The sequence below is a fragment of the Comamonas sp. MYb69 genome, from assembly GCF_037479315.1.
Taxonomy (GTDB): Bacteria; Pseudomonadota; Gammaproteobacteria; order Burkholderiales; family Burkholderiaceae_C; genus Comamonas.
Map to the genome: position 1 here is coordinate 114,951 of NZ_JBBGZG010000015.1, position 40,746 is coordinate 155,696.

The 40,746-nt window shown below is 62.5% G+C and carries 42 protein-coding genes, 1 tRNA gene and 1 pseudogene (1 of these 44 cut by a window edge); 12 read left to right on the forward strand and 32 right to left on the reverse strand.

Features of this window, described 5'->3' with window-relative positions; all coding sequences use genetic code 11:
- From nuoG to WH303_RS19470, 18 genes and pseudogenes are all read right to left on the reverse strand, one after another.
- Positions 1–1,886, reverse strand: the 5' portion of a protein-coding gene (gene nuoG / locus WH303_RS19385) for an NADH-quinone oxidoreductase subunit NuoG (RefSeq protein ID WP_339520480.1). 229 nt of this gene lie to the left of the window's left edge; the window shows 1,886 of its 2,115 coding nt (coding positions 1–1,886); it begins with the start codon at positions 1,884–1,886; its stop codon lies off the left edge, out of view.
- 14 nt (positions 1,887–1,900) lie between these two features.
- Positions 1,901–3,256 carry an NADH-quinone oxidoreductase subunit NuoF gene (gene nuoF / locus WH303_RS19390; RefSeq protein WP_021028562.1) on the reverse strand — a complete coding sequence of 452 codons (1,356 nt, stop codon included), beginning with the start codon at positions 3,254–3,256 and terminating at the stop codon, positions 1,901–1,903.
- On the reverse strand, positions 3,253–3,744 hold the full coding sequence (nuoE, locus tag WH303_RS19395) for an NADH-quinone oxidoreductase subunit NuoE (RefSeq protein WP_021028561.1): 492 nt from the start codon (positions 3,742–3,744) through the stop codon (positions 3,253–3,255). The genes nuoF and nuoE overlap by 4 nt, the downstream gene beginning before the upstream one ends.
- Positions 3,741–4,994 carry an NADH-quinone oxidoreductase subunit D gene (locus WH303_RS19400; RefSeq protein ID WP_312986895.1) on the reverse strand — a complete coding sequence of 418 codons (1,254 nt, stop codon included), beginning with the start codon at positions 4,992–4,994 and terminating at the stop codon, positions 3,741–3,743. Before WH303_RS19400 ends, nuoE begins: the two co-directional genes overlap by 4 nt.
- A gap of 27 nt (positions 4,995–5,021) precedes the next feature.
- On the reverse strand, positions 5,022–5,630 hold the full coding sequence (locus WH303_RS19405; protein WP_021028559.1) for an NADH-quinone oxidoreductase subunit C: 609 nt from the start codon (positions 5,628–5,630) through the stop codon (positions 5,022–5,024).
- 8 nt (positions 5,631–5,638) lie between these two features.
- The gene (locus WH303_RS19410) at positions 5,639–6,118 is read right to left on the reverse strand and encodes a NuoB/complex I 20 kDa subunit family protein (protein WP_021028558.1); all 480 of its coding nucleotides are present in this window, start codon (positions 6,116–6,118) and stop codon (positions 5,639–5,641) included.
- Between the two features lie 22 nt (positions 6,119–6,140).
- Positions 6,141–6,500 (reverse strand): NADH-quinone oxidoreductase subunit A, encoded by a 360-nt coding sequence (locus tag WH303_RS19415; RefSeq protein ID WP_021028557.1) that lies wholly within the window; start codon positions 6,498–6,500, stop codon positions 6,141–6,143.
- Positions 6,501–6,573: 73 nt separating this feature from the next.
- A tRNA-Leu gene (locus tag WH303_RS19420) sits at positions 6,574–6,658 on the reverse strand.
- A gap of 202 nt (positions 6,659–6,860) precedes the next feature.
- Positions 6,861–7,250: pseudogene (gene secG, locus WH303_RS19425) on the reverse strand (preprotein translocase subunit SecG); the annotation flags it as partial.
- Between the two features lie 47 nt (positions 7,251–7,297).
- Positions 7,298–8,041, reverse strand: coding sequence for a triose-phosphate isomerase (gene tpiA, locus WH303_RS19430; protein ID WP_339520522.1), 744 nt, complete (start codon positions 8,039–8,041; stop codon positions 7,298–7,300).
- Positions 8,035–9,030, reverse strand: a complete 996-nt coding sequence (locus WH303_RS19435; protein ID WP_339520524.1) for an NAD(P)H-quinone oxidoreductase — start codon at positions 9,028–9,030, stop codon at positions 8,035–8,037. Before WH303_RS19435 ends, tpiA begins: the two co-directional genes overlap by 7 nt.
- A 99-nt stretch (positions 9,031–9,129) precedes the next feature.
- Entirely contained in the window at positions 9,130–11,373 is a 2,244-nt protein-coding gene (pnp, locus tag WH303_RS19440; RefSeq protein WP_021028553.1) for a polyribonucleotide nucleotidyltransferase, read from the reverse strand.
- A gap of 209 nt (positions 11,374–11,582) precedes the next feature.
- Positions 11,583–11,849, reverse strand: a complete 267-nt coding sequence (rpsO, locus tag WH303_RS19445) for a 30S ribosomal protein S15 (RefSeq protein WP_027011292.1) — start codon at positions 11,847–11,849, stop codon at positions 11,583–11,585.
- 132 nt (positions 11,850–11,981) lie between these two features.
- Complete coding sequence (locus tag WH303_RS19450; RefSeq protein WP_021028551.1) at positions 11,982–12,311, reverse strand: AzlD domain-containing protein; 330 nt, start codon at positions 12,309–12,311, stop codon at positions 11,982–11,984.
- Positions 12,308–13,030, reverse strand: coding sequence for an AzlC family ABC transporter permease (locus WH303_RS19455; protein WP_312986890.1), 723 nt, complete (start codon positions 13,028–13,030; stop codon positions 12,308–12,310). The genes WH303_RS19450 and WH303_RS19455 overlap by 4 nt, the downstream gene beginning before the upstream one ends.
- 140 nt (positions 13,031–13,170) lie before the next feature.
- Positions 13,171–13,707, reverse strand: a complete 537-nt coding sequence (locus WH303_RS19460) for a GAF domain-containing protein (RefSeq protein WP_339520484.1) — start codon at positions 13,705–13,707, stop codon at positions 13,171–13,173.
- The gene (locus tag WH303_RS19465; protein ID WP_339520486.1) at positions 13,704–15,062 is read right to left on the reverse strand and encodes an MFS transporter; all 1,359 of its coding nucleotides are present in this window, start codon (positions 15,060–15,062) and stop codon (positions 13,704–13,706) included. Before WH303_RS19465 ends, WH303_RS19460 begins: the two co-directional genes overlap by 4 nt.
- 24 nt (positions 15,063–15,086) lie before the next feature.
- Positions 15,087–16,319, reverse strand: coding sequence for a metal-dependent hydrolase family protein (locus tag WH303_RS19470; RefSeq protein ID WP_339520488.1), 1,233 nt, complete (start codon positions 16,317–16,319; stop codon positions 15,087–15,089).
- Positions 16,320–16,456: 137 nt separating this feature from the next.
- Between WH303_RS19470 and WH303_RS19475 the strand changes: the two genes are divergently transcribed.
- Positions 16,457–17,362, forward strand: a complete 906-nt coding sequence (locus WH303_RS19475) for a LysR substrate-binding domain-containing protein (RefSeq protein ID WP_021028546.1) — start codon at positions 16,457–16,459, stop codon at positions 17,360–17,362.
- Between the two features lie 69 nt (positions 17,363–17,431).
- Positions 17,432–17,824 carry a low affinity iron permease family protein gene (locus tag WH303_RS19480; RefSeq protein WP_312987798.1) on the forward strand — a complete coding sequence of 131 codons (393 nt, stop codon included), beginning with the start codon at positions 17,432–17,434 and terminating at the stop codon, positions 17,822–17,824.
- Between the two features lie 45 nt (positions 17,825–17,869).
- Here the strand turns inward: WH303_RS19480 and ykgO are convergent, their stop codons facing one another.
- Positions 17,870–18,019 (reverse strand): type B 50S ribosomal protein L36, encoded by a 150-nt coding sequence (gene ykgO, locus WH303_RS19485; protein ID WP_021028544.1) that lies wholly within the window; start codon positions 18,017–18,019, stop codon positions 17,870–17,872.
- 112 nt (positions 18,020–18,131) lie between these two features.
- Positions 18,132–19,199 (reverse strand): SDR family oxidoreductase, encoded by a 1,068-nt coding sequence (locus WH303_RS19490; RefSeq protein ID WP_339520489.1) that lies wholly within the window; start codon positions 19,197–19,199, stop codon positions 18,132–18,134.
- A gap of 180 nt (positions 19,200–19,379) precedes the next feature.
- On the opposite strand from WH303_RS19490, the gene WH303_RS19495 reads away from it, so the two are divergent.
- Positions 19,380–19,529 (forward strand): hypothetical protein, encoded by a 150-nt coding sequence (locus WH303_RS19495; RefSeq protein ID WP_165841178.1) that lies wholly within the window; start codon positions 19,380–19,382, stop codon positions 19,527–19,529.
- 54 nt (positions 19,530–19,583) lie between these two features.
- Here WH303_RS19495 and WH303_RS19500 read toward each other — a convergent pair whose 3' ends face one another.
- A complete protein-coding gene (locus WH303_RS19500; RefSeq protein ID WP_339520491.1) occupies positions 19,584–19,904 on the reverse strand; it encodes a plasmid stabilization protein in 321 nt (106 codons plus the stop codon).
- Between the two features lie 54 nt (positions 19,905–19,958).
- Positions 19,959–20,087, reverse strand: a complete 129-nt coding sequence (locus tag WH303_RS19505; protein ID WP_339520493.1) for a hypothetical protein — start codon at positions 20,085–20,087, stop codon at positions 19,959–19,961.
- Between the two features lie 217 nt (positions 20,088–20,304).
- On the opposite strand from WH303_RS19505, the gene WH303_RS19510 reads away from it, so the two are divergent.
- Positions 20,305–20,544, forward strand: a complete 240-nt coding sequence (locus WH303_RS19510; protein WP_116925894.1) for a hypothetical protein — start codon at positions 20,305–20,307, stop codon at positions 20,542–20,544.
- A 29-nt stretch (positions 20,545–20,573) separates the two neighbouring features.
- Here WH303_RS19510 and WH303_RS19515 read toward each other — a convergent pair whose 3' ends face one another.
- Together WH303_RS19515 and WH303_RS19520 are read right to left on the reverse strand one after the other, a co-directional pair.
- Positions 20,574–21,254, reverse strand: a complete 681-nt coding sequence (locus tag WH303_RS19515; RefSeq protein WP_339520495.1) for a hypothetical protein — start codon at positions 21,252–21,254, stop codon at positions 20,574–20,576.
- Positions 21,251–22,294: an MlaD family protein gene (locus tag WH303_RS19520; protein WP_148293042.1), complete on the reverse strand. Its 1,044-nt coding sequence runs from the start codon at positions 22,292–22,294 to the stop codon at positions 21,251–21,253. Before WH303_RS19520 ends, WH303_RS19515 begins: the two co-directional genes overlap by 4 nt.
- A gap of 170 nt (positions 22,295–22,464) precedes the next feature.
- Between WH303_RS19520 and imuA the strand changes: the two genes are divergently transcribed.
- From imuA to WH303_RS19535, 3 genes are read left to right on the forward strand one after another with little or no spacing between them, the layout of a single operon-like run.
- Positions 22,465–23,280: a translesion DNA synthesis-associated protein ImuA gene (imuA, locus tag WH303_RS19525; RefSeq protein ID WP_339520496.1), complete on the forward strand. Its 816-nt coding sequence runs from the start codon at positions 22,465–22,467 to the stop codon at positions 23,278–23,280.
- The gene (locus WH303_RS19530; protein ID WP_339520498.1) at positions 23,198–24,715 is read left to right on the forward strand and encodes a Y-family DNA polymerase; all 1,518 of its coding nucleotides are present in this window, start codon (positions 23,198–23,200) and stop codon (positions 24,713–24,715) included. Before imuA ends, WH303_RS19530 begins: the two co-directional genes overlap by 83 nt.
- Positions 24,716–24,739: 24 nt before the next feature.
- Positions 24,740–27,868 (forward strand): error-prone DNA polymerase, encoded by a 3,129-nt coding sequence (locus tag WH303_RS19535; RefSeq protein WP_339520499.1) that lies wholly within the window; start codon positions 24,740–24,742, stop codon positions 27,866–27,868.
- Between the two features lie 78 nt (positions 27,869–27,946).
- On the opposite strand, the gene WH303_RS19540 is transcribed toward WH303_RS19535, so the two are convergent.
- Positions 27,947–28,732 carry a hypothetical protein gene (locus WH303_RS19540; protein ID WP_339520500.1) on the reverse strand — a complete coding sequence of 262 codons (786 nt, stop codon included), beginning with the start codon at positions 28,730–28,732 and terminating at the stop codon, positions 27,947–27,949.
- A 200-nt stretch (positions 28,733–28,932) separates the two neighbouring features.
- Between WH303_RS19540 and WH303_RS19545 the strand changes: the two genes are divergently transcribed.
- From WH303_RS19545 to WH303_RS19555, 3 genes are all read left to right on the forward strand, one after another.
- Positions 28,933–29,178, forward strand: coding sequence for a hypothetical protein (locus tag WH303_RS19545; protein WP_339520501.1), 246 nt, complete (start codon positions 28,933–28,935; stop codon positions 29,176–29,178).
- A 104-nt stretch (positions 29,179–29,282) separates the two neighbouring features.
- The gene (locus WH303_RS19550) at positions 29,283–29,858 is read left to right on the forward strand and encodes a hypothetical protein (RefSeq protein ID WP_339520502.1); all 576 of its coding nucleotides are present in this window, start codon (positions 29,283–29,285) and stop codon (positions 29,856–29,858) included.
- A gap of 128 nt (positions 29,859–29,986) precedes the next feature.
- On the forward strand, positions 29,987–30,505 hold the full coding sequence (locus tag WH303_RS19555; protein ID WP_339520503.1) for a hypothetical protein: 519 nt from the start codon (positions 29,987–29,989) through the stop codon (positions 30,503–30,505).
- A 56-nt stretch (positions 30,506–30,561) separates the two neighbouring features.
- Here the strand turns inward: WH303_RS19555 and WH303_RS19560 are convergent, their stop codons facing one another.
- Positions 30,562–31,296, reverse strand: a complete 735-nt coding sequence (locus tag WH303_RS19560) for an SDR family oxidoreductase (RefSeq protein ID WP_339520504.1) — start codon at positions 31,294–31,296, stop codon at positions 30,562–30,564.
- A gap of 104 nt (positions 31,297–31,400) precedes the next feature.
- Here WH303_RS19560 and WH303_RS19565 point away from each other — a divergent pair, with 104 nt between their 5' ends.
- Complete coding sequence (locus WH303_RS19565) at positions 31,401–32,324, forward strand: LysR family transcriptional regulator (RefSeq protein WP_339520505.1); 924 nt, start codon at positions 31,401–31,403, stop codon at positions 32,322–32,324.
- Positions 32,325–32,454: 130 nt separating this feature from the next.
- On the opposite strand, the gene WH303_RS19570 is transcribed toward WH303_RS19565, so the two are convergent.
- From WH303_RS19570 to WH303_RS19590, 5 genes are all read right to left on the reverse strand, one after another.
- Entirely contained in the window at positions 32,455–33,633 is a 1,179-nt protein-coding gene (locus tag WH303_RS19570; protein ID WP_339520507.1) for an MrcB family domain-containing protein, read from the reverse strand.
- Positions 33,634–34,073: 440 nt separating this feature from the next.
- Positions 34,074–35,054 (reverse strand): tripartite tricarboxylate transporter substrate binding protein BugD, encoded by a 981-nt coding sequence (locus WH303_RS19575; RefSeq protein ID WP_339520509.1) that lies wholly within the window; start codon positions 35,052–35,054, stop codon positions 34,074–34,076.
- 25 nt (positions 35,055–35,079) lie between these two features.
- Positions 35,080–36,480, reverse strand: coding sequence for a class II fumarate hydratase (locus tag WH303_RS19580; RefSeq protein ID WP_339520511.1), 1,401 nt, complete (start codon positions 36,478–36,480; stop codon positions 35,080–35,082).
- A 52-nt stretch (positions 36,481–36,532) separates the two neighbouring features.
- The gene (locus tag WH303_RS19585) at positions 36,533–37,921 is read right to left on the reverse strand and encodes a cation:dicarboxylate symporter family transporter (protein WP_339520513.1); all 1,389 of its coding nucleotides are present in this window, start codon (positions 37,919–37,921) and stop codon (positions 36,533–36,535) included.
- Between the two features lie 22 nt (positions 37,922–37,943).
- Complete coding sequence (locus WH303_RS19590) at positions 37,944–39,320, reverse strand: class-II fumarase/aspartase family protein (protein WP_339520515.1); 1,377 nt, start codon at positions 39,318–39,320, stop codon at positions 37,944–37,946.
- 117 nt (positions 39,321–39,437) lie between these two features.
- Between WH303_RS19590 and WH303_RS19595 the strand changes: the two genes are divergently transcribed.
- Positions 39,438–40,184 carry a GntR family transcriptional regulator gene (locus WH303_RS19595; protein WP_021025478.1) on the forward strand — a complete coding sequence of 249 codons (747 nt, stop codon included), beginning with the start codon at positions 39,438–39,440 and terminating at the stop codon, positions 40,182–40,184.
- A gap of 102 nt (positions 40,185–40,286) precedes the next feature.
- Here WH303_RS19595 and WH303_RS19600 read toward each other — a convergent pair whose 3' ends face one another.
- Positions 40,287–40,685, reverse strand: coding sequence for an Ig-like domain-containing protein (locus WH303_RS19600; RefSeq protein WP_339520525.1), 399 nt, complete (start codon positions 40,683–40,685; stop codon positions 40,287–40,289).
- Positions 40,686–40,746: the final 61 nt, after the last annotated feature.

Here is a 40,746-nt window from a genome sequence, read left to right on the forward strand (position 1 = left end):
ATGCCTGCCACGTCGAGCAGATTGCCCAGCACGCGCAGCACCTTCCAGCCCGGACGGGTATCGCCCAGTGGCTTGACCACGGCGTGGAAGCTCTGCACACGGCCTTCGGCGTTCACGAACGAGCCCGAGGTCTCGGTGAACGGCGCGATTGGCAGCAGCACATCGGCGATGTCCATGTTGGCCTTGAACGGGCTCAGGCTCACCACCATCTCGCAGCCTTGCAGCGCCTGGCTGCCAGCGGCCGTGTCGAACGCGGGTTCGCAGTTCAGCAAGATGGCCGCCTTGACGCCACCGGCGAGCATTTCGCCAGCGTGCATGCCATGGGCCTGGGGCACAGCACCCACCCATTGCGCGCCCACGGTGTTGGCCGCTTCGGTCAGGAAGCCCACGGTGGCACCGGTCTGCGCGCCAATCCAGTTGGCGATCGACAGCAAGGTGCTCGCTTGTGCATGGTGCGCGACGGCATTGCCCAGCAGGATGGCCTTTTGCTCGCCGTTTTGCAGCGCGCGGGCAATCTCGATGGACTCGGGCGTCACGGTACCGGCGTTGTTCGGCGCTTCCACACCCTTGGACTGGGCGAGGGCCGCTGCCACGGAGGACAGCGCATAGGCCCACTGCGCAGCAGGTGTGATCACCTGGTGGGCCAGCGGAATCGCCAGATCAAAAGCCTTGGACTGGATGGCGGTCACCACCGCACCCTTGCGGGCGGCCTGGCGGATACGCTGTGCAAACAGCGGATGCTCCTTGCGCACGTTCGAGCCCACGATCAAGGCCGTGTTCAGGTCCGACAGCGAGGCGATCGAGCGGCCCAGCCAGCGCACGCCTTCTGCCTTGGCAAAATCGGCGTTGCGCAGGCGGTAGTCCACGTTCTGGCTGCCCAGCGAGCGCACCAGCTCACCAGCCAAGAACAGCTCTTCGAGCGTGCTGTGCGGGCTGACCAGCGCACCCACGGCGCTGGCGCCATGGTCGCGTTGCACGCTCTTGATGCCATTGGCCACGTATTCCAGCGCAGCTTGCCAGCTCACTTCGAGCCACTGGCCGCCTTGCTTGATCATCGGCGCGGTCAGGCGCTCTTCACCGTTGAGCGCTTCGTAGGAGAAGCGGTCACGGTCGGCAATCCAGCATTCGTTGACGGCGTCGTTCTCGAACGGCACCACGCGCATCACCTTGTTGTTCTTGACCTGAACGATCAAGTTGGCACCGGTGGAGTCATGCGGCGAGACCGACTTGCGGCGCGACAGCTCCCAGGTACGTGCGCTGTATCGGAAAGGCTTGCTCGTGAGCGCGCCCACGGGGCAGATGTCGATCATGTTGCCCGACAGCTCCGAGTCCACCGTATCGCCCACCACCGTGGTGATCTCGGCATGCTCGCCGCGGTTGACCATGCCCAGCTCCATGATGCCCGAGACTTCTTGACCGAAGCGCACGCAGCGGGTGCAGTGGATGCAACGGCTCATCTCTTCCATCGAGATCAGCGGGCCCACGTTCTTGTGGAAGACCACGCGCTTTTCTTCTTCGTAGCGCGAGCTGCTGGCACCGTAGCCCACAGCCAAGTCCTGCAACTGGCATTCACCACCCTGGTCGCAGATTGGGCAATCCAGCGGGTGGTTGATGAGCAGGAACTCCATCACCGATTGCTGGGCCTTGACCGCCTTGTCCGAGGTGGTGCGCACAATCATGCCTTGCGTCACGGGCGTGGCGCAGGCAGGCATGGCCTTGGGCGCCTTCTCGACGTCCACCAGGCACATACGGCAGTTCGCCGCGATCGACAGTTTCTTGTGGTAGCAGAAGTGAGGGATGTATTTGCCCGCCGCATCGGCCGCGTGCATGACCATGCTGCCTTCCGCGACCTCGACCTTCTGACCGTCTATTTCAATTTCAACCATATGCTCACTCGCGATCAGGAAGAAGCAGCGGTCTGCTTTTCAGCAGCGTTGATCTTTGCTTCGAATTCATGGCGGAAATGCTTGATCATTGCGCGCACCGGCATCGCTGCCGCATCGCCCAATGCGCAAATCGTGCGCCCCATGATGTTGCCGGCTACCGAGTCCAGCTTGTCCAGATCCTCGGCGCGGCCGTGGCCGTGCTGGATGCGGTCGACCATGCGCCACAGCCAGCCCGTGCCTTCGCGGCAAGGGGTGCACTGTCCGCAGGACTCGTGCTGGTAGAAGTAGGACAGGCGCAGCAGGCTCTCGACCATGTCGCGCGAGTCGTCCATCACGATGACGGCGCCCGAGCCCAGCATCGAGCCGGCCTTGGAGATGGAGTCATAGTCCATCGTGCAGGCCATCATGATGTCCGCTGGCAGCACAGGGGCCGACGATCCGCCAGGGATCACGGCCTTGAGCTTGCGGCCGGTGCGCACACCGCCGGCCAGCTCCAGCAAGGTGGAGAACGGCGTTCCCATTGGCACTTCGTAGTTGCCGGGCTTGTTCACGTCACCGCTGACCGAGAAGATCTTGGTGCCGCCGTTGTTGGGCTTGCCGCATTCCAGGTAGGCCTGGCCACCGTTGCGGATGATCCAGGGAACGGCCGCAAAGGTTTCGGTGTTGTTGATCGTCGTGGGCTTGCCATACAAACCAAAGCTGGCCGGGAATGGCGGCTTGAAGCGGGGCTGGCCCTTCTTGCCTTCGAGCGATTCGAGCAAGGCGGTTTCTTCGCCGCAGATGTAGGCGCCAAAACCATGGTGGGCATGCAGCTCAAAGCTGAAGCTGCTGCCCAGGATGTTGTCACCCAGGTAGCCGGCAGCACGCGCCTCTTCCAGCGCCGCTTCAAAGCGTTCGTAGACTTGGAAGATTTCGCCGTGGATGTAGTTGTAGCCCAGCGAGATGCCCATGGCATACGCGGCGATGGCCATGCCTTCGATCACGATGTGCGGGTTGAACATCAGGATGTCGCGGTCCTTGCAGGTGCCAGGCTCGCCCTCGTCCGAATTGCACACCAGGTGCTTTTGGCCGGGGAAGTTGCGAGGCATGAAGCTCCACTTCAGACCGGTGGGGAAGCCAGCGCCGCCGCGGCCGCGCAGGCCCGACTCTTTCATCGTGGCAATGACCTGGTCCTGGGTCAGACCCTCGCCACCGTCCTTGCCCAGCAGCTTGCGCAGGGCCTGGTAGCCGCCGCGTGCCTCGTAGTCTTTGATCGACCAGTTCGTGCCATCCAGACCTGCATAGATCTGGGGTTCGATATGGCGGTCGTGGAAGCAGGTTTCCACGCCGGTGGCCTGGAACTGCGACAGAATTTGAGCGGCTGTCGTCACTTGGTGTCCTCCGCTGCGCGCAAGCCGGTCATCAGCTGGTCCAGCTTTTCGTTGTCCATGAAGCTGCACATGTGGCGGTCATTGACCAGCAGCACCGGTGCATCGGCGCAGGCGCCCAGGCATTCCGATTGCTCGATGGTGAACACGCCATCGGCGGTGGTATCACCCATCTTGATGCCCAGCTTGTCTTCCAGGTGCTTGAGCGCCTCGCGGCCGCGACGCAGTTGGCAAGGCAGGTTGGTGCACACGCTCAACTTGTACTTGCCCACCGGGTGCTGGTTGTACATGTTGTAGAAGGTGGTCACTTCATGCACGGCGATCTCGGGCATCTCCAGGAACTCGGCGATCACCGCCTCGCTCTCCTGGCTCACCCAGCCCTGCTCCTGCTGCACGATAGACAGGCAAGCCATCACGGCCGACTGCTTCTGCTCTGCCGGATACTTGGCAACTTCGCGGGCAAAGCGTGCTTTTGTTGCTTCGGTAATCATCGGTCAACGTCTCCAAACACGATGTCCAAGGTGCTCAGCACCATCACGGCATCGGCCAGCATGTGGCCACGGCTCATTTCGTCGAGCGCCGAGAGATGCACAAATCCTGGTGGACGAATCTTCAGGCGGTAAGGCTTGTTGGCACCATCGCTGATCAGGTAGATGCCAAACTCGCCCTTGGGGTGCTCCACCGATGCATAAGCCTCGCCCTCGGGCACTTTGAAGCCTTCGGTGAACAGCTTGAAGTGGTGGATCAGCTCTTCCATGTTGGACTTCATGGCTTCGCGATCGGGAGGCGCCACCTTGTGGTTGCCCGTGATGACCGGACCGGGGTTGGCACGCAGCCAGTCCACGCACTGCTTGATGATGCGGTTGGACTCGCGCATCTCGGCGATGCGCACCAGATAGCGGTCATAGCAGTCGCCGGTCTTGCCCACGGGGATGTCGAAATCCATGCGGTCATAGACTTCGTAGGGCTGCGACTTGCGCATATCCCAGGCCAGGCCCGAGCCGCGCAGCATCGGGCCGGTCAGGCCCAGGTTCATCGCGCGGTCGATGTCAACCACGCCGATGCCCACATTGCGCTGCTTCCAGATGCGGTTGTCGGTCAGCAGGGTTTCGTATTCATCCACGCACTTGGGGAAGCGCGCCGTGAAGTCATCGATGAAGTCGATGAGCGAACCTTGGCGGTTGCTGTTCATCTGCTCGATGGCCTTGGCATTGCGCACCTTGCTGGCCTTGTACTGCGGCATGCTCTCTGGCAGGTCGCGGTACACGCCACCCGGACGGAAGTACGCCGCGTGCATGCGCGCGCCGGAGACGGCTTCGTACATGTCCATCAGGTCTTCACGTTCGCGGAAGGCGTAGATCAGAATGGTCGAGCTGCCGCCGTCATTGCCCGAGGAGCCCAGCCACATCAGGTGGTTCATGATGCGGGTGATCTCGGAATACATCACGCGGATGTATTGCGCGCGGATCGGCACTTCCAGGCCCAGCAGCTTTTCGATAGCCAGGCAGTAGGCGTGCTCGTTGCTCATCATCGAGCAGTAATCCAGGCGGTCCATATAGGGCAGCGACTGGATGAAGGTCTTGCTCTCCGCCAGTTTCTCGGTGGCGCGGTGCAGCAGGCCGATATGCGGGTCTGCACGTTGCACCACTTCACCATCGAGCTCCAGCACCAAACGCAGCACGCCGTGTGCTGCAGGATGCTGGGGACCGAAGTTGAGTGTGTAGTTTTTGATTTCAGCCATGGTTCTTCATCGTGAGGTCAGAGCGCCTCAGTGCAGGCCTCCGTAATGGTCTTCACGAATAATGCGGGGCGTGATCTCGCGCTGCTCGATCGTCACGGGTTCGTAGATCACGCGTGCCTGCTCGGCGTCGTAGCGCATCTCCACATGGCCCGTCAGCGGGAAATCCTTGCGGAAGGGGTGACCGATAAAGCCATAGTCGGTCAGGATGCGGCGCAGGTCGTCATGGCCTTCAAAGACAATGCCGAACAGGTCAAAAGCTTCGCGCTCGAGCCAGTTGGCCGAAGCCCAGAGCTGGCTGAGGGTGTCGAGCACCGGGAAATCGTCGTCCTGGCAGAACACGCGCACACGCAGGCGCTGGTTCAGGCTGATCGACAACAGGTGCGAGACCACGGCAAAACGTGGGCCATCGGTGCCCACGTCCTTGTATGCGGAGTAATCCACGCCGCACAGGTCCATCAGCATCTCGAACTTGCATTCGGGCGCATCGCGCAGCAGCTGCATGGCTTGCAGGTAGTTCGAGGCCGAGACCTCCACGGTCACTTCACCCAGCGCCAGGGTCACCGAGCGTGCCTTGTCGCCCAGCACGCGGGCGATGGTCTCTTGCAGCACGCTAGGCTGTATCAGTTCTACACTCATTCCAACTCCTAGGCGCGCGCGATCGTGTGGGTGCGGCGGATTTTTTGCTGCAGCTGGATGATGCCGTAGATCAGCGCTTCTGCCGTGGGCGGGCAGCCTGGCACATACACATCCACCGGCACAATGCGGTCGCAACCGCGCACCACCGAGTAGCTGTAGTGGTAGTAACCACCACCGTTGGCGCAGGATCCCATCGAGATCACCCAACGCGGCTCGGCCATCTGGTCGTACACCTTGCGCATGGCCGGGGCCATCTTGTTGCACAAGGTGCCAGCCACAATCATCAAGTCAGCCTGGCGCGGGCTGGCACGGAAGACTTCGGCGCCGAAGCGGCCAATGTCGTAACGCGCAGCGGCCGCGTGCATCATCTCGACGGCGCAGCATGCCAAACCAAACGTCATGGGCCAGATCGACCCGGTCTTAGCCCAGTTCACCACCGAGTCGTAGCTCGTGGTGACAAAGCCTTTCTCCAACACACCTTCAATCATCGTGTACCTTTTTGATTTCCGGTTATTCCCAGGTCAGCGCGCCCTTTTTCCATTCATAGGCGAAACCCACCACCAGAATGGCCAAGAACACGAGAACCGCGATAAAACCAGGCATTCCCACTTCATGCAGCGAAACCGCCCATGGGAAGAGGAACGCAATTTCCAAGTCGAAGAGAATGAAAAGAATGGCGACGAGGTAGTAGCGCACATCGAATTTCATGCGCGCGTCTTCAAAGGCCTCAAAGCCGCATTCGTAAGGGGAGTTTTTCGCCGCGTTCGGGCGATTGGGTCCGAGGATGTAGCCTATGACCAGTGGGCCAAGGCCAACGCCTGCTCCCACCAGGATAAACAAAAGGACCGGGAGGTATTGTTCGAGGCTCATCTTGATGTCTACTCACCGCAGGAGCCAACCCAGGTAAGCACAAGACGCGACCCAGGCAGGCCTTTTATTGTGTTGGTGCCGTCGGCGAGACTCGAACTCGCACAGCTTTCGCCACTACCCCCTCAAGATAGCGTGTCTACCAATTTCACCACGACGGCTGATTTGACTTGCCTGGCAAGCACCGATTGCTTTTGAAACAATCTGCTCACCAGACAGACTCAGATTCTACTCTGTAAAAACCCTGAGTTCAGGGATTCTTTTCAAATAGTTGAGTTATTTGCCTGCAGGCTGTGCTGGCTCAGCCGCTGCGGCCGGTGCAGCAGCGGGCACGGAGGCATCGGCAGCAGGCGCAGCAGCGCCAGCGGCAGGCACCGAGGCATCCGCACCAGCGGCGGGTGCCGCAGGGGCTGCAGCAGGTGCAGGGGTCGACGCAGGAGGAATGGTCGCATCCACTGGGGCGCTCGACTGCGGGATCGTCGCAGCAGGGCCTTCGAGCACACTACCGGCCGAGGTCGGACGGGCATTGCCCAGGTAGGCCAGCGCCAAGGTTGCGGCAAAGAACACCGCCGCCAGCACGCCGGTGCTGCGCGAGAGGAAGTTGGCGCTACCGGAAGCACCGAACAGGCTGCCCGCGCTGCTGCCGCTGCCAAAGGCAGCACCCGCATCGGCACCCTTGCCATGCTGCACCAGCACCAGGCCAATCATGACCAGTGCTGCCAGCATTTGAATCGTCAACAGAATCGTTACCATCATCTACCCTTTTATCAAACTTGGTCGTCGCCAGCAGCCGCTTGCCCTCAAGCAGCTGCAGCAATAATTTTCAGAAAATCCTGGGCCTTCAGCGAAGTGCCACCGATCAGTCCACCATCAATATCGGGCTGGGCGAGCAGCTGCTCGGCATTGCCCGCATTCATGCTGCCACCATACAGCACCGGCACCTTGGCAGCCTGCGTGCTGGCCGCTGCCAGTTGTGCGCGCAATACAGCATGCACGGCCTGCGCCTGCTCGGGGCTGGCCGTCTTGCCCGTGCCAATGGCCCAGACCGGCTCATAAGCCACGACGATTTCGCTCACACAAGCACCCACCGCATGGATCACCGCTGCCAGCTGGCGCTTGACCACCGCTTCGGTCTGGCCGGCTTCGCGCTCGGCCAGGGTCTCGCCCACGCAGACAATCGGCGTGATGCCGGCAGCCAAGGCCTTTTGCGCCTTGGTCGCCACCAGCGCATCGGTTTCGCCGTGGTACTGGCGGCGCTCGGAGTGGCCGACCAGCGCATAGCGCACCGCAAAGTCACGCAGCATGGGTGCCGACACCTCGCCGGTGTAGGCACCGCCATCGTGCGCCGACACATCCTGCGCGGCCAGCGCAATGGCCGAGCCCTGCAGCAAAGACTGCACCTGGCCCACATAGACAGCAGGCACGGCCACGGCCACATCGCAGCCCGGTTGACCCAGGCCTTGCAGCAACTCGCCCAGCAAGACTTCGTTGGCAGCCAGGCTGCCGTTCATCTTCCAGTTTCCAGCAATCAGTTTTTTCACAATTGATCCCAGGTCAGCACGATCTTGCCGATATGTTGGTTGGATTCCATCAGCGCATGGGCCTGACTGGCGTGTGCGGCCGGGAATTGGCTGTGGATGATGGGGCGCACCTTGCCCGCTGCCAGCAATGGCCAGACCTTGGCCTGCAAAGCCTGGGCAATCGCCGCCTTGAAGGCCACAGGACGCGGACGCAGGGTCGAGCCGGTAATCTGCAGACGGCGGCGCAGCACCAAGCCGGCATTGAACTCGGCCTTGATGCCCCCTTGCACGGCGATGATGACCAGGCGGCCATCTTCGGCCAGTGCCTCGACCTCGCGGGCCACATAGTCGCCCGCCACCATGTCCAAAAACACATCCACGCCCTTGCCAGCGGTGATGCGCGCCACTTCGGCGACAAAATCCTGGCTGCGGTAGTTGATGGCCTCGTCGGCACCCAAGGCCAGGCAAGCCTGGCATTTTTCATCGGAGCCTGCGGTCACGATCACCTTGGCACCAAAGGCCTTGGCCAGCTGGATCGCCGTCACACCGATGCCGCTGCTGCCGCCCTGGATCAACAAAGTCTCACCGGGCTGCAACGCACCCCGGTCAAACACATTGCTCCAGACCGTGAAGAAGGTCTCGGGCAGACAAGCGGCCTCGACATCCGACAAGCCCTCGGGCACCGGCAGGCACTGGGCCACGGGAGCCACGCAGTACTCGGCATAGCCACCACCGGCCACCAGCGCGCATACGCGGTCACCCAGCTTGAGACCCTGCTCGGCCATGGCCGCCGTGTCTCCCGCCACCACCACACCGGCCACTTCCAGACCCGGCAGGTCCGAAGCACCCGGGGGCGGCGCGTAATGGCCCTTGCGCTGGATCACATCGGGGCGGTTCACACCACTGGCGACCACGCGAATGCACAGCTCGCCCTGCCCCGCCTGCGGCACAGAACGCTCTCCCAGCTTCAACACCTGCGGATCACCAAAGGCGGTGATCTCGACTGCACGCATCTTGTCCACGCTTGTTTCCTCAGCCAATCACAATCAGCACACGCTTTTCAGCAGAAAAACGCACCCAGCGCCAGGCGCATGGGTGCGTCACACAGCAGATTATTGCTGTTGTTGTTGCTGCTGGTCGGCAGCACCGTCCACGCGGGGCTCGCGTGGTTCGCGGTTCTGGCGAGGCGCGCGATCGCCGCGGTCACCACGGTCGCCGCGTGGCTCACGGAACTCGCGTGGTTCACGCTCAGGCATGCCGGCTGGACGGTCCAGCAGCGCCTTCATCGACAGCTTGACACGGCCCTTTTCGTCTGTCTCCAGCACCTTGACCTTGACGACCTGGCCTTCGCTCAGGTAGTCGGTCACCTTTTCCACGCGCTCGTGGGCGATCTGGCTGATGTGCAGCAGACCGTCCTTGCCGGGCAGCAGGTTCACCAGGGCACCGAATTCCAGGATCTTGACGATCGGGCCTTCATAGATCTTGCCGATTTCGACTTCGGCGGTGATCTCTTCGATGCGGCGCTTGGCTTCGTCTGCCTTGGCGCCATCGGTGGCGGCGATGGTGATGGTGCCATCTTCCTCAATGTTGATCTGGGTGCCGGTCTCTTCGGTCAGCGCACGGATGGTGGCGCCGCCCTTGCCGATCACGTCACGGATCTTCTCGGGGTTGATCTTCATCGTGTAGAGCTTGGGCGCGAACGACGAGACTTCGGCCTTGGCTTCGCCCATCGCTTCTTGCATCTTGCCCAGGATGTGCATGCGCGCTTCCTTGGCTTGCGCCAGTGCCACTTGCATGATTTCCTTGGTGATGCCCTGGATCTTGATGTCCATCTGCAGCGCGGTGATACCGTTGGTCGTACCGGCTACCTTGAAGTCCATGTCACCCAGATGATCTTCGTCACCCAGGATGTCGGTCAGCACGGCAAACTTGTTGTCTTCCTTGATCAGACCCATGGCGATACCGGCCACGTGGGCCTTCATCGGCACGCCGGCGTCCATCATCGACAGACAGCCGCCGCAGACCGAAGCCATCGACGAGGAACCGTTCGATTCGGTGATCTCCGACACCACGCGGATGGTGTAGGGGAACTCTTCCTTCGAAGGCAGGCAAGCGGCCAGAGCACGCTTGGCCAGACGGCCGTGGCCGATTTCGCGGCGCTTGGTCGAGCCCATGCGGCCCACTTCGCCGGTGGCAAAGGGAGGCATGTTGTAGTGGAACAGGAAGCGGTCTTCAAACTCGCCAGCCAGCGCGTCGATACGCTGTGCATCGCGCTCGGTGCCCAGGGTGGAGATCACCAGCGCCTGGGTTTCACCACGGGTGAACAGGGCCGAGCCGTGGGTGCGAGGCAGCACGGACGAGCGGATCTCGATAGGACGCACGGTGCGGGTGTCGCGGCCGTCGATACGGGGCTCACCGGCCAGAATCTGCGAGCGCACGATGCGCGCTTCGATGTCGAACAGCATGCCGTCGACCTTGACGCCGTCAAAGGCCACGCCTTGCTCGGCAAGACCAGCCTTCACAGCGGCATAAGCCTGGCGGCAGGCCAGCGTACGGGCTTGCTTGTTGCGCAGTTGGTAGGCGTCGCGCAGAGCGGCGTCGCCCAGCTCGCCGACCTTGGCGATCAGTGCTTCGTCCTTGGCAGGCGCGGCCCAGTCCCATGCGGGCTTGCCGGCTTCGCGCACCAGCTCGTGGATGGCGTTGATCGCAACCTGGCCTTGCTCGTGACCATAGACCACAGCACCCAGCATCACTTCTTCAGGCAGTTGTTGGGCCTCGGACTCGACCATCAGCACAGCAGCTTCGGTACCTGCCACCACCAGATCCATCAGCGAATCCTTGCGCTGGGTCTGGCCGGGGTTGAGCACGTATTCGCCGTTGATGTAACCCACGCGGGCAGCACCGATAGGGCCGTTGAAAGGAATGCCCGAGATCGACAGGGCAGCGGAGACAGCGATCATCGCAGCGATGTCGGCATCCACTTCTGGGTTCAGCGAGATGGTGTGGATGACCACATGCACGTCGTTGTAGAAACCTTCGGGGAACAGCGGACGGATCGGGCGGTCGATCAGGCGGCTGGTCAGGGTTTCGAGCTCGCTCGGCTTGGCCTCGCGCTTGAAGAAGCTGCCGGGGATCTTGCCCGCAGCGTAGGTCTTCTCGATGTAGTCAACGGTCAGCGGGAAAAAGTCCTGACCGGCCTTGGCGATCTTGGAGCCCACGACCGTAGCCAGCACCACGGTGTCGTCGATGTTGACCAGCACCGCGCCGGAAGCCTGGCGGGCGATTTCACCGGTTTCCATCGTGACCGTGTGTTGGCCCCACTGGAAAGTCTTGGTGACTTTGTTGAATATGGACATAGATTGCTCCTGGTTAAACAGCCAAAAACCTGTCGGTTCTCGGCAGGAGCCGGCATTCAGAACACGATGCCATTCCAGGGAGGTTGAAGGCCTGGAACCCGGGGTTCAGCCCCCTTGGAATGACACAGCTTCGCTCTGTTTGCGCGGCGTTGAAGTAAAAAACGCCTGAGCTAGCGGACTAACTCAGGCGTCTCCATCTCACCCTGGGCTTACTTACGCAGGCCCAGCTTAGCGATCAGTGCAGTGTAACGGTCAGCGTCCTTGGACTTGAGGTAGTCCAACAGCTTACGACGACGGCTCACCATGCGCAGCAGGCCGCGGCGACCGTGGTGGTCCTTGGCATGCGTCTTGAAGTGAGGGGTCAGTTCGTTGATACGGGCGGTCAGCAGAGCCACTTGGACTTCTGGGCTACCAGTATCGTTAGCGGAACGTGCGTTGGCCTGTACAACTTCGGCCTTGATAGATGCGGCGATCATGTGTTTTCCTTATAAGGAACACCGGCTTGCGCTGGCATTCTGGTTACTTGCGCCACAGCCGGAAAAGCTTGTGACGTGCGTCTTGCACCATGCAAAACCCTGCAATTATACCCAACTTCCAATTCTTGGGATTCAGCCCCAAAACCGCACCAACGCCGATGCCGCAGCACCCAGCACCACCACCAGCAAAAACGGCGCACGCAGCGCCAGAGCGATGATGGCCACGGCCAGCGCCGCCAGGCGGGCATCGAGCACCAGCTGCTGGCCACTGACGAGGGTGTTCATGGCGGTCAGCGCCGCCAGCAGCGCAATCGTCAGCGCGCCAGCCACCCGGGCCATGCGCGGGTGGCGCAGCCAGTGCGCGGGCACGCCGTAGCCCAGCAACTTGGTGCCATAGGTCACGGCGCTGGCCAGCAGCACCCAGATCCACCAGTGGTTGCCCACGTCTGCCATCGCGTTCATCGTGCGGCCTCCTGCGCGCTGGCGCCCTGCCCGGCCGGTCCGCTGCTGCGCGAGCCGTAACCCCAGGCAGCGCCCACCACCGCTGCAATCAAGATAGGCACGCCCGGCGCCACCCAGGGCACCGCCAGCATCGCAATGCTGGCAGCCACCACCGCCAGCGCGATGGGCTCCTTGTGCGTCAGACGCGGCCACAGCAGCCCCATAAAGGCGGCTACGGCTGCGCCGTCCAGCCCCCAGCGCCCCGGGTCGCCCAGGGCATTGCCCAGCAAGGCACCCGCGGCGGTGAACAGGTTCCACAGCAGGTAGACGCCCACCCCTGCGGTCCAAAAGCCCCGCTTTTGCTCGTCCTTGTCCGCCTGCCCCAGCGCGGTGGCGGCCGATTCATCAATCGTCAGCTGCGCCGACAGCAGGCGCGCCAGGCCGCGTGGGCCCAGCAAGGCGGCCATCTGCATGCCGTAGACGGCATTGCGCACGCCCAGCAAACTGGCCGCGCCCAGCGCTGCGGCCCCGGCACCACCACCCGCGACCACGCCGACAAACGCAAACTGCGAGCCACCGGTAAACATCAGCAGGCTCAAGGCGCAGGTCTGCCAGACCGACAGGCCTGCTGCCACGCCCAGCGCGCCAAAGGAGATGCCGTACAAACCGGTGGCCACGCTGATCGACACGCCCATGCGCACGGCGGGCGACGACCACCACCCTGAACTGTTAGAAGCCATGGGCGGCGATTGTAGAGGGTGTTGCGCGGCGCGCAGGCCAGTTGCGCGCCGCTGGGACGCATGGGGCACAGGCCACAAAAAAGCCCGCAGGGACTTTGTCCTTGCGGGCCCAGGGCACCTGGCATTGGTAAGCCAGACGCTCAGACGCTTTGCAAACTGGTGCTGTCAATGCCCCGCGCCGCCTCGCGTGCAGTCTCGCGGGCCGAGGCCAGGGCCGGCACGCAGACACCGGCCACCAGGTGGATCAGGGCCTCGGGCACCGCGTTGTAGGCGCCACGCGGGCCCAGGATATTGATGGAGCCCAGCACCTCCCCGCCGTACCAGACGGGAATGTTCAGCACCGCATGCAGGCCCCGGGCAACCAGGTCCTCGGCTTCGGAGAAGACGGTGCGGATGTCGGCCTCGTCCCGGCCGATATAGGGCAGGCCCTGGTCCAGCACCCGGCCCGACCAGGGGCCCTTGCCGGTGGCCTTGAAGCCGCCCAGCGGGCTGATGGCCTCGTTGGACGAGTAGATGCGGCGCATCAGCTTTTCCTGCTGCAGGTAGACCAGGCCGGTCAGCAGGCCGTAGCCAAACAGCTGCTGGCAGGCCTCGGCAATGGCGGCCCAGTGGCGCTCGGCACCGCTGCTCTGGCCCAAGGTGTGGGCCAGGCGGCCCAGGACATGGGTGGTGCTCATTGCTGAATCCCTTCCAGAGATACGCCATGCGTGTTCTTGCCGAACAGCAAGATGCCCATGCCGCCGACAAACAGCACGCCGGTCATCAGCGCAAACACGCCGCCAAAGCCCAGCACCGGGTAGGCCGCCCCCACGATGGTGGGTGAGGCGATCGAGCCGATACGCGCCAGCGCCGAGGCCGTCCCCATGCCGGTGGCACGGATGGAGGTCGGGTAGATCTCCGAGGTGTAGGTGTACTGGCCGGCAATCACGCCGTTCATGCCAAAGGACAGCAGCATGCTCAGCAGGATGATTTCCTGGTCGGCACCGGCAAAGGCCAGGCCCAGCGCCGCCAGGCAGGACACCAGCATATAGGCCAGGATGGTGTACTTGCGGCCGATCTTGTCGTTCAGGTAGGCAGCCGAGTAGTAGCCGGGGATCTGCGCCAGGTAGATCAGGATGGTGAAGGAAAAGCTCTTGGTCACCGCAAAGCCACGCGCCACCAGCAGGCTCGGAATCCAGACCAGGAAGGCGTAGTAGCAGAACATCACCGTGATCCAGAACACCCAGACCACCAGGGTGGTTTGCAGGTACTGGGGCTTGACCAAGGTAGCCAGCTTGGCCCAGGCGCCTTGCACGGCAGCGTCGGCGGCCTTGGCAGCCAGGCTCATCTTCACCGGCTCGGGAAGCGGCTTGCCGCTGCTGCGCAGCACCTGCGCTTCAATCTCGGTACAGATACGGCTGGCCTCTTCATGGCGGCCCATTTCTTCGAGCCAACGGGGCGACTCGAACAGCGCGCGGCGCATCCACAGCAGGAACACCACCGGCACCGAGGCGATGACCATGATCCAGCGCCAGCCATCGTCACTCATCGGCACGATGAAGTAACCCAGCAGCGCCGACATCACAAAGCCAAAGGAGAAAAAGCCTGCCAGCGCACCGGTAAAGCGCCCCCGGTAGCGGCTGCTGACAAACTCGGCCAGGTAAGGCGCGACGATGGCGCCCTCGGCCCCCATGCCCACACCGGCAATCATGCGCAGGATGTAGAACTCATGGAAGTTGGTGGCAAAGGCATTGATGAAGGTGGCCACGCAAAACAGCACCAGCGCCCACATCATCACGACCTTGCGGCCAAAGCGGTCGCCCAGCATGCCCGAGAGCAGCGCCCCCACCAGGAAGCCGACATAGGTGCTGCTGGCAATCCAGCCAGCCTGAATGCCGGTCAAACCCCATTGTTCGCGCAACGAAGGCAGGATGAAGGCGATGATGCCCGCATCCAGCGCCTCAAAGGCCAGGCCCAGGCCGCCAATGATGAGCAAGGTGAAATGGAAGCGGCTGAAAGGCAGCCGCTCCAGACGTTCGGAAGCGTTATACATATTGTTGTTCTCGCTCAAAGCCCATCAGCAGGCGTTCTTGTGGATGAAGCCGTCGCGCATGATCAGCTTGATCGCCGAGTCATGCTGGGTCAGCACCGAGACATCTTCCAGCGGGTTGCCGTCGACCAGCAGCAAGTCCGCATAGGCACTCTCCACCACTTCGCCCAGCAGGCCTTCGTGGTTCAGGATCTCGGCGCCAATCAGGGTGGCCTGCTGCACCACCTTGGCGTGGCCCAGCACCTTGGCGCGCAGCACCAGCTCGTCCGATTGCATGTAGTGCGTCTCGCCCAGCAAATCGCTGCCAAAACCCATCTTCACGCCGGCGGCGTCCAGCACTTCCAGCGCCTTGAGGCCGTTGGTGCGCACCTTGGCAATCTTTTGCACCGACTCGTCGGGCAGACCGTACTTGGCGCCGTCATTGGCCAGGCCTTCGTAGGTGATCAGGGTCGGCACCATGTAGGCGCCCTTTTCCTGCATCAGCTTGGCGGTGGCTGCATCGACCAGGTTGCCGTGCTCGATGGTGCGCACGCCGCACTCGATGGCACGGGTGATGGCCTGGGGCGTATACGCATGGGCCATCACATAGGTGTTCGCATTGTGGGCCTCTTCGACGATGGCGGTCAGCTCCGAGACCGAAAAGCCCAGATTGTTGATCGGATCGTTGGGCGAGGCCACGCCGCCCGAGGCCATCACCTTGATCTGGGCAGCGCCCTTCAGAATCTCTTCGCGCACCGCCAGGCGGCAGGCATCGACGCCATCGACCACCTTGCCGATATTGCCGATCTTGTAGGCGCAGGAGCAGGGGTCGAGCGTGTCATTGCGCGCCCGAAAATCGCCGTGGCCGCCGGTTTGCGACAGCGCCTTGCCAGCGCAGAACAAGCGCGGGCCGGCCACCTGGCGCGTACGCACGCCTTCGGCCAGCGCCCAGTCGGCACCGCCGGCATCGCGCACCGAGGTAAAGCCCCGGTCGATCATGCCCTTCATGATGGGCAGCGCGCGCAGCAGCGCCAGCGCATTGGGCAGATTGGCAACCGCACCCAGGTTGAAGCCCGAGGCCATCACATGCACATGGCAGTCGATCAGGCCGGGCATCAAGGTCATCCCCTTGGCGTCGATGACGGTGGCGTCCGCCACCTCAAAGTCTTCGGCACTGATCTTTTCGATCAGACCGTTGCGCACCAAAATGGTATGAGTAGAAGTCAATACGAGATTTCGGGTGTCCAGAATCTTGGCATTGCGGATCAGGGTGGATTGCATAATCGGTTGTGGCGTTCACAGCGCCATGGTTGCCTCTAATGCCCCGAACTCTAGCCAAGCTGCAACAATATGTGGCAATGACATGACGTCATGCATCTGCCAATTCTTCCTACCATCATGAGTGGAGCTCATACCCCATGCGCCGACGCTGCCCCACGATCTCCGAGCTGAATGCCTTTTTGCTGTCGGCGCAGCACCTGTCGTTTTCCAAGGCCGCCAAGGAGCTGTTCGTCACGCAAAGCGCCATCAGCCGCCATATTGCGGGCCTGGAGGCCTACCTGGGCCACCCCCTGTTCATGCGCCGCAGCCATGGCTTGGCGCTGACCCATATTGGCGAGAACTACCTCAAACTCGTGCGCCCGGCGATGGAATCGCTCGAACGCGCCACCACCCAGGTCATCTCCACCGCGCAGAACGCCCATCTGCTCAGCCTGTCGGTCGCGCCCACCTTTGCCGCCAACTGGCTGTTTCCCCGGCTGGAGAGCTTTCGCGTCCGCAACCCGCACATTGCCATCCACTTTGTGCGCTACAGCACCACCGATAGCGCCGAGACCGGCGATGGCTTCGATGCCTCCATCCAGTACGGCTACGGCGACTGGCCGATTGCCGATGCCCAGTACCTGATCGGGCGCGAGACCAGCATCGTCTGCTCACCCAGCTACCTGCAGCAGCACCCGATTGCGCACTTCAACGACCTCAAGCAGTGCAGCCTGCTGCAGCATATCGAGCTGCCCACCTCCTGGGACGACTGGTTCACCGCCTATGCCGGCCCCTATGAAGGCGCACGTATCGGCCCGGGCTTCAACCTCTTCACCCTCATCATCCAGGCGGCCATTGGCGGCCTGGGCGTTGCCTTGGTCCCCAGTTGCCTGCTGCAGGAGTCGCTGGCCTCACACAAACTGGTCGAGCCCTTTGGCCAGCGCTTTGAAAGCCCACTGGGCTACTACCTCTGCGCCCCCACCTGGCGCAGCGATATGGAAAGCTACCAGCGCTTTGGCGAATGGCTGCAGCAGGAATGCCGCCACCCTCCTACAGCCACTTGATCTGCAGCGGCACCCTGGCCGCTCCCCTTGCTTCTATGCTAGACCCCATCCCTGAACGAAGGAGTCCCTGTGAAGACCCAGCATTCCCCTTTCAACAAAATCGCCCGCTCGGTTGCCAAGTTCAGCGGCCACCCCGTGTGCTTTGTCGGCGCCCTCGCGGTCATCGTGCTCTGGGCCCTCAGCGGCCCGGTCTTTGGTTTCAACGACACCTGGCAGCTGGTGATCAACACCGGCACCACCATCATCACCTTCTTGATGGTGTTCCTGATCCAGTCCACCCAGAACAGCGACACCGAGGCCATGCAGATCAAGCTCGACGAGCTCATCCGCGCGATCGAACCGGCCCGCAACCGCATGCTCTCGCTCGAAGAGCTGGACGAAGACGAGCTGGATGCGCTGCGCAAGGAGTTCGACATCCTGGCCGACAAAGCCCGCCAGGCCGAGGAAGCCAAGCGGGGCTGAGCAGCGCCGGCCTGAGTGGGGTGAGGCCCCACTCAGCCTATCCACTCAACCCTTGTGCTTGTTCTTGGCCCCTCCCTGGCGCGCCTTGAAGCGCGGGTTGGACTTGCAGATCACATAGATGCGGCCACGGCGCTTGACCACCTGGCAATCACGGTGGCGCTTCTTGGCTTCTTTGAGCGAGGACAGGACTTGCATGGCAGAGCTTCTCCAAAACAGCAACAGAAGCAAAAATGATAATGCATTCTCATTATCATTTCAACCCCATCCGCTGAGATCGAGGTAAAGCGCTGCATCCGCAAGCCTTCGTTCAGGATTCGCCCACGCTTCCCGTCACCGGCAACACAATGCCGGAGATATAGCTGGAGCAGGCCTGCGATGCCAAAAACACATAGGCGGGCGCCAGCTCCTCGGGCTGGGCGGGCCGGCCCATCTGCGTATCGGCGCCAAACTTGCGCAGGTCCTCGGGGTTTTTATCGGCCGGGTTCAGCGGCGTCCAGACCGGGCCCGGGGCCACCGCATTCACCCGTATGCCCCGCTCCATCAGGTTCTGCGCCAGCGCTTTGGTAAACGCATGGATGGCGCCCTTGGTCGCAGAGTAGTCCAGCAGCTGCTTGCTGCCGCGCAGGCCGGTGACCGAGCCGGTGTTCACAATCGCATCGCCCCGCTGCAGGTACGGAATGGCGGCCTTGACCATGTGGAAGTAGCCAAAGATATTGGTGCGAAAGGTCTCGTCCAGCCGCTCGGTATTCAGGTCCTCAATATCGGCCGCATGCTGCTGGAACGCGGCATTGTTGACCAGCACATTGAGCGCGCCAAATTTTTTCAGCACCTGCTTGACGGCCTTGTCGCAAAACTGCGGGTCCTGCACATTGCCGGAGATTGCCAGGCTTTGCTGGCCCTCGTCCTCGATCAGGCGGCAGGTCTCTTGGGCATCGTCATGCTCATTCAGGTAGAGGATCGCCACATTGGCGCCCTCGCGGGCAAACAGCAGCGCCACTGCCCGGCCAATGCCCGAATCCCCGCCGGTGATGACCGCCGTCTTGCCCTCCAGCTTGCCGCTGCCCCGGTAGTTGTCGGCCAGGTAGAGCGGCTGCAGATCCAGCGCCTTCTCATGCCCGGGTTTGGCCAGCTTCTTGCCGGACATCGGCGGCGTGGGCACGGCGTGGCCGGGGCCGGGTGCCGTCTTCTTGCTGCTTATACCGTCTTTGCTGCGCTTGGTTTTTGGGGATGCCTTGGCCGCCTTGTCCCGGGCATCATTGCGGGTTTGCGCTTGCTGGATGCGCTGCTGCGCAGCTACCACCTCCGCGACCGAGCGCTTTTCTGGCGAAGGCTTTTTGCTGGCGCGCTTTTTGGATTTGCTGGTGGATGGACTCATGCTGAAACTCCTTGGGTCTTGAACTTCAAAAAACAAAACGACATATGAACGAACGGGACGCTGCGGCAAACCGCTGCTACATCAACCTCGACAGCCCTACATGCACTTACCCGCTGACAAGCTTGTCCGACATACGGCCGCCGCAGCGCGCAGTACAAACAAGGCAGAAAGGAGGCCGCCATGCCAACCCCTACTACGCCCCCTCAACCGCCGGTGGCACCACCGCCGCCGGATCTGCCCAAGCCCGAGCCCATCGATCCGCCAGACAGCACCTTGCCGATCGAGGAGCCGGGGCATGAACCACCGGTCAAGGATCCGGAACCGGTTTAAACCGGCAACGCAACAGGCCAGCACACCCACCGGTGGCTGGCCCGTTCCTTATTCTTAGTGCTTCTTGGCAGCGGCGTTGCGCTTGCGGGTGGCTGCCGCCTTTTTGGCCGATGCGGAGCGCTCCTCGGGGCTGCGGCTGGCAGCGGCTTTTTTGGCCGCTGCCGAGCGCACGGCCGCCAGCCGCGACCCCGGCCCGGTCGCCTTGCCCCGGCCCGAGCCTGAGAGCTTGCCGCCGCCCGTTTCCTTGTTCACCGTGGCCCAGGCACGTGCAGCGGCTTCATCTTCCGACACGCCCTTTTGCTCGTAGCTTTTCTCGATATGGCGGGCCATGCGTTTTTGCTTATCGGTATAAGCGGACTTGTCTCCTTGGGGCATTGCGGATCTCCTGGGGTGCTGCGTTGAGGCGGGGTGGCGTGGGATGGAGGGGCCTTACTGCGATGGATCACCATCGGCAGGCGGGCCGCCGCCACCGGGCTGGGGCTTCTTGGGGGTGGTGGGGACTGGCTTTTGCGCTTGTGGCGTGGCCAGCGCAAGGTTTGCAGGGGGCAGATGGGGCATGGGGTCCTCCGAGGGCTGAGTCAATGCTTTCAGCCTAGCCCTGGCGCAAGGCGCTGCCTGTCAGAAAAACGCTTTGCTGCCGCTTGTTCCGCTTTACACAGGGCGTAACGGCGATGCGCGTACCTTTGCGCGCTCCCCAGGCCTACACAGCGCAGCGATGGCGCTTGCAACACTGGGCTTTTGCATGCGCTGCCTATGCCGCAGCAGGAGAACGACCATGCCCCAGCCCTACGACCCCAGCCAATCGCATACCCAGCCCCCTATCCCCGGCCAGCCCCAGCCGGCGCCTGGTGAGCCGGGCACGTATGAGCCCAGCCCTTTGCATCCCTACCCGGGCAACCCGCAGCATCCCTATCCGAGCGAGCCGGTGCACCCCTACCCAGGCAACCCCGAGCACCCCTATCCGGGCACGCAGCCAGAGCCCGCGCCCGATACGACGACCGGTCAATCGGTGTGAGTGGATGCAGCGCTTGAGCGGCTGCAGGCTTATTTCTGCGTTGCCTGCAAGAGATCCAGGCGGCGCTGCACCTGGTCGGCCAGCGCCGTATCGCCCAGCTCCCGCGCCAGGCGCTGCTGGTTGATCAGCCAGGCCATCACGGCGCGGCGCCAGCCCTGGGCAGAAGCGGTATCTACCGCCTGGGTGACGACCGCCATCGGCAACGGCCCGCGCACCGCCAGCACGCCGGCAGCAACCAGGCGCGAGAGCGGGTCCTCTATCGCAGCCAGCGCAGCGGCTGCCTGCGCAGGCGCCAGGGGCGCCACCGCCTGCTGGGCCTTGGGCAGCAAGGCCACATCGCCGGCAGCCAACTGGCCCTGCAGATAGCGCGCATAGGCCTGCTCGGCATCGGCGGCATCCTGGGCCACGGCCTCAAAGCCTGTGCAAGGGGCGGCATCCAAGGCGGCCACCTGCGCGGCGCAGCGCGCCAGCTCCAATCGGGCCAGCAAGTCGGGCCGCGCCGTGCGGCTGACCTCATCGCGCGCACGCCGCCATTCGGCATCCGCCACCCGGCTGTTGCCCGACAGATAGGCATCGGTCGCGCGTTCGGCAGCGCCTTGTTCATTGATCGCCCAGTCGGGCGCCTTTTTGCTGCTGGCGCAGCCGCCCAGCACAGCGGCGGCCAGCAGTGCAGCGGCCAGGCGGGTGGCGATGGCAATCGGGGCGGTCATGGCAGTCGCACCTCGGCATCTTTTTTGGCAAACGGCCATTTGCGGTTCAGCTCGGTCAGCATGCCTTCCACCTTGCGCAGATTGGCCTCTACATCGGCGCGCAAATCGCCCAGCTGGTTGGTGGCATCCTTGGCATTGGCGCCCACGGCCTGGGCCTCCACCAGCACCGCATCCACCTTCTTCAGGCTGCCGCGCACATCGCCGAGCACGGCATTGAGCTGCTGCACCGTAGCGCGCACTTCGGGCATCACGCCGTCGGCCCCAAACACCTGCTTGTCGGCATTCTTGGCCAGGCCATCGAGCCGCGCCAGCAGCTGGTTGGTGCGGTCCAGCGTCTGCGATATCTTGCGCGCCTCGGCGTCGCCGCCCATCACCACGCCCAGCGCGCCGCTGGGGCCGTTGAGCTTGGTGCTCAGGTCACGCAGCTGCTCCAGGGTGCCGCCCAAGGCCGAGCCGGCCGAGGTCATCATGTTCAGGTTCTCCAGCAGCTGGCGGGCATTGCTCATCAGCTGCGGCAGCTCGGCCGTCGCATCGCCCGAGAGCACCGCGCGCACGGCGCCGTCCTCCAGCTGCGGGTCATCCAAAATGCCCGAATAGGCCTTGATCGTCGTGCCGCCCACCAGGCCCTTGACCAGGGTGAACACGCTGCTGCTGCGCAGCCAGTGCGCGTCTTTCTCGGGTACATCCACATGGATGCGCACCGTGCCATCGGGCGCCAACTCGATCTTGCTGACCTTGCCGATCGCAAAACCGGAGAAGGTCATGTCCAGGCCGATGGAGACGCCCTCGGAGTCATCGGCCGTCAGGATCAGCGACTGCTTGGGCTCAAATACGCCGCGCGCATACATCAGGTAAAAGGCCGAGCCCAGGATCAGCAGCAAGGTAAACAGCAGCAATGCCCCCGCCTTGCGCTCCAGATGCGGCACCGGCGCCAGGCCGTCCACTGCCACACCATCGACCACGGCCGCACGCCGCGCAGAGGCGGCAGAAGACGGCGGCGCGGGGCGGTCGGCAGAGTCGTGGGGTTCTGGTATTTGCATGTACCGCGATCTTACCCGGGCTGGCTGCCAGCTTCAAAACAAAGCTGCAATGGGTTGTTTTCAAAGGCAGACACTCACTTTCCGGCCCAGTCGCTCCGCATGTGCCCGCCCGCTGTTACACATAAGCCATGCGCAAGCTCTTATACTGTAAATATATACAGTTATTTGCCATGCCTCTACTCGATGCCCTGTCCCTGCCGCCCACGGTGGCCGCCCAGCTCTGGCGCGGCGACCACCTGGTGCGCGCGCCGATGGCGGGCGTCCCCACCGGCTGGGATGCGCTCGATGCCCAGCTGCCCGGCAAGGGCTGGCCCAGCCAGTGCCTGACGGAGGTACTGCAGCCCCAGGCCGGCACCCTGGAGTGGCGCCTGACCGGCAAGGCCCTGCAACAGTGCCCGCCGCACAAACCCGTCATCGCACTGGGCCCGCCGCTGCCGCCCCATGCCAGCGGGCTGGCGCAAAGCGGCCTGGCGCCTGGGCAGCTGGTCTGGATCCATGGCAGCCGCCCGCAAGACCAGCTCTGGGCGCTGGAGCAGCTGCTCCGGGCCAATGCCGCCGCCGCGCTGCTGGCCTGGCTGCCCCAGGTGCAGCCCGAGCAGATACGCCGCCTGCAGATCAGCGCCCAGCAGTTTGAAGGCCTGGTGTTTGTGTTCCGGCCCGAGAGCAGCCGGCACCAGGCCTCGGCCGCGCCGCTGCGCCTTTTGGTGCGCAGCAGCCAGCCCTGGTCGCTGCAGCTGGAGCTGCTCAAACGCCGGGGCCCCGTGTACGAAGGCACGCTGGAGCTGCCCGCCGTGCCGCCCAGCCTGCAAGCCGTGCTGCCCGCGCGCCTGTGGCCCGGCACCGTGCCGCAGCCAGCCACCCTTCCTTCCACCACCTCGACCAGAGCCATCCTCTTGCCAGACCATGACAGCGATCTGGGCCGCCCTGCTGCCCCAACTCCCCCACCCCGCCGCCAGCGCGCGCCCCAGTCCAGCCTGCAGCACTGAGGCCACCCCAGCCGCGCCCGCCACGTCCACGGCCCAGATGCAAGGCCTGGCACTGTGGGCGCAGCAGTTCACGCCGCGCCTGGCCTGCGTGCCCTCGGACAGTGTGTTTGGCGATGCGCTGGTGCTGGAGCTCTCGGCCAGCGAGCGCCTGTTTGGCGGGCGCCAGCAGCTGGCCCGGCGCCTGCTGCGCGAGAGCCGGCAGCTGGGCGTGCAAGCCATCAGCTGGGCCCCCACCAGCCTGGCCGCCATTGCGCTGGCACGCTGCGGCATCCGCCACGGCATGGGCCAGCCGCTGCCCCAGGTGCTGGCGCCCCTGCCCTTGCAGGCCATCGATGCGGTGGCCCGCCATGCCGAGCTGCTGAGCCAGCTGGGCTGCCAGAGCCTGGGCGCCGTGCATGCGCTGCCCCGGGGCGCACTGGCCCGGCGCATGGATACGGGCATCTTGAAAGCCCTCGACCAGGCCCATGGCCTGCTGCCCGACCGCTACCCCTGGATCCAGCTGCCCGCCCGCTTTGATGCCCGGCTGGAGCTGCCCATGCGCATCGACCAGGCCGATGCGCTGATGCATGGCGCGCGCCACCTGCTGCTGCAGCTGTGCGGCTGGCTGGCGGCGCAGCGTGCGGGCGTGCGCAGCTTTCGGCTGTGCTGGTGCCATGATGCGATGCGCTCCCGCCATGTGGGCGATGGCGGTGAGCTGACCATCCACACCGCCAGCACCACGCGCGATCTGCAGCACCTGTGCCGCCTGCTGCAAGAGCACCTGGCCCATGTGGAGCTGCAAGCCCCCGTGGGCGAGCTGAGCTTGCATGCCGATGCCCCCGAAGCGCTGCAAGAGCGCAGTGCCAGCCTGTTGCCCGACAAAACCGCCGATGGCGAAAGCCTGGAGCAGGTGCTCGAACGCATCACCGCCCGCCTGGGCGAAGACCAGGTGCAGCGCCCGCTGCTGCGGCCCGACCACCGCCCCGAGTGGCAGGTGCAGTGGCTGCCCGCGCAGCCAGCCGGCAAGGCCAAGGCCGCCCCGCCCGCTGCACAGCCCCATTCACGGCATGTACCGCCCCTTGCCCAACCCAGCTTCTTGCTGCCCACCCCCCTGCAACTGCTGCAAGACAGCCAGAGCCAGCCGCTCTACCACGGCCCCTTGCAGCTGCTGCTGGGCCCGCAGCGCATTGAAGGCGGCTGGTGGCACCGCAGCCCCGGTTTTTTGCCGGTGAGCGATGCGGATGGCGACACCCACACGGGCGAGGCAGCAATCGACATCGATCACCGCGATCACCGCGAAAGCCCGCCCCAACCCGCCCCCATCACCCAAACCGCCCACACCGCGCTGCGCGATTATTGGGTCGCCCACAGCCCGCATGCCGGCCTGCTGTGGATCTTCCACACCCGCCTGTCGGCCAACAGCGGCGCCTGGTTTTTGCATGGCCGCTTTGCCTGAGCTGCGCAGCACCCGTCCCAAGCCATGGCCACCCGTCCCAAACTCTCCATTCCGCCCTACGCCGAGCTGTGGTGCCTGAGCAATTTCAGCTTTTTGCGCGGCGCCAGCCATCCGCATGAGCTGGTCGAGCGCGCCCATGCCCAGGGCTACCGTGCGCTGGCCCTGACCGATGAATGCTCGCTCGCAGGCATTGTGCGCGCCCATGTCGCCGCGCGTGACTGCGGGCTGCCGCTGATCGTGGGCGCGCAGTTCGAGGTGCAGCCCAGCGATGCGGCCGCACCCGCCTTCACCCTGGTGGCACTGGCCTGCAACCTGCACGGCTACGGCAACCTCTGCGCCCTCATCACCCAGCTGAGGCGCAAATCGCCCAAGGGCAGCTATGCGCTGGCGCAGTCAGCCATCCACCCGCGCGCGCTGCAGGACTGCCTGCTGCTGCTGGCCCCCAGCCGCCAGGCCAGCACAGCGCAGATCCAGGCCCAGGCCGCCTGGCTGCAGCAGCACTTTGCCGGCCGCTGCTGGCTGGCCGTGCAGCTGGACCGCAGCCTGGGCGACGAGGCCTGGCTGGCGCAGATGCGCGCGGCGGGCAGCAGCAGTGGCGCGCCGCTGGTGGCCGCCGGCAATGTGCACATGCATGTGCGCTCGCGCAAGCCCATGCAGGATGTGCTGACCGCCATCCGCCTGCGCCGCCCGCTCACCGACTGCGGCTACGCGCTGCAGCCCAATGCCGAGCAGCACCTGCGCAGCCGGCTGCGGCTGGCGCAGATGTACCCGCCCGATCTGCTGGAGGCCAGCCTGGGCATTGCCGCGCGTTGCCAGTTCTCGCTGTCCGAGCTGCGCTACCAGTACCCCGACGAGGTGGTGCCGCCCCAGCTCACACCGGCGGCCTACCTGCGCCAGCTCAGCTACGAAGGGGCGGCCCGCCGCTGGCCGCAAGGCACACCGCCGCAGGTGCAAGCCACCTTGGAAAAAGAGCTGGCCCTTATCTCCGAGCTGCAGTACGAGCACTACTTTCTGACCGTCTACGACATCGTGCGCTTTGCCCGCAGCAAGGACATCCTCTGCCAGGGCCGGGGCTCGGCCGCCAACTCGGCCGTCTGTTTTTGCCTGCAGATCACCGAGGTTGACCCGCACAAGAGCAGGCTGCTGTTCGAGCGCTTTATCAGCAAGGAGCGCAACGAGCCGCCCGATATCGATGTGGACTTCGAGCATGCCCGGCGCGAAGAAGTCATCCAGTACCTGTACAAGAAATATGGCCTGCACCGCGCAGGCCTCACCGCCGTCGTCATCCGCTACCGGCGCAAATCCGCGATCCGCGATGTGGCCAAGGCGCTGGGCTTTGCACTGCCCAGCATCGATCTGCTGGCACGCGACCATTCGCGCTGGGACGACGAACTGCTGCGGGCCGAAGCGCTGGCCCAGTGCGGCCTGCAGGCGGGTGACCTGGCCGTGCGCCAGCTGCAGGAGCTGGTCGAGACCCTGCGCGATTTTCCGCGCCACCTGTCCCAGCATGTGGGCGGCTTTGTGCTCACGCGCGGCCCGCTCTCGCGCATCGTGCCGATCGAGCGCGCCAGCATGGAAAACCGCACCGTCATCCAGTGGGACAAGGACGACCTCGATGCCGTCGGCCTCCTCAAGGTCGATGTGCTGGCACTGGGCATGCTCACCGCGCTGCAAAAAATGCTGCACCTGGTGGGCGCACGCCAGGGCCGCAGCTTTGCGCTGGGCGATATCCCGCACGACGACAAACCCACCTACGACATGATCTGCGCGGCCGACACTATCGGCGTCTTCCAGATCGAGAGCCGCGCCCAGATGAGCATGCTGCCGCGCCTGCGGCCGCGAGCGTTCTACGACCTGGTGATCGAGGTCGCGCTGGTGCGGCCCGGCCCCATCCAGGGCGGCATGGTTCACCCCTATCTGCGCCGCCGCCAGGGGCTGGAAGAAATCCAGTACGAAAGCGAGCTGCTGCGCCCGGCACTGGAGCGGACCCTGGGCGTGCCCATCTTCCAGGAGCAGGTGATGCAGATCGCCATCGATGCGGCCGGTTTCAGCGCTGGCGAGGCCGACCAGCTGCGCCGCTCGATGGCCGCCTGGCGCCGCACCGGCAACCTGCAAAAGTACTACGACAAGATCATCAACGGCATGACCGGCAATGGCTATTCGCAGGCCTTTGCCGAATCGATCTTTCAGCAGATCCAGGGCTTTTCGGAATACGGTTTTCCGGAGAGCCATGCCGCCAGCTTTGCAATCCTGGTGTACTTCAGCGCCTGGATCAAATGCCACTACCCGGCCGAGTTTCTGGTGGCCATGATCAACAGCCAGCCGCTGGGCTTTTACAGCAACAGCCAGCTGATCCAGGACGCCCAGCGCCATGGCGTGCAGGTGCTGCCCGTCGATGTGATGCACAGCGGCATGGACTGCACTACCGAAGCCGCCAGCGGCCCCCATCCCGCCGTGCGCCTGGGCCTGCGCCTGGTCAAGCAGCTGCAGCAGGCGCAAGTCAAGCGCCTGCTGCAGGCCCGCGACGCCGCCCCCTTTGAGAGCGCCCAGGACCTGGCCCGCCGCGCCCAGCTGGACGCCCCTGCGATGAAGAACCTGGCCGCCGCCGATGCCCTGGCCAGCCTCGAAGGCCACCGCCGCCACCAGCTCTGGCAGGCCTCCGCCCCGCTGCACCACAGCCGACTGCTGCGCGCTGCCCCCATCGACGAGGAAGAGCTGCAACTGCCCGCCGCCAGCGAGCAGGAAGACATCCACTGGGACTATGCCGCGCTGGGCCTGAGCCTGCGCCGCCACCCCATGGCCTTGCTGCGCGAACGCCTGCAGCGCCACCGCTTCCAAACCCAGGCCGAGCTGCGCGAAGCGCGCGACGGCAGCTGGGTGCGCGCCTGCGGCATCGTCACCCTGCGCCAGCAGCCCCCCACCGCCAAAGGCGTCGTCTTTATCACCCTGGAGGACGAAACCGGCAACCTGCAAGTCATCTGCTGGCCCCACCTGCGCAGCGCCCAGCGCGACGCCCTGCTGCACGCCCAGTTCCTGGCCGTACAAGGCCGCTGGCAGCGCAGCGGCGAGGTGGGCAACCTGATCGCGCACCAGCTGCGGGATGTGTCGGACTGGTATGACAGCCTGCGGATTCGGAGCCGGGATTTTCGGTGAAGGGGTTGTGCTTAACCAGTTGGATTCGCAGCTGGCAAGCCATACCGTCGTGTGAACTGCTGCTACGGTGTTAACTCTTTACTGGTTTTCCTCACCAGAATGAGGTGACGACTTTAACGACTGGAGCTTCATCAAGACATTGTTCAGTTCTACGCCGATGTTTACAGTCAGAGGCTGAATACGATCATGCTCCTTCCGCATGAAATCACGAGCATCGGTTCTTAAAAATAATTCTCCCGCATACCAGAACGACTCCAAAAAGAGAACCCACTTCTCTTTCCTTCTGCCAGTAGCGTCCTCATTCAGTTCTGAGCGAACGATGCTGCGGTGCTTGACAGTATTAGTCAAGGCACTAAGGTATTTATAGTCATCGCCGGTCGTAATCTCTTGGAACAATCTACAGAGCTTGTCATACTCCGGATGCCCGACGTCGCGCTGCTGCTCTAGTAGCTTAAGGACTTCCTTGGCATTGATGTCTCGCTCTCTGAGTGGCTTTGGAAGCCTATCCAAGGCCAAAGCGTAATAGATCATATGAGAGCAGGTGTCCGACACTGCATGCAAACTCTGCACAAATGCAGTGATATTTGCCCTGATTTTCAGCATTAGGTGACTGAATTCATCGTACTCCTCGTAAACACCCCAAATACCTGTCTCTTCTAGCTTTGATTCGATGTACTCACTCATCATATCCAAGGCCTCATGGTAGTGATAGCGGCAGAATTCGGGTCTATCCGTCATGGACCTTACGCTAGGATGTGCCTTCTTCCACTGCGCTGGACCAAATATTGCAGCTACCAATTTCTCGGACAATCCGATGTCCCATGTGGGATTTTTTTCGTATTCAGCTTTAAAATTTTCAACCATTTTTTCCTACATCCAAGCGAGCAGACTCTAAACTTTTACTCTTCAGCTAACTTTAGCCATTAGAACGCAATAGTGCTCTGCTGAATGCCCTACAGCAAGTCCAATCGCAACCAACCAAAGGCACTATTTTGAAAATTCAATGCCGCTGTGGCGCTCTCATTGTTGACAGCGCAGACTGCTTAGCCCACAAAGCACATTTAATGCCTGACCAGTGTCGGTTTGGCGTGTTTGATGCAATCGACGAGGCAGTCATCGACCCGCTTGCCAACGGCGAATTGAGCAAGGACGATGCTTACATGCGCGCCCGGAACATCATCCAGGCAGCCACACGAACGATGTGGCAGTGCCGGTCTTGCGGAAGCTTGTTCATCGACACACAAGATGGCTCACTGCAATGCTTTACGCCTGAGAGTGCAAACAACCGCAAAGACATTCTTGCTTCGTAAAAGAGCCTGTAGCATGCACGAGCACATCGCTACTGCATATGGCTCTCGCCATTTATTCAGGCGCGCAAGGTAGACGACTGTCACTACAGGATCCGCAAACTCCTATGTTTTCCTTTCTCAGCAAATTCCTTCATCGCCTTGTAGATGAAGAGAAGTTCGGCAACATCGTCTTGAAGGAACTGCAGCGCGCTCGCCCCTCTGAGACTTTTACGTTGGATAGAGAAAAGTTCCTGATTCAGTACGGCGGAGGCGGACGCATCTTCCTGCACAACGTTTATATCGATTACTGCCGCGCCGAGCCGAAATTGCGCAAGGCGCAAATAGATATCCTCGTCCAAGGCGTCATCGCTCCAAGCGTTCAGGAAATCAGCTTTGCAGATGCCAAAGACCATCTCTTGCCAGTACTGAGAAATCTCTCGGGCATCGACTTGCTGCGCATCGAAGGGGGCGACGATAAACCGCTGTCAGATGCCATGGAGTTTCGCTCTCTGACCGACGAGTTGGGCATAGGGGTGGCTATCGACACCGAGCTGACTATCGTTCAGGTTGGCTCGGATGCCTTGACGCGTTGGGGTAAGACTTTTGACGAACTGCTTCAGGTAGCGATCGACAACCTGCGCCACAAGGCAGCACCGTCTTTCTATCAGCTCGGCCCTGGGCTTTTCGCCTCCAACTACTGAGATCACCACGCGCTGCGCGAATTCTGATCCAGGAACTCATCTGGCAATTACCAGTGGGGGCCCATCCTGTAGTGATGGTGCCCAACCGGACTTGCTTGCTTGTCTGCAGTGCGGAAAATACCGAAGCATTGACCATCCTGATTGACCAGGCGCGCGCCATCTTGCTGGAAAACTCCAGACCCTTGTCCGCCGAGATGCTGGAACTGGTTGATGGGAGCTGGAGGCCTTGGTGCCCGCCAGGGGAGGTGGGCCAGAAGTTGCGCAGGCTCCAACGAGAGCTTCTCGTGGGCGATTATGCGCAACAGAAGCAGGCGCTGGACTCCACGCTTGAGAAAGCTGGACGCGATGTGTTTGTGGCGACACACAGCCTGGTGGAAAGAAAAGAAGACAACCAGCTCATCAGCTACGCAGTTCTGGCTAAAGGTGTGTACACATGGTTGCCGAAAACAGACCTGGTATGCCTGCTCGAAGGGGAAACTGCGGATGCGCTCTTCGTATCAATGGGCGACTTTCTAGCGTGTGCTGGCTCTGCTGCGAAACGGCTCCCCTACGTGCTCCCTCGGTACGAAGTCCAAGAGTTTCCAGACCCGCATTGCATGGCGCAATTGCGAGAGCGTGCTACCAGCATTGCAGAAGCCAAGGCCTGAAAAGCCCTGTGCCCCTCAAGCTAGCACTGTCACGCCCGCCCATCATCAGATTTTCATCAATGCGGGCTCGCCGTAGGCCGCATGATGATCTCGCTGGTATCCACATCCACCGGCTGCGAGATTGCAAAATGGATGGCCCGCGCGATCGCCGATGCGCTGATGGCCACCTTGCGAAACTCCTTCATCTCTTCGCGGCCAGCGGCATCCGTGATGGTCTCCGCCAACTCCGACTCCGTCACCCCGGGGCTGATCGTGGTCACGCGGATATCGCTGCGTTCCTGCCGCAGCCCTTCCGAAATCGCCCATACCGCGTACTTGGTGGCGCAATAAACGGCGGCAGTTGGAGACACCGCATGCGCACCGATGGAGGCAATGTTCACGACATGCCCAAAGCCCTGTTGGCGCATGGTGGGCAACACCGCTGCAATGCCGTGCAGCACACCGCGAATGTTCACATCAATCATCCAGTCCCACTCCTCCACCCGCAATGCGGCAAGCGGTGACAGCGGCATCACGCCAGCGTTGTTGATGATGGCATCGATGCGCCCATGGCGATTCAGCGCATGATCGGCAAAGGCCTGCAGCTGCGCACGCTGGGTCACATCCAGCGCCAGCGCTTCGGCCGCGCCGCCTGCGTTCTGGATATCGGCCACGATCTGGCCCAGTTTGTCGACCCGGCGGGCGCCGAGCACAACGGTAGCGCCATGGGCGGCCAGCAGCTTGGCGGTGGCTTCACCGATACCGCTGCTGGCACCGGTGACCAAAATGACTTTGTCGATCAAGTTTTTCATGGAGAACTTTCTGCACATGGCGTTGGAAAGTTCAAACTGTAGGCAGCTTGGCTTGATCAGAGAAGTGCACCAATGCTGCACAATCTGGTTAGACTTTTTAACCAATGAAAGACGAACTCCAGCTGCTCCACTGCTTTTTGGCGGTGGCCAAAGCGCAAAACTTCCGTGCCGCGGCCGACCAGCTGGGCGTCACACGCTCTGCCGTCAGCCAAGCGATGCGCAAGCTGGAGGACCAACTGGGCATCGCCCTGGTCCACCGCACCACCCGCCATGTGCGCCTGACCGAGGCCGGCCAGACGCTGCACCAGCAAATCAGCGGCCCCTTGGCTGCCGTGCAGGTGGCGCTAGAAGAAGTATCCGAAGAAGGCCCCGCGCGCGGGCTGCTGCGCGTGGCGGTCACTTCCATTGCTGAGCGCTTTCTGTCCGGCCCCTTGATCAGCGCCTTTGCTGCCGCCCACCCGCATATCACCTTGGATGTCACCGTCACCGATGATGAATCCGACATCATTGCCGGTGGCTTCGATGCCGGCCTGCGCCTCGGTGAAGTCATCGCGCAGGACATGGTCGCCATCCCCCTGACAGGGCCGCAACGGCAGGTGGTCGTCGCCACGCCCTCTTACCTGTCCGCACAGGGAACGCCCCAGCACCCCAATGACCTGCTGGGCCACCGCTGCATCGGCTGGCGCGCCGAGCTGGAGCTCGCCCCCTATCGCTGGGAATTCCAGGAAAACGGGCGCGACTTCAGCCTGGCGCTCACCCCCCGTGTCACCACCAACGACATGCTGCTGATGGTGCGCACCGCGCTGGCCGATGGCGGCATCACCATCGGCATGGAGGAGACCTTTGCACCCTACCTGGAACGCGGAGAGCTGGTCTCGGTGCTGGACAGCTACCTGCCCTACTTTCCCGGCTTTTACCTCTACTACCCCAACCGCAGAAACCAGCCGCGCAAGCTGCGGGCCTTGGTGGAGCATGTCAAAGGCTGGGGGCCGGTGGGCGGATCTTTGCCAGGGTCCATATCGGCTTGAGCAGCAAGAGCAACCAGCAAGCCTCGGAATTTTCAATGGCAGATGGGCACCCATCGATTGAATTTACAATTAAAGCAAGAGGCAAAACATATAAGCAACTCGAGAAACCTTTAATAGGTTACCGAATTACTTATGCATCCTCCTCTGCAAGCTCAGTTTTGTAATGCTGGAAAAGGTCTTTTTCAGTCATAGGAATACCTGATTTACGCAAACGATCTCTGCGCTCCTCAAACAATTTATTCAAAATTGGCTTTTTATCTGCAGGCATACCCAGGTGCAAAAGCTTGTGACATAGGGGGCACAGCCCCACAACATTAGCCGAAACGTCTAGCGAGTATTCGAATTCATCCTGCACCGATATAGGTATCAAATGGTGCGCTTCGATATATTGTCGTCTTTTTGCCTTAGAGGTAAACGTTCGATGGCCAGATTCAACTTCGCATTGAAAATTTGCGGCAGATAGAGCTGCTATTGCAACCGAAGGATCGCGTGAATAGCAGGTACGTGCCACACCGCTAACAGGCTGAGGTTTTTTCTTGGGCACATCTTGACGCAACGATGCTGATAGGTCTAGCTCCGCAATCCCTTGCACTGCGGCCTGATACTGCCGCTCGGTAATAGGCGCCAAAGACTCAAGACTAGAGCCAGCTACTTCAATGAGACGCTCATAATGATCGAGAAGGATCTCGAAGTCTGCAATTAAAGTCTCTTCACTAGGTAAGTTATCCACTTCATAGCGGAAACTTTCGATGGCTGCAGCTTCGTATGCCTTACCTATGCCACTTTTAGCTGCTAGATTGATGGGACCTATTGTTGCTCGCGGGTCAGGCTTAAAGCAAAGCACTGCTCGCTCAGCAAATTCACGTGCTTTTACTATCGCAAGCTTGCTGGAATATTTTTTGCCTAATTCTGTGACACCTTGATCAAGACTAAGAGTACATGACTTCATGTCCTGCGCAAACAATAAAACGATGTAATACCCATCCTGAGCGGTCAAAGTCACTGATTTCTTAAGGATAGCGACCCATGGAATACTTGTCATATTCCCTGCACCAATCGATGGCTGAACTATAAAATCGCCACCATCTTTAGTGTGATCAATTATTTTTTGAAAAAAATTGGGAAGTTTTTCAAAAATCGCCTGCTGATCAACGCTTCTTGTACGAATAGCAACTACACCTTTAAGACTTTCATGATAATTATCGAGAACATCTTTTAAAGCTTGCATTGAATTTAAATATACGCTTAAGTATTTATCATTAAAAATAGCCACTTCAATATTTTTATTGCAGGCATATTTTTCATTCAATTAATATCAACCGGCATCTCTTACCAGAAATAGACCACCTAAATAGATAGGCTTAAATTACTAGTGCTAATTTATCAAGTTACCAGCCAATCTCATTGTAACCAAAAGCATGGTACGAGTAAACAAAAGTATCCACTTGACGATGGGGCACAGCCGTCACTGTGGGACAGAGACCCACTGAAGAAGCGAAAACCGCAGCAATGGCTCAAGTGCAACGACAGCCTTGCCTCCGTAAACACTCAAGCTGTGCCTGCGGATTTACAGAATGCGATTGCACCGAGTAACAGCCAGGCAGCAACGACCCAGCTCATACCAGCTTTAGAGACTGACTCGATCTTCGCCTTACCTGCGGCATGCGCCGTAGTCCAGTAAAGGTATGCCCACATTTACCTCCACTGCACAGCAACGCCCGCCTGCTTTACGACCAAGCCCTCCCCCTCTCAATCCAACGCCATCTGCGTCTTGGCTGCCACCGCCTTCCAGCGTGCCACCTCCGCCTCGGTGTGCCGGCCCAGCGCCTGGCCGCTGTACTGCTCGGGTGGCAGCAGCTGGATGGCCTGGCTGACGAGCTTGTCGGTGTATTCCTTGTCGCCCATGACTTTCAGGTAGGCCGTCTGGAACTTGTCCAGCGCCTCCTGGGGGGTGCCTTTGGGCGCATAGATGCCATACCAGGTGCTGGCTTCAAAGCCTGGCAAGGCGGTCTCGTCCAAGGTCGGCACATCCTTGAGCTGCGGCAAGCGCTGCCTGGAGGTGACGGCCAGAGGGCGCAGCTTGGCGTCCTTGAGCTGCGGCAGGGCGGTGTTGGTCTGGTCAAACATGCCGTCGACCTGGCCGCCGATGACATCGAGCAAAGCCGGGCCCGCGCCCTTGTAGGGCACCAGGGTGACCTTGATTCCGGCCGAGGTGGCGAACAAGGCGGCGATCAGATGGGAGCTGGAGCCGATGCCCGCATTGCTGATGTAGAGCTTGTCCGGGTGGGCCTTGCCCCATTCGACCAGGGCCTTGATGTCCTTGGCTGGGTGCTCCTTGCGCACCATCAGCACCAGGGGCGTGTCGGGAAAGCGGAACACCGGCGCGAAATCCTTCACCGGGTCGTAGCTGAGTTTTTTGTACAGCGCGGGCGCCGCGCCCATATAGCCCATGTGGCCGACCAGCATGGTGTAGCCATCGGGCTTGGCGCGCGCGGCCTTGGCCGACCCTACCGTGCCACCGGCGCCGGGCGCGTTGTCGATGATGATGGGCTGGCCCACCTCCCGCGCCACCCGCTCGGCCACGCTGCGGGCCAGCGCATCGGTGGGGCCACCGGCGGCAAACGGCACGATCCAGGTGATGGGTTTGGATGGGTAGCCCTGGGCCCCTGCCCCGGCTGCAGCGCTGATGAGGGCAAGCGCCGCCATACCGATCTTCAAAAACGATGTCATGTCTGTCTCCTTGTCGTTAGAAAAATCAGGGCGCTGGATGGGGCCGCGCCAAGGCCTTGGCATCCACATGCCGGTCGTAGTCCTCGCCGCTGAGCAAGCCCAGCGCCCGGGCCACCTCGCGCGGGGGCCGGCCGGTAGCCAGGCTCTCGCGCACGATGCGGGCCACCTGGTCGTAACCCAGCACGGGGTTGAGGGCGGTCACCACCAGCAGCGAGCTGCCCACATTCGCAGCCAGGCGCTCTTCGTTCAAACGCAGGCCATCGACCAGGCGGGTCGCAAAAACACTTGCCGCATCGCTCAGCACCCGGATTGACTGCAGCAGGTTGTAGATGAGCACGGGCTTGGCCACATTCAGCTCAAACAGCCCGGAGGCATTGGCCATCGTGATGGTGCTGTGGTTGCCCATCACCTGCAGGCAGGCCTGCACCAGCGCTTCGGCAATGGTGGGGTTGCGCTTGCCAGGCATGATCGATGAGGTGAGGCCGTCATCAGGAATGTGCAGCTCGCCCAGGCCGCAGCGCGGGCCCGATCCCAGCAGGCGCAGGTCGTTGGCGATCTTGACCAGGGAGCTGGCCAGCGTGTTGAGCGCGCCAGACGCCTCGACCAGCGCATCGTGCACGGCCATGCCTTCAAACTTGCTGGGGTTGGGCACAAAGGCCAGCCCGGTCAGGCCCTGCAGCTCCTCGCAAAAGGCGGCATCAAAACCCGGCGGCGCATTGAGGCCGGTGCCTGCCGCTGTGCCGCCCTGGGGCAGCACCAGCAGGCGCGGCAGCGTCGCCCGCACCCGCTCCATGCCCAGCGCCAGCTGCCGGGCATAGGCGTCAAAGGCCTGGTCCACCATCATCGGCACGGCATCCATCAGATGGGTGCGCGCGATCTTGACCACGCCCGCAAAGGCCTGCGCCCTGCCAGCCAGGCTGGCTTGCAGCACCGCCAGTGCTGGCAGCAGGCGCTCTTCCAGCTCCCGCACCGTGGCGATATGCATCACCGTCGGAAAGCTGTCATTCGATGACTGCGAGGCATTGACATGGTCGTTCGGGTGTACCGGCGCCTTGCTGCCGCGCGGCTCGCCCAGCAGCTCGTTGGCGCGGTTGGCGATGACCTCGTTGGCATTCATATTGGTCTGGGTGCCCGAGCCCGTCTGCCAGACCGTCAGCGGAAAATCCGCGGCATGCGCGCCGTCGCGCAGCAGCGCTGCCGCCTGCACGATGGCGTCGGCCAGCCGCGCATCCAGCACGCCGCAGCGCTGGTTGGCCTGGGCGGCGGCCATCTTCTGCAGGCCAAAGGCTTCGATGAGGCAATTGGGAAAGCGCTCGGTGCCGATGGTAAAAACGCCCAGCGCGCGCTGCGTCTGCGCGCCCCAGTAGCGCGCGGCAGGCACCTCCACCGGGCCAAAGGCGTCATGCTCGATACGGCTGTCGTTCATGCTGTGTCTCCAGGGGACATGCCAGCGGTGCATGCCCCGGGGTTCAGTGGGCTCAGCCTGCGCTGGGGCTGCGTTGCAGGGCGGGGCTGGCAGTGCTGTCGTGGGCATCGGCTGCCAGCAGGTTGCCATCGTCCATCGCCTCGTCGCCCGCCTGGGTTTGCGGGTAGCGTTCGGGGTACAGGTAGCGCTCGGCAGCCTGCGCATCGAAGGTGCCCGACCACTTGGCCACCACCACCGTGGCCACGCTGTTGCCCAGGGTGTTGCAGGTGGCAATCGCCATCGACAAAAAGCGGTACACGCCAAAGATCACGGCCAGGCCTTCCACAGGCAGGATGCCGGTGGAGGTGACGGTGGCCGCAAACACCACAAACGAGCCGCCCGAGACCGTGGCTGCGCCCTTGGAGGTGAGCAGCATCAGCAGCAGAATGCCGATCTGGTGGTCCAGGCTCAAGGGCACGCCGTAGGCATGCGAGATGAACATCACGCCCATGGCCATGAAGAGCGAGGTGCCGTCCAGGTTGAAGGCATAGCCGGTGGGCAGCACCAGGCCCACCGTCTGCTTGGCGCAGCCCAGGCGCTCGAGCTTAACCAGCAGGCGCGGCAGTGCGCTCTCGGACGAGGCCGTGCCCAGCACGATCAGGATCTCATCCTTGATGTAGCGCACAAAGCGCCACAGGCTAAAGCCCGCAATGCGCGCGACCAACCCCATCACCACGGCGATGAAGAGCGCCACCAGCACATAAAAGCCCAGCACGAACTGCGCCAGTGCAATCAGCACCGCCGTGCCGTTGCTGCCGACCGAGTAGGCCACCGCACCAAAGGTGCCGATGGGTGCCAGCTTCATCACCAGGTTGATAAAGGCAAACAGCACTTCGGAGATACCATCGAGCGCGGCATTGATGGGCTGGCGGCGCGCATCGGGGATGGCCAGGATGCCGATGCCCACCATGACGGCCAGCACCACCACCTGCAGCAGCTCGCCCTTGGCAAAGGCGCCCACAAAGTTGTCCGGCACGATGTGCGCCATGAACTCCAAAAAGCCCTGGGGCGCTGCCGCCTTGGCCACCGGCGCAGCCGTGCTGGCCGTCACATGGGCCATGCCCTTGCCGATTTCGATCAGGTTGCCCGCGAGCAAGCCCACAACCAGCGCGATGGTGGACACGATCTCAAAATAGACAATCGCGCGCCAGCCCACGCGGCCCGCGCTTTTGACATCGCCGGCCGATGCGATGCCGTGCACGATGGTCAAAAACACCAGCGGTGCCACGCCGGCCTTGATCAGCGACAAAAACATGTCGCCCAGCAGCTTGAGCTTGGAGGCAAAGGCCGGGAACACAAAGCCCACGGCTATGCCCAGCACCAGCGATACCAGCACCTGCATGCCGAGCTTGCGGTACCAGGGCAGTTTGCGCACCGGTGCCAGAGTTGAGGTAGTCGTCATTGTTGTCTCCTCCACCGCAGCCTCAGGCCTGCACCTGCGCCGACAGGGTCAGCGCGCGGTCCACCATCTGTGGCGCCAGGCCCAGGTAGTTGGTCGGATCGGTCAGGCGGTCGATGGTGGCGCGGTCAAAGTGCTGGGTCACCTCGGGCAGCGCAGCCAGCGCCTCGGCCAGGGTGCCGCCCTTGTCGTTGACGGTGCGGCAGGCGTCGTACACCACATCGTGGGCCTGCTGGCGGCCAATGTGCGGGGCCATGCCCATCATCACGGCCTCGGCCACGATGAGGCCCCGGCTGATGCCCAGGTTGTGCTTCATGCGGTCCTCATCGATGATCAGGCCGCCCAGCGCAAACTTGGCCTGGTGCAGCGCGCCCGAGCTCAGGATAAAGCTCTCGGGGATGGCAATCCACTCGGCATGCCAGGGGCCGGTGGCACGTTCAAAGTCCTGCACCATCGCATCGACCATCAGGCCGGCATGCTGGCGCACGGCCTTGGAGGCGGCCAGCATCAGCTCGCTGGAGATGGGGTTGCGCTTTTGCGGCATGGTGCTGCTGGCGCCACGGCCTTTGACGAAGGGCTCATACACCTCGGCGAACTCGGTCGAGGCCATGATCATGATGTCCAGCGCAATCTTGCCCAGCGATCCGGTGATGAGCGCCAGCAGGTTGATGGTTTCGGCAAAGCCATCGCGGGCCACATGCCAGGTGGTGGCCGGCACGCCCAGGCCCAGTTCTTCGGCCAGCGCCTTCTGGATCGCAAAGCCCTGCTCGCCGACCGAGGCCAGGGTGCCAGCGGCGCCAGCAAACTCAACCACCGCCACACGCGGGCGCAGCTCGGCCAGGCGCTGCTGGTGGCGGTCAAACATGGCCAGCCAGATGGCGACCTTATAGCCAAAGGTCACCGGCAGCGCCTGCTGCAGGTGGGTGCGGCCGGCCATCGGCGTGTCGCGGTGCTTTTTGGCCAGGTTGGCGAGGATGCCGCGCAGCTCGCGCACATCGGCATCGATGCTGTCGATCGCATCGCGCACCTGCAGCGCCACGGCGCTGTCCATGATGTCCTGCGTGGTGGCGCCCCAATGCACATAGCGGCCGGCCTCACCGCACATCGCCACCAGCTGGTGCACCAGCGGCAAGATGGGGTAGCCCACGATGTCCGTCTCATGGCGCATGTGGTCAAAGTCGATGCGCGCGAGTTGCGATTCGCGCGCAATCACCTCGGCGGCATCGGCGGGGATCACGCCCACCCGCGCCTCGGCCTTGGCCAGGGCCACCTCGACATCGATATAGCGCTGGATCAAGGCCTGGTCCGAGAAGATGTCGCGCATCTTCTGGGTGCCAAAGGCGTCACGGAACAGGATGGAGTCGACAACCGTGCTGGACAGAGGAAGGGAGGTGGCGCTCATGGTAGGTGCTGTAGTGCGTTAGAGTAGATGACATGCTATGTCCGGACTCATTATGTCCGGACATATGAACTATAAATATGTTCGGACATATGCATTACAGGGTATACCCTTGCCTCCATGAATGACGCCACCGCCCGCAAACTGAACTTCAGCGATATCGCCAACCACCTGACCGACGCCATCACCTCCGGGCATTTCGCGGTGGGGGCGCTGCTGCCCACCGAGCTGGAGCTGTGCGAGCACTACCACACGAGCCGCCACACTGTGCGTGCGGCGCTGACAGCGCTGCAGGAGCGGGGCCTGGTATCGCGCAAAAAGAACGTGGGCACGCGCGTGGAGGCCTCCAAGCCCAGGAACCCGTTCCGCCCCACCCTCGCCTCGGTGGATGACTTGGTGCAGTTTGGTGCCGAGCATTTGCGCCAGGTGCAGCGCATTGAAGAAACCATGGCCAGCGCCAGCCTGGCGCAGGAGCTGGAATGCCCGCCAGGCGCGCGCTGGCTGTGCATCTCCAGTCTGCGCCTGGAAGGCGACCGCAAGGCCCCGCCCATTGGCTGGACCGATGTCTATGTGGACCCGCAGTACCAGGACATTGGGGCGCTGGTGCGCGCCAGCCCGGGCGTGCTGATCAGCAGTCTGATCGAGGAGCGCTATGGCCGCCAGATTGCAGAGATCCGCCAGGACATCCAGGCCGTGCAGATCGATGACGCGGCGCTGGCCCAGGTGCTGGAAGTCCCCCTGGGCGCGCCAGCGCTGAAGATTGTGCGGCGTTATCTGGACCTGGACGGCGAGCTGTTCGAGGCCAGCATCACCACCCACCCGGCCGAGCGCTTTCGGGTGTCGATGCGGCTGCAGCGGATGAAGTGAGCGCAGCGTTCGCAAGGGGGCCAAGGCCTCTTTGGGCCGTGCGCCGCTCGATGCACCGCTGCCCCCAGGCAACAAAAAAACCCTCCGAAGAGGGTTTGGTCACTAGGCAGTGTGGCGCTTTCTGCTGAAGAACCCGGCCAGGCCCAGCGTCAGCATCGACAACAAGCCAATGCCCCAACCAGCCAGCCCGGGAACGGGCGTTGGCGCAGCCGGCTCAGGTGGCGTGACCTTGGCAGGAATATGCAAGGTGACGGTGACAGGATCGGTCGTACAGGCAGGCGTAGGGGTCGACGTATCGCAGACCCTGTACTGGAAAGTCACATCGCCAAAGTACACACCATCGGGCGTGTAGAGAATCAGCTCGGGGTGGCTGGGATCGGGAATGCTCAGCGCGCCATACTGCGGAGCGCTCAACAACTGGACCGATGCCTTGTTGATGGCGCTGCCGCTGCCTTCCACATAGTCGTTGGCGGTGACATCAGGAATGGGCGTGTCCGATATTTTGTGTAAACGGGACGGGCTTCAGTTGATGGAGATGCGGTCTCCGAACTGAATGGTAAAG

Bases quoted from the DNA above. Each gene is read 5' to 3' on its own strand.
- ykgO (WP_021028544.1), bottom strand. From the start codon at position 18,019: ATGCAAGTCCTGTCCTCGCTCAAAGAAGCCAAGAAGCGCCACCGTGAT.
- WH303_RS19470 (WP_339520488.1), bottom strand. From the start codon at position 16,319: ATGCAATCCACCCTGATCCGCAATGCCAAGATTCTGGACACCCGAAAT.
- WH303_RS19545 (WP_339520501.1), top strand. From the start codon at position 28,933: ATGCCTGACCAGTGTCGGTTTGGCGTGTTTGATGCAATCGACGAGGCA.
- rpsO (WP_027011292.1), bottom strand. From the start codon at position 11,849: ATGATCGCCGCATCTATCAAGGCCGAAGTTGTACAGGCCAACGCACGT.
- WH303_RS19575 (WP_339520509.1), bottom strand. From the start codon at position 35,054: ATGACATCGTTTTTGAAGATCGGTATGGCGGCGCTTGCCCTCATCAGC.
- WH303_RS19410 (WP_021028558.1), bottom strand. From the start codon at position 6,118: ATGATTGAAGGTGTGTTGGAGAAAGGCTTTGTCACCACGAGCTACGAC.
- WH303_RS19450 (WP_021028551.1), bottom strand. From the start codon at position 12,311: ATGAACGCGATGGCAGACGTGGGCAACCACTGGTGGATCTGGGTGCTG.
- WH303_RS19595 (WP_021025478.1), top strand. From the start codon at position 39,438: ATGAATGACGCCACCGCCCGCAAACTGAACTTCAGCGATATCGCCAAC.
- WH303_RS19560 (WP_339520504.1), bottom strand. From the start codon at position 31,296: ATGAAAAACTTGATCGACAAAGTCATTTTGGTCACCGGTGCCAGCAGC.
- WH303_RS19435 (WP_339520524.1), bottom strand. From the start codon at position 9,030: ATGCGTGCAGTCGAGATCACCGCCTTTGGTGATCCGCAGGTGTTGAAG.
- imuA (WP_339520496.1), top strand. From the start codon at position 22,465: ATGCCTCTACTCGATGCCCTGTCCCTGCCGCCCACGGTGGCCGCCCAG.
- WH303_RS19455 (WP_312986890.1), bottom strand. From the start codon at position 13,030: ATGGCTTCTAACAGTTCAGGGTGGTGGTCGTCGCCCGCCGTGCGCATG.
- WH303_RS19415 (WP_021028557.1), bottom strand. From the start codon at position 6,500: ATGAGCCTCGAACAATACCTCCCGGTCCTTTTGTTTATCCTGGTGGGA.
- WH303_RS19400 (WP_312986895.1), bottom strand. From the start codon at position 4,994: ATGGCTGAAATCAAAAACTACACACTCAACTTCGGTCCCCAGCATCCT.
- WH303_RS19510 (WP_116925894.1), top strand. From the start codon at position 20,305: ATGCCCCAGCCCTACGACCCCAGCCAATCGCATACCCAGCCCCCTATC.
- WH303_RS19540 (WP_339520500.1), bottom strand. From the start codon at position 28,732: ATGGTTGAAAATTTTAAAGCTGAATACGAAAAAAATCCCACATGGGAC.
- WH303_RS19475 (WP_021028546.1), top strand. From the start codon at position 16,457: ATGCGCCGACGCTGCCCCACGATCTCCGAGCTGAATGCCTTTTTGCTG.
- WH303_RS19580 (WP_339520511.1), bottom strand. From the start codon at position 36,480: ATGAACGACAGCCGTATCGAGCATGACGCCTTTGGCCCGGTGGAGGTG.
- WH303_RS19585 (WP_339520513.1), bottom strand. From the start codon at position 37,921: ATGACGACTACCTCAACTCTGGCACCGGTGCGCAAACTGCCCTGGTAC.
- WH303_RS19535 (WP_339520499.1), top strand. From the start codon at position 24,740: ATGGCCACCCGTCCCAAACTCTCCATTCCGCCCTACGCCGAGCTGTGG.
- pnp (WP_021028553.1), bottom strand. From the start codon at position 11,373: ATGTCCATATTCAACAAAGTCACCAAGACTTTCCAGTGGGGCCAACAC.
- WH303_RS19590 (WP_339520515.1), bottom strand. From the start codon at position 39,320: ATGAGCGCCACCTCCCTTCCTCTGTCCAGCACGGTTGTCGACTCCATC.
- WH303_RS19565 (WP_339520505.1), top strand. From the start codon at position 31,401: ATGAAAGACGAACTCCAGCTGCTCCACTGCTTTTTGGCGGTGGCCAAA.
- WH303_RS19550 (WP_339520502.1), top strand. From the start codon at position 29,283: ATGTTTTCCTTTCTCAGCAAATTCCTTCATCGCCTTGTAGATGAAGAG.
- WH303_RS19465 (WP_339520486.1), bottom strand. From the start codon at position 15,062: ATGTATAACGCTTCCGAACGTCTGGAGCGGCTGCCTTTCAGCCGCTTC.
- WH303_RS19500 (WP_339520491.1), bottom strand. From the start codon at position 19,904: ATGCCCCAAGGAGACAAGTCCGCTTATACCGATAAGCAAAAACGCATG.
- WH303_RS19490 (WP_339520489.1), bottom strand. From the start codon at position 19,199: ATGAGTCCATCCACCAGCAAATCCAAAAAGCGCGCCAGCAAAAAGCCT.
- nuoE (WP_021028561.1), bottom strand. From the start codon at position 3,744: ATGATTACCGAAGCAACAAAAGCACGCTTTGCCCGCGAAGTTGCCAAG.
- WH303_RS19515 (WP_339520495.1), bottom strand. From the start codon at position 21,254: ATGACCGCCCCGATTGCCATCGCCACCCGCCTGGCCGCTGCACTGCTG.
- WH303_RS19520 (WP_148293042.1), bottom strand. From the start codon at position 22,294: ATGCAAATACCAGAACCCCACGACTCTGCCGACCGCCCCGCGCCGCCG.
- WH303_RS19495 (WP_165841178.1), top strand. From the start codon at position 19,380: ATGCCAACCCCTACTACGCCCCCTCAACCGCCGGTGGCACCACCGCCG.
- WH303_RS19460 (WP_339520484.1), bottom strand. From the start codon at position 13,707: ATGAGCACCACCCATGTCCTGGGCCGCCTGGCCCACACCTTGGGCCAG.
- WH303_RS19405 (WP_021028559.1), bottom strand. From the start codon at position 5,630: ATGAGTGTAGAACTGATACAGCCTAGCGTGCTGCAAGAGACCATCGCC.
- WH303_RS19530 (WP_339520498.1), top strand. From the start codon at position 23,198: ATGACAGCGATCTGGGCCGCCCTGCTGCCCCAACTCCCCCACCCCGCC.
- WH303_RS19505 (WP_339520493.1), bottom strand. From the start codon at position 20,087: ATGCCCCATCTGCCCCCTGCAAACCTTGCGCTGGCCACGCCACAAGCG.